Source organism: Kordiimonas sp. (genome assembly GCF_048260245.1).
In the GTDB taxonomy this organism is placed as follows: domain Bacteria; phylum Pseudomonadota; class Alphaproteobacteria; order Sphingomonadales; family Kordiimonadaceae; genus Kordiimonas.
In genome coordinates, this window is the sequence record NZ_JBLXGZ010000011.1 from 1 (window position 1) to 57,671 (window position 57,671).

Annotated in this window: 46 protein-coding genes and 1 pseudogene (1 of these 47 running past the window's edge); 28 read left to right on the top strand and 19 right to left on the bottom strand. The window is 55.8% G+C overall.

The window, feature by feature from the left end:
* Positions 1-1,246 (bottom strand): annotated as a pseudogene (locus tag ACN0VM_RS07765) (indolepyruvate ferredoxin oxidoreductase); the annotation flags it as partial.
* Between the two features lie 4 nt (positions 1,247-1,250).
* A complete protein-coding gene (locus ACN0VM_RS07770) occupies positions 1,251-2,033 on the bottom strand; it encodes a cyclase family protein (protein ID WP_417450296.1) in 783 nt (260 codons plus the stop codon).
* A gap of 86 nt (positions 2,034-2,119) precedes the next feature.
* Here ACN0VM_RS07770 and ACN0VM_RS07775 point away from each other — a divergent pair, with 86 nt between their 5' ends.
* From ACN0VM_RS07775 to ACN0VM_RS07785, 3 genes are all read left to right on the top strand, one after another.
* Complete coding sequence (locus tag ACN0VM_RS07775) at positions 2,120-2,584, top strand: MarR family winged helix-turn-helix transcriptional regulator (protein ID WP_417450297.1); 465 nt, start codon at positions 2,120-2,122, stop codon at positions 2,582-2,584.
* Positions 2,585-2,732: 148 nt separating this feature from the next.
* The gene (locus ACN0VM_RS07780; RefSeq protein WP_417450298.1) at positions 2,733-3,230 is read left to right on the top strand and encodes a hypothetical protein; all 498 of its coding nucleotides are present in this window, start codon (positions 2,733-2,735) and stop codon (positions 3,228-3,230) included.
* 58 nt (positions 3,231-3,288) lie between these two features.
* On the top strand, positions 3,289-4,590 hold the full coding sequence (locus tag ACN0VM_RS07785) for an amidohydrolase family protein (protein ID WP_417450299.1): 1,302 nt from the start codon (positions 3,289-3,291) through the stop codon (positions 4,588-4,590).
* A 168-nt stretch (positions 4,591-4,758) separates the two neighbouring features.
* Here ACN0VM_RS07785 and ACN0VM_RS07790 read toward each other — a convergent pair whose 3' ends face one another.
* The 4 genes from ACN0VM_RS07790 to ACN0VM_RS07805 all read right to left on the bottom strand — a co-directional run bounded on the left by ACN0VM_RS07790 (position 4,759) and on the right by ACN0VM_RS07805 (position 8,230).
* Positions 4,759-5,166: a RidA family protein gene (locus ACN0VM_RS07790; protein ID WP_417450300.1), complete on the bottom strand. Its 408-nt coding sequence runs from the start codon at positions 5,164-5,166 to the stop codon at positions 4,759-4,761.
* A gap of 16 nt (positions 5,167-5,182) precedes the next feature.
* A complete protein-coding gene (locus ACN0VM_RS07795; protein WP_417450301.1) occupies positions 5,183-5,722 on the bottom strand; it encodes a VOC family protein in 540 nt (179 codons plus the stop codon).
* A gap of 25 nt (positions 5,723-5,747) precedes the next feature.
* Positions 5,748-7,106 (bottom strand): sodium-dependent transporter, encoded by a 1,359-nt coding sequence (locus ACN0VM_RS07800; RefSeq protein WP_417450302.1) that lies wholly within the window; start codon positions 7,104-7,106, stop codon positions 5,748-5,750.
* Between the two features lie 218 nt (positions 7,107-7,324).
* Positions 7,325-8,230: a LysR family transcriptional regulator gene (locus ACN0VM_RS07805; protein WP_417450303.1), complete on the bottom strand. Its 906-nt coding sequence runs from the start codon at positions 8,228-8,230 to the stop codon at positions 7,325-7,327.
* A 176-nt stretch (positions 8,231-8,406) separates the two neighbouring features.
* Between ACN0VM_RS07805 and ACN0VM_RS07810 the strand changes: the two genes are divergently transcribed.
* Genes ACN0VM_RS07810 through ACN0VM_RS07825 form a run of 4 tightly spaced genes read left to right on the top strand, consistent with a single transcriptional unit; the run spans position 8,407 to position 12,357 of the window.
* Positions 8,407-9,324: a dihydrodipicolinate synthase family protein gene (locus ACN0VM_RS07810; RefSeq protein ID WP_417450304.1), complete on the top strand. Its 918-nt coding sequence runs from the start codon at positions 8,407-8,409 to the stop codon at positions 9,322-9,324.
* A gap of 43 nt (positions 9,325-9,367) precedes the next feature.
* Positions 9,368-10,567, top strand: a complete 1,200-nt coding sequence (locus tag ACN0VM_RS07815; protein WP_417450305.1) for an NAD(P)/FAD-dependent oxidoreductase — start codon at positions 9,368-9,370, stop codon at positions 10,565-10,567.
* A gap of 3 nt (positions 10,568-10,570) precedes the next feature.
* Positions 10,571-10,885 (top strand): (2Fe-2S)-binding protein, encoded by a 315-nt coding sequence (locus ACN0VM_RS07820; RefSeq protein WP_417450306.1) that lies wholly within the window; start codon positions 10,571-10,573, stop codon positions 10,883-10,885.
* Between the two features lie 20 nt (positions 10,886-10,905).
* Positions 10,906-12,357 (top strand): FAD-dependent oxidoreductase, encoded by a 1,452-nt coding sequence (locus ACN0VM_RS07825; protein ID WP_417450307.1) that lies wholly within the window; start codon positions 10,906-10,908, stop codon positions 12,355-12,357.
* Positions 12,358-12,389: 32 nt separating this feature from the next.
* Here the strand turns inward: ACN0VM_RS07825 and ACN0VM_RS07830 are convergent, their stop codons facing one another.
* The 4 genes from ACN0VM_RS07830 to ACN0VM_RS07845 form a co-directional block, all read right to left on the bottom strand.
* Positions 12,390-14,249, bottom strand: a complete 1,860-nt coding sequence (locus ACN0VM_RS07830) for a DUF885 domain-containing protein (RefSeq protein WP_417450308.1) — start codon at positions 14,247-14,249, stop codon at positions 12,390-12,392.
* 86 nt (positions 14,250-14,335) lie between these two features.
* Positions 14,336-16,594: a TonB-dependent receptor gene (locus tag ACN0VM_RS07835; RefSeq protein ID WP_417450309.1), complete on the bottom strand. Its 2,259-nt coding sequence runs from the start codon at positions 16,592-16,594 to the stop codon at positions 14,336-14,338.
* A gap of 58 nt (positions 16,595-16,652) precedes the next feature.
* A complete protein-coding gene (locus tag ACN0VM_RS07840) occupies positions 16,653-17,132 on the bottom strand; it encodes a hypothetical protein (RefSeq protein WP_417450310.1) in 480 nt (159 codons plus the stop codon).
* Positions 17,133-17,609: 477 nt separating this feature from the next.
* Positions 17,610-18,605 (bottom strand): NAD(P)H-dependent flavin oxidoreductase, encoded by a 996-nt coding sequence (locus tag ACN0VM_RS07845; protein ID WP_417450311.1) that lies wholly within the window; start codon positions 18,603-18,605, stop codon positions 17,610-17,612.
* Positions 18,606-18,755: 150 nt separating this feature from the next.
* Here ACN0VM_RS07845 and ACN0VM_RS07850 point away from each other — a divergent pair, with 150 nt between their 5' ends.
* Together ACN0VM_RS07850 and ACN0VM_RS07855 are read left to right on the top strand one after the other, a co-directional pair.
* Entirely contained in the window at positions 18,756-19,349 is a 594-nt protein-coding gene (locus tag ACN0VM_RS07850; RefSeq protein WP_417450312.1) for a 2-hydroxychromene-2-carboxylate isomerase, read from the top strand.
* A 17-nt stretch (positions 19,350-19,366) separates the two neighbouring features.
* Positions 19,367-20,605, top strand: coding sequence for an acetyl-CoA acetyltransferase (locus tag ACN0VM_RS07855; protein WP_417450313.1), 1,239 nt, complete (start codon positions 19,367-19,369; stop codon positions 20,603-20,605).
* 53 nt (positions 20,606-20,658) lie between these two features.
* On the opposite strand, the gene ACN0VM_RS07860 is transcribed toward ACN0VM_RS07855, so the two are convergent.
* Complete coding sequence (locus ACN0VM_RS07860) at positions 20,659-22,344, bottom strand: class I adenylate-forming enzyme family protein (protein ID WP_417450314.1); 1,686 nt, start codon at positions 22,342-22,344, stop codon at positions 20,659-20,661.
* A 201-nt stretch (positions 22,345-22,545) separates the two neighbouring features.
* On the opposite strand from ACN0VM_RS07860, the gene ACN0VM_RS07865 reads away from it, so the two are divergent.
* The 8 genes from ACN0VM_RS07865 (at position 22,546) to ACN0VM_RS07900 (ending at position 29,699) form a co-directional block, all read left to right on the top strand.
* Positions 22,546-23,505: a winged helix-turn-helix transcriptional regulator gene (locus tag ACN0VM_RS07865; protein ID WP_417450315.1), complete on the top strand. Its 960-nt coding sequence runs from the start codon at positions 22,546-22,548 to the stop codon at positions 23,503-23,505.
* Positions 23,506-23,576: 71 nt separating this feature from the next.
* Complete coding sequence (locus ACN0VM_RS07870; RefSeq protein WP_417450316.1) at positions 23,577-24,488, top strand: SDR family NAD(P)-dependent oxidoreductase; 912 nt, start codon at positions 23,577-23,579, stop codon at positions 24,486-24,488.
* Positions 24,485-25,543, top strand: a complete 1,059-nt coding sequence (locus ACN0VM_RS07875) for a hypothetical protein (RefSeq protein WP_417450317.1) — start codon at positions 24,485-24,487, stop codon at positions 25,541-25,543. The genes ACN0VM_RS07870 and ACN0VM_RS07875 overlap by 4 nt, the downstream gene beginning before the upstream one ends.
* Before the next feature lie 21 nt (positions 25,544-25,564).
* Positions 25,565-27,040, top strand: coding sequence for a carotenoid oxygenase family protein (locus ACN0VM_RS07880; RefSeq protein WP_417450318.1), 1,476 nt, complete (start codon positions 25,565-25,567; stop codon positions 27,038-27,040).
* Positions 27,041-27,078: 38 nt separating this feature from the next.
* Positions 27,079-27,876, top strand: a complete 798-nt coding sequence (locus ACN0VM_RS07885) for a DUF1295 domain-containing protein (RefSeq protein WP_417450319.1) — start codon at positions 27,079-27,081, stop codon at positions 27,874-27,876.
* A gap of 1 nt (position 27,877) precedes the next feature.
* Complete coding sequence (locus ACN0VM_RS07890) at positions 27,878-28,420, top strand: nuclear transport factor 2 family protein (protein WP_417450320.1); 543 nt, start codon at positions 27,878-27,880, stop codon at positions 28,418-28,420.
* Positions 28,420-29,154: an SDR family oxidoreductase gene (locus tag ACN0VM_RS07895; RefSeq protein ID WP_417450321.1), complete on the top strand. Its 735-nt coding sequence runs from the start codon at positions 28,420-28,422 to the stop codon at positions 29,152-29,154. Before ACN0VM_RS07890 ends, ACN0VM_RS07895 begins: the two co-directional genes overlap by 1 nt.
* A 17-nt stretch (positions 29,155-29,171) precedes the next feature.
* On the top strand, positions 29,172-29,699 hold the full coding sequence (locus ACN0VM_RS07900; RefSeq protein WP_417450322.1) for a nuclear transport factor 2 family protein: 528 nt from the start codon (positions 29,172-29,174) through the stop codon (positions 29,697-29,699).
* 30 nt (positions 29,700-29,729) lie between these two features.
* On the opposite strand, the gene ACN0VM_RS07905 is transcribed toward ACN0VM_RS07900, so the two are convergent.
* Positions 29,730-30,152, bottom strand: a complete 423-nt coding sequence (locus ACN0VM_RS07905) for a nuclear transport factor 2 family protein (protein ID WP_417450323.1) — start codon at positions 30,150-30,152, stop codon at positions 29,730-29,732.
* 189 nt (positions 30,153-30,341) lie between these two features.
* Between ACN0VM_RS07905 and ACN0VM_RS07910 the strand changes: the two genes are divergently transcribed.
* Complete coding sequence (locus ACN0VM_RS07910; protein ID WP_417450324.1) at positions 30,342-32,192, top strand: AMP-binding protein; 1,851 nt, start codon at positions 30,342-30,344, stop codon at positions 32,190-32,192.
* 92 nt (positions 32,193-32,284) lie between these two features.
* Here ACN0VM_RS07910 and ACN0VM_RS07915 read toward each other — a convergent pair whose 3' ends face one another.
* Entirely contained in the window at positions 32,285-32,767 is a 483-nt protein-coding gene (locus ACN0VM_RS07915; RefSeq protein WP_417450325.1) for an SgcJ/EcaC family oxidoreductase, read from the bottom strand.
* Between the two features lie 70 nt (positions 32,768-32,837).
* Positions 32,838-35,162: a TonB-dependent receptor gene (locus ACN0VM_RS07920; protein ID WP_417450326.1), complete on the bottom strand. Its 2,325-nt coding sequence runs from the start codon at positions 35,160-35,162 to the stop codon at positions 32,838-32,840.
* A gap of 570 nt (positions 35,163-35,732) precedes the next feature.
* On the opposite strand from ACN0VM_RS07920, the gene ACN0VM_RS07925 reads away from it, so the two are divergent.
* The 3 genes from ACN0VM_RS07925 (at position 35,733) to pbpC (ending at position 44,471) form a co-directional block, all read left to right on the top strand.
* On the top strand, positions 35,733-36,938 hold the full coding sequence (locus ACN0VM_RS07925) for an acetyl-CoA C-acyltransferase (RefSeq protein ID WP_417450327.1): 1,206 nt from the start codon (positions 35,733-35,735) through the stop codon (positions 36,936-36,938).
* A 171-nt stretch (positions 36,939-37,109) separates the two neighbouring features.
* On the top strand, positions 37,110-42,362 hold the full coding sequence (locus ACN0VM_RS07930; RefSeq protein ID WP_417450328.1) for an MG2 domain-containing protein: 5,253 nt from the start codon (positions 37,110-37,112) through the stop codon (positions 42,360-42,362).
* 3 nt (positions 42,363-42,365) lie between these two features.
* Positions 42,366-44,471 carry a penicillin-binding protein 1C gene (gene pbpC, locus ACN0VM_RS07935; RefSeq protein ID WP_417450329.1) on the top strand — a complete coding sequence of 702 codons (2,106 nt, stop codon included), beginning with the start codon at positions 42,366-42,368 and terminating at the stop codon, positions 44,469-44,471.
* Here pbpC and ACN0VM_RS07940 read toward each other — a convergent pair whose 3' ends face one another.
* The 5 genes from ACN0VM_RS07940 to ACN0VM_RS07960 all read right to left on the bottom strand — a co-directional run bounded on the left by ACN0VM_RS07940 (position 44,472) and on the right by ACN0VM_RS07960 (position 49,261).
* Entirely contained in the window at positions 44,472-45,989 is a 1,518-nt protein-coding gene (locus ACN0VM_RS07940) for a formylglycine-generating enzyme family protein (protein ID WP_417450330.1), read from the bottom strand.
* A gap of 95 nt (positions 45,990-46,084) precedes the next feature.
* A complete protein-coding gene (gene alc / locus ACN0VM_RS07945) occupies positions 46,085-47,083 on the bottom strand; it encodes an allantoicase (RefSeq protein WP_417450331.1) in 999 nt (332 codons plus the stop codon).
* A 16-nt stretch (positions 47,084-47,099) separates the two neighbouring features.
* Positions 47,100-47,615, bottom strand: a complete 516-nt coding sequence (gene uraD / locus ACN0VM_RS07950) for a 2-oxo-4-hydroxy-4-carboxy-5-ureidoimidazoline decarboxylase (protein WP_417450332.1) — start codon at positions 47,613-47,615, stop codon at positions 47,100-47,102.
* Positions 47,612-48,532: an allantoinase PuuE gene (puuE, locus tag ACN0VM_RS07955; protein ID WP_417450333.1), complete on the bottom strand. Its 921-nt coding sequence runs from the start codon at positions 48,530-48,532 to the stop codon at positions 47,612-47,614. The genes uraD and puuE overlap by 4 nt, the downstream gene beginning before the upstream one ends.
* A gap of 21 nt (positions 48,533-48,553) precedes the next feature.
* Positions 48,554-49,261: a GntR family transcriptional regulator gene (locus ACN0VM_RS07960; RefSeq protein ID WP_417450334.1), complete on the bottom strand. Its 708-nt coding sequence runs from the start codon at positions 49,259-49,261 to the stop codon at positions 48,554-48,556.
* Positions 49,262-49,524: 263 nt separating this feature from the next.
* Here ACN0VM_RS07960 and uraH point away from each other — a divergent pair, with 263 nt between their 5' ends.
* The 7 genes in view from uraH to ACN0VM_RS07995 are tightly spaced (at most 27 nt apart) and all read left to right on the top strand, a layout consistent with a single transcriptional unit that may run on beyond the window.
* Positions 49,525-49,881 (top strand): hydroxyisourate hydrolase, encoded by a 357-nt coding sequence (uraH, locus tag ACN0VM_RS07965; protein ID WP_417450335.1) that lies wholly within the window; start codon positions 49,525-49,527, stop codon positions 49,879-49,881.
* A gap of 1 nt (position 49,882) precedes the next feature.
* Positions 49,883-51,361: a xanthine dehydrogenase small subunit gene (gene xdhA / locus ACN0VM_RS07970; RefSeq protein ID WP_417450336.1), complete on the top strand. Its 1,479-nt coding sequence runs from the start codon at positions 49,883-49,885 to the stop codon at positions 51,359-51,361.
* Complete coding sequence (gene xdhB, locus ACN0VM_RS07975; protein ID WP_417450337.1) at positions 51,354-53,714, top strand: xanthine dehydrogenase molybdopterin binding subunit; 2,361 nt, start codon at positions 51,354-51,356, stop codon at positions 53,712-53,714. The genes xdhA and xdhB overlap by 8 nt, the downstream gene beginning before the upstream one ends.
* Entirely contained in the window at positions 53,714-54,538 is an 825-nt protein-coding gene (gene xdhC, locus ACN0VM_RS07980; RefSeq protein ID WP_417450338.1) for a xanthine dehydrogenase accessory protein XdhC, read from the top strand. The genes xdhB and xdhC overlap by 1 nt, the downstream gene beginning before the upstream one ends.
* A gap of 4 nt (positions 54,539-54,542) precedes the next feature.
* A complete protein-coding gene (gene aceB / locus ACN0VM_RS07985; RefSeq protein ID WP_417450339.1) occupies positions 54,543-56,144 on the top strand; it encodes a malate synthase A in 1,602 nt (533 codons plus the stop codon).
* 27 nt (positions 56,145-56,171) lie between these two features.
* Entirely contained in the window at positions 56,172-57,362 is a 1,191-nt protein-coding gene (locus ACN0VM_RS07990; protein WP_417450340.1) for a urate hydroxylase PuuD, read from the top strand.
* On the top strand, positions 57,359-57,671 hold the 5' portion of the coding sequence (locus ACN0VM_RS07995; RefSeq protein ID WP_417450341.1) for an ureidoglycolate lyase. It continues 200 nt past the right edge of the window; only the first 313 of its 513 coding nucleotides appear in the window; its start codon is at positions 57,359-57,361; its stop codon lies beyond the right edge, outside the window. Before ACN0VM_RS07990 ends, ACN0VM_RS07995 begins: the two co-directional genes overlap by 4 nt.

Sequence of the window (57,671 nt, forward strand, 5' to 3'; positions counted from 1 at the left end):
TCGCGCTGAAGATAGGCCGTTCGGGACAACCTGTGCAAAAGCCGGCAGGGCGGGGAGGCACAACGTCTGCAAGGTTCGCCGGTGGTGCTGAGGGTTTGTCTTCTGTACGCAGCAGTGACGGAGCCCAGGTGGCCAGAAACTTAGTCAGCCCCTCGCGAATTATCTGGCCGCTGTATTCGCCAGCTCTGGGAAGCGGGCCTTTGCCGACAATAGCTGTATCAAGGCCTGCGCGGCGTATCAGGGTATTCAGTTCATGTTCGATGAATTCAGGCTGGCCTTCCTCAACGATCAGCACAGCCTTTTTGCCGCGGCAAAACTCTGTGACCTCATCGGGGATCAAGGGATAGGTGACATTCAGGCAATATATGGGCAGTTCGCTTGCGCCGTATGAATCGGCGAGGCCCATGAGTTCCTGTGCGCGGTTCAGGTTATTATACAAGCCGCCCTGAACAATGATGCCGATCTCGCTGTCTTTCGGCCCGAAAAACTCGTTGAGGCGTTCGGTCTGGACAAAATCGATGCCTGCGGGCCAGCGATTCTCGATCTTCTCGACTTCATGCAGAAAGTTGGCGGGGGGCAGCACGATGCGGTTCAGGTCGCGGACAGGGGCCGCAGCAGCATCGGACACCGTCAACGCAGGGCGCTTGTTGTCCTTCGCGATGAATTCTCCGGTCATGTGGCAGGACCGGACCCGAAGCTGCAGCATCACAGGTGTGTTAGACGCCTCCGAGAGCCGGAAACCATTTTCGACCGCATCGACGATGCTGGTGAGGTTGGGGCGAGGGTCGAGAAGCCACATCTGGGATTTCATAGCGAAGGCGTGGGTGCGTTCCTGCATGATAGAGGAACCTTCGCCGTAATCTTCGCCGACGATAACCAGCGCGCCGCCGCGTACACCGCCCGAAGCAATATTCGATAGGGCATCGGAGGCGACATTGGTGCCGACAACAGACTTCCAGGCGACAGCGCCCCGAAGTGGATAGTTGACCGAGGCGGCGAGCATGGCGGGGGCGGTGGCCTCCGAGGCGCTGGCTTCAAAATGCACATCAAGCGATTCGAGCAGTTCATTGGCGTCGGCGAAGACATCCATCAGATGGCTGATTGGCGAGCCTTGATACCCGCCAACATAAGCCACGCCCGATTGCAGAAGCGCCTTTGTTACAGCCAGAATGCCTTCTCCGCGAAAGACTTCGCCTGCCTGTGCTTCCAGCTTTAGAACTTCGGACTTGAAAGAGCGCTCTGCCATCGTTTTATCCTGCCACCAGAGCCAGCACGCGCAGCGGACTGCCTGAGCCTTCGCTGATTTTAAGCGGAGCGGCAACAATCACGGCACCGGTTGGGGGCAGTTGATCGAGGTTCTCCAGACACTGAAGCCCGTATTTGCCGGCGCCGTGCAAAAGAGTGTGTGCTGGATACTGCGGTTCAAGCAGGTGCGCTTGCCCGGCATCCGTGCCGATCGTCTCCACACCAAAGCCGATGATGTCGCGCTTTTCGATCAGGAAGCGCACGGCTTCTGTTGACGGTCCAGGCGTATGTGCGCCGTCCTCATACCTGTTGGTATAGGCATCCACATCGCGTTTTGACCAATCCGTCCGGAATAAAACCCAGGTGCCGGCAGGAATTTCACCGTGTGCGGCTTCCCAGGCCTCAATATGAGAAACTTCCAGAAGGAAATCAGGATCTGCCGCTGCTTCGACCGAACAGTCAATCACAACAGCCGCGCCAATAAAGTCTGCAGGGGGCAGGAGGTCAACGGTATTGTCCTCAAGGTCCTTGCCAGATATCCAGTGTGCCGGTGCGTCGAAGTGTGTACCGGTGTGTTCGCAAACCGTGAAGTTGCTCCAGTACCAGGCAACGCCGCGTTCGTCATAACGAGAAATCACCTCGCGGGAGAATTTCGCGCATTGCCCAAACTGTGGTGGCAGCTCGAGGACCGGTGTTTCCTCGGACAACATCTGGGTCAGATCGATGACACGAATAGCACCTGATGCGATATCCGTTGCGAATTGCGCTAAGGTTTGTTTGCTGGACATAGCCCCTCCTTTGGCTCATTGATGACAAAAGAGTGTCGAATAAAACTTGCATATGCAAGTAATATTTTCAGTGGAGACCAAGCTGTATGGTGAAGGACCGACGCCCTTATGGGGATCCGGGAAGCGATTTATTTCAGGTCGAGGCTTACCCTTTTTACCTGCTCAATCGGGCTGTAAGCCGGTACAATGTTGTCATTGAAGCCGAACTGCGTAGCATTGATATCGATATACCTTCTTGGCGCGTATTGATGATCCTGGGTGAACAGTCACCGCTGGCAGTTGGGCAGGTGGCCCGTTCCGCTGTGATTAATCTGTCGACAATGATGCGCGTGATTGAACGCATGGAAAAGGCTGGCTTGGTCAGCACGCAACCTGCCGAAGAGGACCGAAGGGTTACGGCGATTTCATTGACCGAGGCCGGGCGTGCCAAGTTGGTGGCGGCGCGTGAAGCAACGGCGCCGATCTACCGGAAGCTTATCAGGGGTTTTTCCGCCGGGGACTTTTCTCGCCTGTTGACGTTGCTCAATCGGCTTCACGACAATCTGGCCTGATCAGCTTGCCAACGCTAAAATGTTTAAACCGGCGCATAATGAAATTGTCTGAAAAGCAACGGTTATGTCTATTTCTAGTCATTGAAGGCACATATTCCCCAGAGGTAGGCTCAGACATCGTCATGGTTTCCAGCAAGGAGAATTGCGCGTGATAGCCAAGGTTTTGAAAAAAATTGCATTCGCTGTCGTACTCTGGAGCGGTGCGCTTGCGCTACTCGCGCCGGTACAGGCTGACGCCATGCAAACCCCGACTGAACTCACGCAAATGTTTAGCTGGTGGAACAAGGCTTTCAAGACGGAGGGTGGTTTCACTCGTGAAGGTTTCGCGCGCCATTTCACCGAAGACGGCGCGATTATGATTGATGGGCACATGCGTGTGCAGGGACTAGACAATCTCGTTGCACATTTTCAGGGCATCCAGAGCCGTACCGACAGTGTTGAAATTGTACTGCCTTTCAAAGAAGAATTCCGGTCTGGTGACAAAATATTCACCTACCACTTGATCAAATCTGTCGCAGGGGAACAGCAAAACCTCACGCACGCGATGGGATATGCCGAGGTGAGAGACGGTAAAATCTCGCTGATTCATCTGGTCCGCAGTGCTGAGTCTGACCGCAATGCCGTCAATGCAATATTTGATAACTGAGAACGGCGCCATTAAAGGCCTGATTCTTAAAAAGATATAACCCAAGAAAGGAAAGCAAATGCGTGGCATTAACTTGCGCCATGGCCTCATGTCGGCCCTGATTGCGACTATGTCGACAACGGCTTTTTCCGCAGCTTCCCATGCCGCTGAACTGATAGCGCTGGTCGGCGGAAATGTTATTGATGTCGAAAGCGGCAAAACTATCAAAAATGCGACAGTGCTGATCGAAGATGAGCGTATCAGCCAAATTGGTGCGCGCAATGACGTCAGCATCCCCGATGGCGCTGAAGTGGTTGAGATGACCGGTAAGTATTTGGCGCCGGGTCTGATCAACATGCACACACATTTCACACTGGTTCTCCCGGGCACGCAGGCAATGGCTTTGCAGCACGAAACCGAGGCGGAGATGGCTTACCGCGCTGCGGAAAACGCACGTAAATCGCTGCTTGCCGGCACAACAACGGTACGCACACCCGGTGAAGACAAGCATGTCTCCCTCGCGCTGAACAAAGCCATCAAGATGGGCTATGAGATTGGCCCGCGGATCTTCAGTGCCGGTATCCCGGTAACGCCAACGGGTGGGCACAGTGGCGATCTTGTCCTCAATGGTGTCGATGGTCCAACCGAGGTCGCCAAACATGTGCGCCGGCAAATCCTTGCAGGGGCAACCTGGATCAAATTGATGAGCACCCGTGGTTTGGCAGACCCGCACGGTGCTATCGCGTCGTCTGACCTCACCGTGGAGGAGATGACGAAAGCCGTTGAAATTGCGCACGGACACGGCGCAAAGGTCACAGCGCATTGTTCCAATAAAACAGCGGCGCTGCAGGCCCTTGAGGCAGGTGTTGACAGTTTTGAGCATGGTTACTTCTTCGATGAAGAAACATACAGAGCGATGAAGAAGGCAGATGCATGGTATATCCCCACCATCGTGGTGAGCCAGAAAGGTGCTATGGAATTCTTTGAGAAGATCGGTTCGCCGCAGTGGTATCTGGACCGTGCCGCCCAAGTTGGCGAACAGCATTGGAAGTCATTGCAGACCGCGATCAAGATGGGCGTGAATATCGCGATGGGGAGTGACCAGTTCCCCTATGAGCCAAACGAGGGAACAGTAGCATCGATCCGCGAGACAGAGCTTTACGTGGAAGCGGGAATGACACCTGCACAGGCACTGCGCACAGCAACACTTAACCCGGCCCGACTGTTGGGAGCGGATAAGGATGTCGGCTCGCTCAAGGCAGGCAAATACGCAGACATTCTGGTTCTCACAGAAAACCCGCTGGAAGACATTCGGGCGCTGCGCACTTTGGGCATGGTCCTGAAAGGTGGCGAAGTCGTTCGTAACGACTGGGCTCAGTAACCTCGCTCTTTCCAAGCCGCAATAGCCCCTCCGGCAGTTGCAGGTTTCCCGCAGGCTTTTTCCCAAGCCTGCGGGATTTTTTATGTGTAAAGTCAGAGCGCATAAAAAATGCCGCACCTCGGGGAAGGAGTGCGGCATTCTACCACGGGAGGTGGGAGGGAAGAGTGTCTAGGCAGCAATCATTGCCGTGACTTCCACTTCAATCAGGAAGCCGGGCATTGCAAGGGCAGCGACGCCCAGCAAGGTATTGGCGGCAGGCATGCTGTCACCATAAAAAGCCGCAATTGCGGGGCCAACCACATCCAGTTTATCGGGGCTGTAGTCAACCACATACGTACGCATGCGGACGACGTCGGCGGGTGTGGCTCCCGCAGCGGCAAGGACTTCCTTAAGGTTTTTAAAGACCTGATCACACTGCACAGCCAGGTCATCCTCGCCGACAAGGTTATGGTCTTTGTCCCAGGCTACTTGTCCGGCACAGTGTATTGTCTTCGCTGCGCTGGATGCAACTGCGTGAGAGAAGCCGAACTGTACGGTTTCATACATGCTGGCGGGGTTAATGATTTCTCTGTTCATGGGAGTTCCTTTAGTTTCAGGCTTGTGCTTTGGTTCCGTAGGGATAAACACCGGTTTCAGCCATGAAGCCTTGTTCCGCGTATTCCATCAGTTCCATGTAATTACCGAAAGGATCCCGTAGGTACTGTGCCCGCGACCCCACTGTTGGCCCTTCATCCATGACGATAGGCCCGGCCATGGCGGTACAACCCTCTTTTTCCAGATAGGCGACGGCTTTTTCGATATTCTCGACTTTAAAGGCAAGGTGATGGCCACCGATATCGCAGTTGCGAGGGGGGGCAGACCGCTGATTTTCGCCTCTTTCATATTCAAAAAGTTCGATCATGAGATTGGATGCCAGTTTTAACATGCAGATCGAAAGTCGTGCGCCTTTGACGTCTACATGAGCTTCGGTCCAGTCGCGACCATCTTCCATTTCCGGTATTTCGTCAGCATCAAATGGCCCCATGCGATACGCGATCTCGGCACCGAACACTTTGCAGTAGAAGTCGACAGCCTTGTCCAGATTGGCAACGGTGATGGACACATGGTCCACATGGCAATATCCAGGGATCATATTTTCCTCCCGAAACGAGTTGAAGTTAAAGCAGGTTGATCAGGAAAACGGCCCCGATGACGGCGGGCACCACGAAGCGGATCAGGAACAACCACACCCGGAATAAAAGTGTGTCCCCCACCTGCAGCTCATCCAGAAGGCTCACCTTTCCGAGGCCCCAGCCAGCAAGCACGGCCATACAGATACCGCCAAGCGGCATGAGGATGTTTGAGACCAGATAGTCCAGCAGGCCAAAGATTGTTTTTTCTTCGAACAAGGGAATGAAGGACAGCGGATAGACATGAGCCCATATGTTGTTGGAGAAAACAGTCAGGAGGCCAAGCAGCCAAAGAAGTGCCGACGCTATAATGGTCAGCCGGACCCGGCTCATCGACGTCAGATCTTCAAGGCACGCGACGATGGTCTCAAGCAATGTGATGGCTGATGTCAGGGCTGCCACGGACAGCAGCAGAAAAAACAATGGCCCAAAGATCAATCCCCCCGGCATTTGCCCAAAGGCGACGGGAAGTGTTGCGAAGATCAGGCCCGGTCCTTCTGCGGGAGACAGGCCGTGTGCGAAAACGATTGGGAAAATTGCCAGCCCGGCAAGTAGCGCCACGCCACCGTCCGCTGCGGCTACAATAACGGCAGACCGAATGAGCGGGGTCTTTTTGTCCATATAGGAGGCGATGGTCATCAACACCCCGACACCAACACCGAGAGAGAAAAAGGCCTGACCGACAGCCATCAGTACAATGGTGGGTGTCAGCGTGGAAAAGTCTGGCGTGAATAGGAAGGACAGAGCTTTTTCCATGTTGCCATAGAGAAAGGCATATCCAAGCAGAACGCCAAGAATGATAAAGAGCCCGGGTGTCATCCAGCCAAGCATTTTCTCAAGGCCATTTTTGACACCAAATGCCACGGTGGCAGCGGTTACCGCAATGAAGACCGCCTGATAAAACATCATCCGTGTGGGATCGGCCAGCATGTTGCTCAAATTGCTTGCCGCTGTGGCTGTGTCTGATACCTGCCCGTCCGGTGTGAGGGACGTTATGAAATAATCCACTGTCCAGCCGGCAACAACACTGTAAAAGCTAAGCGCAATGAAAACGGCGGTAACAGCCAACCATCCGTAGGACCGCCACTTTGGCGAGACTCCTTCGGCTCTAGCCAGGACATCCATACTGCGCACGACGCCTTGGCCGCCGCGGCGGCCGATCACGAATTCGGCGATCAGGGCGGGTAGCGCCACACAGGTTAAGGCAAGCACATAGACCAGGATGAAGGCGCCGCCGCCATTTTCGCCTGCAACATAAGTGAATTTCCAGATGTTGGAGATCCCGATGGCGCTGCCGATGGCTGCTGCCAGAAAATACAGTTTCGAGGTCCATTTACGTTGTTGCATCTTGTTTCCTGCAGTTTCGGGCGGGTTTGGGCACGAATGTTTCAGGTGGCGGCAGGCAACAGATATGTTGCTGATGGCACCCGATGCCTGCGTTTGAAGCCATATATCCCCCAAGGCCCGATATTCAAACACACCGGATGGTCGGGCTGGGCTTATGTTATTTCAATGACAATCAGTTGCGAAAACCATTGCATTGTGTGCAACAGTCTCGGCATGGCTCAGGCCAGTTCATTATTGAAATAGGATTGCAGGTATTTCAGGCACTCCCGCGCTGCAATTGGCAACACACGTCCAAGGCGCGTCACAATTTCGGCAGAGGTGTTGGACAGGCTGTTACTTGCCAGCGGTATGGAAACCAGTTGGCCGGTTTTCAGTTCCTTCAATATTGCGATGTCGGGCAGGATAGTGGCCCCGTTTGTAGTCATTGCCATGTTTTTAAGAATGAGCAGGGAATTGGAGGTCACTGTCGGCGAGATGACAACCTTCTCTTTCAGGGCTGCCTGATCAATGATCTCGCGTATCCGAAAATTCTTGAGCGGCAAGGCGCAGTTGCACCCACTTAATTGCTCCAGCGTCAGGCTCTTGTTGTTGGCGAGCTTGTGGTCGGCTGCCATGACGGCCTTGAGGGGCTGGTCATAAGCTTTCTGGACAGAAATTTTCGGCGATGGCGGACAATCAAAGACCATCCCGATGTGGGCTTCGTCTTCTTCAACCATCGACAGCACCTGATTGGTGCCAGACACCCGGATGTCGAGCTGTATTTCAGGGTAGCGCGTGCTGAAGGCCTGCATGCTTTCAGACAGCAGGTCGCTGACATATCCTTCGCCCATCGATATTGTGACCGTGCCGCGCCTGAGGCCGCGAATGTCATTCAAATGAGAGGAAAGCATTTCTTTTTGGGTCAGGTCTTCCCGGTAGTAGCGCACCACCATTTCACCGGCTTCTGTTAGTTTGGCCGTGCCGCGCCCGCGTTCCAGCACTCCCACACCCAGTTCATCTTCCAGCGTGGCGATCTGGCGGCTGACTGACGATGGCGCAACATTCATCTTCTCGCTCGCGGCGCGCATCGAGCCACACTGCGCCACTTCATAAAGATAACGAAGTCGGGAAAGACTAAGATGCATGGAGCGGCCTCCCTTACTTTGTAGTTTGCGCAAAAAGCAACATAATCTGTTATTCATTGTAGTTGGAGAACGTTGGTCGGACCAGTAAAAATTATTCCGTTAACGCCTCTGCCTGAGATCACTGAAATTTTCCAGATACTTAGCGGAAGTGAAAAAGAAAAACGGGGAATTCCGGTATGGACAGAACTTTTATTGACTGGCGCGGTTACATTCCAGCCATTACGACGCCGTTCAATCAGAAGGGTGCGTTTGATCCTGGTATGCTAGATGCTCTATTGGCTTGGCTACACCAAGAAGGAATGCATGGTGTTGTGGTAGCCGGCACAACCGGCGAATGGTTTTCGATGACCGTGGAAGAGAAAAAATTACTCTACAAAACCACCGGTGCGGCCATGGCTGGCAAGATGACTATCATCGCGGGCTGTAACGCCTTTACCGCAGAACAAGCCATCGCATCGGCACATGTTGCTGCAGATTGTGGTTTTGATGGCATCCTGCTTACCCCGCCTCCCTACGTAAAGCCGGCTCCTCGGGAAATTTATGCCTTTTATGCTGACGTGTGCGAGCAAAGCCCGCTGCCTATCTGTGTGTATAATTGGCCGCCCGGTACCGGTGTTGACATGGATCTAGACCTGCTGGAGCTGATTTGCGCGCTTGATAAGGTTGTCGCATTGAAAAACTCGACCGGTAGTGCTGCAAAGTATCTGGAAGTTGCCCAGGCGCTGCACACCAAAGTGCGTGTTTTCGGAGCACCGATGAACGAAGCTGGCGCCAACATGCTCGAGAGTGGCCTTTCCGACGGTCTCATGGGCAGTGGCGGCGTGTTGGGCCGAAATCAACCGGCCTTTTTTGATGAACTCTGGGCTGGAAACCGAAGCAAAGCGCTGGCTTACGGGGCGATGGACCGCCGGGTCATGGAAGATTGGTTTGATGTAAACTATATCGCTCGTTTCGGTTCGGCTCAGGCCATCATGAAAACGGCGCTCAATCTGCAAGATCTCCCCGGCGGGTTGCCCAGAAGGCCTATCCTGCCATTGCTGGACAATGAAGTTGACATTATCCGGGGGACATTGACAGACTTGGGTATACTATAAGCGGAATTTGATTTCCCAAAGTAACCCGATACTGATTTGCCCTATGGAAAAATATGACGTTCTGATAATTGGTGGCGGGTTAGTGGGGTGCGCCAGTGCCTGGCACCTTGCTGATGCCGGTGCGTCTGTCCTTCTGGCGGAAAAGGGTGAAATCAATCGTCTTGCCTCCGGGCAGAATGCAGGATCGCTGCACTTTCAGCTTGAACACCGCCTGATTGAACATGGCGACGCCATGGCGGAACAGTTCGCCCAGATCATTCCCCTTAACAAACTTGCCGCCGAACTTTGGGCTAGGCTTGAGACAGACCTTGGTGAAGGCCTTGAGGTTGTGATGAAGGGCGGCATCATGGCCGCGATGACCGACGAAGAAGTTCTCCTGCTGAAGAAGAAGTTCGCCATGGAATCCCGGCACGGTATGCAGACCGAGCTGTTAACGCGGGATGAAGCGAAAAACCTGGCGCCATATCTGACGGATAAAATTCTTGCCGCTGCCCATTTCCCGGATGAAGGACATGCGAACCCGAGGCTGGTAACGCCTGCATACGCTCGCGCGGCAAGCCGTGCCGGTGCGGATATCAAAACCAGATGCGAGGTAATCTCTATCCAGCGACAGCATGGCTGCTGGACAACCACGATTCGGGATGAAGCAAGCGGCGAGTTGCAGGAAGTTGTGGTTGACAAAATCCTGAATGCTGCGGGCGCATGGGCCGGGCATAGTGCTCTTATGGCAAACATTCACATGCCGGTGTTTCCCGTGCCGCTGATGATGAACGTGACCGAGCGCACGGGCCCCTGGTTACCGCATTTGTTACAGCGTGCGGGTGCCCGGTTGTCCATGAAGCAGGTTGCCTCGGGCAATTTGCTGATAGGCGGTGGCTGGTCGTCGCGGTTTGTCTACAAGAATGGCCAGCCCGACTTAAACAGGCGCCCTGAGTTGATTGAACGCAATGTAGTCAGGAATTTGGAACTTGCTGCGGGTCTTGTCCCCGATGTGGCCCCGCTACACCTGCTAAGATGCTGGACCGGCGTGGTCGGCGTGACGTCCGATCAGTTGCCGCTTCTAGGTGAGGTCGGTGGTTTCCCGGGCTATTATATTGCAACAGGCGGGTCCGGTTTTACCCTCGGGCCGGTGTATGCCAAATTGATTGCCGAACTCATGACTGAGGGTCGGTCAAGCTACGATATATCACTCTATAGCCCCAGCAGGTTTGGCCATATCAATGGCTTCATGACGGGAAAATAACCGATGGCGAAACGTGTAACAGATCATGTCACCCGGTCCGGTCAGGTTACTGTCCACTTGAACGGAAAAGATGTCACGGCCTATGAGGGCGAAACGGTGGCGGCGGTTCTTATGCTGTCTGCCGGACGTGCAACGGGCGTAGATCCACTTGGCAAACCCCGGGCCCCATTCTGCAATATGGGGGTTTGCTATGACTGTATGGTTGATATTGCCGCGAGCGGCGACGTTTCGCGTTCTCGCAAATTGCGCGCCTGCATGACGCCGGTTACGGACGGCATGGTCGTTGTCACATCTGCGCCTGAGGTGAAGAAGCCCTGATGAATTCTGATGAGAGCAATATGACACGCGAAGTTTACGACGTAGCAATCATTGGTGCCGGGCCGGCTGGCCTTGCCGCAGCGTCTGAACTGGTCAGTGCTGGCGTGCACATTGTGGTTCTTGATGAGCAACAGCGTCCAGGCGGTCAGATATTGCGTCAGCCTCCGTCCGGCTTCAACGTCACGAACTGGCTCAAGGGACCATTATATAGTGGTCTGAAAAATCTGTTGTTTGACATGGAACAACACCCCGGGGTCGAGTGGCATTTTGCAACGACCGTCAGCGGTATTACCCAGTCGGGACCAGAGTTATTCGAAGTTTGGCATCAAGGGCCGGAAGGGCTTGCAGGAATTCTGGCGCGCCGGGTTCTGGTGGCAACGGGCGCTTACGAGAGGCCGTTAGCTTTTCCGGGCTCAACAGTGCCCGGGGTCATGGGGGCTGGTGCCATTCAGACCCTGCTGAAAAGCCAGCAGGTACTCGGTGGCGACAGCTTTGTTTTCGCGGGCGCCCATCCTTTGCAGCTGGTTGTGGCCGAGCAGGTATTGGCAGCGGGTGGCCATATTGAAGCCGTTGTTTTTGCCCAGCCCTTTTCCCGCAGCCTTTCCATACTAAAGTCCCCATTTTTGCCTCTCATGCACGGGCGGACATTTATGGCGGCCCTGAAGTCTTTCCGTGCGCTGAGAAAAGCCGGTGTACCGGTGCTCTTCGGCCAGACTGTATCGAGAGCTTACGGTGTGGATGCCCTGGAGAGGATCGAGGTATGCCCGGTTACGCCTGATGGGAGGCTCAAATCAGAAGGGGCCCAGCATTTCACCGCTGATACTCTGGGCCTTTGCTACGGCTTTCAGGTGTCGTCTGAGTTGGCCAGACAAGTGGGAGCAGAGACCTTTTGGGGTGGTGACACCGCCGGGGGCTGGTTGGTTAGCCATGACCGCTGGGGTGAAACCAGTGTCGTCGGCCTTTTTGCGGCGGGCGAGACAACAGGCATGGCCGGGGCCGATGCGGGCGTGGCGGAAGGACACATTGCAGGCATTGGCCTGCTGCGGTCGCTGGGGAAACGGGATGACCGCGCATGCAACGCGGATGCACGGGGCCACCGAAAGCGGCTGGGTCATTATCAGAGGTTTGCGACTTATCTGCGCAGCTTTTCAGAGCTGCCTGAGCATTTGGTGGCGGGCATGATGACGCCGGAGAGTTATATATGTCGGTGTGAAACGGTCAGTTGTGCAGAGCTCAGCACTGTGCTGCATGAGAATAAACATCTTGCAGACGCGGGCAGTATCAAACTACTGAGCCGGGTTGGGATGGGGCGGTGTCAGGGACGGCTTTGTTATGCAAATTTTGCTGATATGGTGCGCAGCGAAACCGGAAAGACAGAGGCTGATATTGGTCCGTTTCAAGCCCGTTGGCCTGCAAAGCCACTGGTGATCGGTGATATACTGGCAGATGAGGAAAACCCCGGGAACAACTAATCCCCGGGGTCCGTTTTATGATTGTCAGGTGTCTATTTTTCGGCTGAAGCGGCTTGCTTTTGTCTGACCCACGCCATGACCGACTCTTCCATCGATTTCAGCGAGATGCTGCCATGGCGAAGTGCCGCAAAATGGAACTCCCGGATGTCGAACTTTTCACCCAGCATCTTTCGGGCCTTTTCCCTGACCTCAATAATGCGGTTCATGCCGACCTTGAAGGCCGTAGCTTGGCCGGGTACGGCAAGATACCGGTCCACTGCACGATAATTTGCCTCGGGCGGGCTGGAGGTGTTTTCGTTCAGGTAGTCAACGGCCTGTTCACGGCTCCAGCGCTTGTAATGCAAACCACTATCTACTACGAGACGGCACGCACGCCATAGCTCGCCGGCTAAACGACCAAAGTCGGAATAGGGGTCTTTGTAGAAGCCAAGCTCCCGTGCATAGCTTTCCGCATAAAGCGCCCAGCCTTCTGTCAGGGCTGTATTGGACCACCAGATCTCATAAGTCCGAATCTTAGGGATTTCGGGCAGGCTGTTGATCAGCGAATATTGCATGTGGTGGCCGGGGATGCCCTCATGAAACATAAGCGCTTCCATATCCACCTTTGAGACGCCACTCATGTCGTAGAGATTCACGTAGATCGTGCCAGGGCGTTTTCCGTCTGCGCTGCCGCTTTCGTAGAAGGCGCCAGGGGAGGATTTTTCCCGGTATTCCTCAAAGCGTTTGATCACCAGATTGCTGGGCGGCCGATAAGGCAGGATTTCATCCATCCGCTGCGACATCCGTTCCAGCGTATCGCGCGCGGCCGCCAGATAGCCGTTTCTTCCTTCATCCGTGTTCTCAAAATAGAATTGTTTGTCTTCTTTAAGGAAAGTGAAGAATTCGTTGAGAGTGCCCTTAAAGCCAACTTTTGACATGATTTTGAGCATCTCGCCGTGGATGCGGTCAACTTCAGACAAGCCGAGTTGGTGCACTTCCTCAGGCGTCATGTCGGTCGTCGTAAACTGGCGGATCAGAAATTGATAAAACTTATCACCGCCCGGCAGGTTCCAGACGCCATAGTCGTCATCAGCAAGCGGTTTTTGTTCTTCCAGTGCTGTTATCAGGTCGCGGTAAGCCGGGCCAAAGTCAGTTTTCAGCGCGGCTTCGGCATCTGAAATCAGTGTGGCTTTGTGGTCTGCAGGAATGTCAAGCAAGCCGATCTTCCGTTTGAAATCGGAAAACACCACATTGTCCATGCTGCTTTCCGCGTCGAACGGTCTGCCGCTGATGGATTGTTCCGCTCCGCCGATCAGACGCGGAATAAGATGCTTGGGCAGATAAATGCCCTTGTCCTGACGAAGTTTGATCTGGTCGATGAGTTGGTCGATTGGCGTGGCGACAGTTTTTACGCGGTTGATATAAGCCTGAGCATCTTCAACGCTGCCGATGCCGTGGTAGTTGACCAGCGTGCCAACGATCAATACATGCAACCCGACAATCTGGTTCAACGGATAGAGGTTGTCACGCCAGCCGTGGCGTTCGATCCGCAGTTTCAGCTCTTCTTCGAGGACGCGGTAGTTGAACTGTCCGTCGGCATCAAGGCTGTCATAATCGAAATCTGTATGGAGCTTTTGCAGGGACTGCCAAAGAAACGCTAGGTCCGCGTTTTTGGCGTCTACCGATATGTCGTCCCACTCGGCATGGATGCCGGGTTCACCCTGTTGGCTTTGCAGCATAGGGCTAACAGCCAGATTTTGCTGGTATATTTCTCCTAAGAAACTTAGGAGCCGCTCGGATTCTGCTTGTACAGATATGTCTGCGGTGGCCTGGTCTGGTGCTGCGATTACCTGTGGTGGCTGAAGGCCACCAAGAAAGGCAGCTGTGCTCAGCAGAAGCAGGTGCTTTTTCATTCCAAATCCTTTCCGGTTAAGAAAGAGCCACCGGCCCTTAAGGCCGGTGGCTGTATCGTGCCGACTAAATCTCTATAGCAGAGATATTAGTTGGTTTTGAAGGACAGTCGGATACCGACGGTCCGTACTGATGGCTCGACAAACAGGCCGCCGACAAAGGCCTTTTGGTATGCATTGGTGTAATAGTTGTTGTCGAAGACGTTCTCGACGTAGGCGACAATGCTGTACTGATCGTTGCCCATGCCAACACGGACGTTGGTGCTGTTATAGTCCGGCACTTCGTATGGGAAACCCGACTTGATCAGATAGTCTTTGTTCGAAACGGTGTCACCACGGTAGAACCACTCAGCGCGGATGTAGCCTTCATAGTCGCCCACAACCGGGAAGGTATACTCTGCATCACCGCTCAGTGTCCATTTGGGTGAGTTCGGGATGGTGTAACCGTCCAGCGTGTAGTTCTGACCTTCAATGTAAGAAACGAAGTTCTCGTATTTGGCGTTGAGGTAACCGATGGACGCACCCATGGTCAGGTTCTCGGTTACGAGGCCGGTGAACTCGGCTTCGACACCATAGCTGCGAGCTGAATCGGCGTTTTCAATGCCGGTGACAAAGGCAATGTCCCCGTTCTCATTGATGATGCCATCCTGGAATTCAGTCTGCAGGTCTTTCCACTTCATATAGAAGGCAGCAATATTCATCCGCAGGCGACGGTCCAGCAATTCTGACTTCAGGCCCGCTTCAAAGTTCCAGAGTGTTTCAGGATCGTAGGTTTTATCCGGCAGCAATTGATTGGTTTGCACGCCACCTGACTTGAAGGCTTTGGATACGGTCGCATAAGCTGTTGTATTGTCATTGATGCTATAGCCAACAGAAACCTTGGGTGAGATGTCTGAGAAAGAGGCTGTTTCATCCACAGAGTCAGAGATGATGCCGCCGGACACATTCACTTGAACACTGTCGATTTTCTCATGTGTCCAGCGCAGGCCGCCTGTTACAGAAAGACGGTCTGTCAGGTGATAGGTTGCTTCACCAAACACGGCCACACTGGTTGTTTTGCCGTTGGTCTGGGTCTCGGTTACAGTGGTGCCTTCAGGAAGACCGAATGCGTTTTCGGCTCCGGCATAGGTATATTGCTCAACATTTCCCTTGTCGCGTGCCAGCAAACCGCCGATCACCCATTCGAGGTCAGAAGAACCGGTGGACTGCAAACGCAACTCCTGGCTCAGCGACGTGCGGTACAGGTCCTTGGTTTCATACCAGCCATCAACGCTGCCGCCATCGATATCGCCGGCGAGGAAGCCTTTGGAATCCATGTAGCCGGTGATACTGGTCAGGGTTATTTCGTCGAAGTCGTAGGCGACTTTACCGGTCGTGTACCAGAAGTGGGTACCAACCTCCTGCGGGCGGTTGAAGTTTACCTTGTCGCGGTTTTCAGGATAGAAGCCCACCCCATCCGGATCTGGTTGACCGTTCAGGTAACCAAAGAGGGTGTTGCCTGCAAACTCGGAAAAGACACCGGACGGCACGCCTTCGCGCATGCCGGAGACCTCGTCTGTGACACTGACATTTACGTCCACAGTCAGTCTATCGGTTGGAGTGTAACGAATCGCAGTACGGCCGTTGATATATTCAGAGTCGTTACCACCGCCAATAGGATTGATATTCTCAATGTTACCGTCCGTTTTGGTCCACTTCATGTTGCCACGAATAGCCAATACGTCTTGTACGATCGGTACGTTGATGATGGCTTCAACGTCTTTCGTATCGAAACTGGAGTAACCGATTTTCGCCTGTGCGAAGAGATCATTGTCAGGCTTCTTGGTGGTGACGTTGATGGCCCCACCAACGGCATTCCGCCCAAAATAGGTGCCTTGCGGCCCCCGCAGGACCTCAATTCGTTCGATGTCCATCATTGGCGGGTTTACAGAGCCGCCACCAACGCTGAAATCGTCAAGATAGAAAGCTACAGTGCTTGGACGAACATCCTGATCAACGCTGAGAAAGTTCGTGATACCCCGGATGCTGATAGATTTCCGGTCACGGCCACCACTCGAGATGAAGCTGACGTTTGGCGTGCGCGACAGGTAGTCGTCTACACCCTGAAAGTTGTTCCGTTCAATGGCGGTCGATGTGAAAGCAGATACGCTGACAGGCACGTCCTGCAGGCTTTGCTCACGGCGCTGAGCCGTTACGGTGATTTCCTCCAGAGAAAATTCTGTCTTGGGCTCAGCAGACTGAGCGTAAACAGAAGGTGCAATCAGAGATAACCCCAGCGCTGTGGTCGCGAGCAGGGTGTGGCTTTTGCTGGATGCGGCCGCCGTGATTGAGCGTGAAGTCTTACTCATCGTTTCCTCTCTTTCATCCTATTCGGATCGTATTGGTTTTGTTGTTGGTGCCGGTAAGCTATTTCTCGGCGCGTTCGCGAAGGCTGAGCTCCCGCGCGGCGTCTTCGTTCATATTGACGAAGTTTATTTTTGAGATTTTCCCATCACGTACCACCACATAGCCCATGACATAACCGGTGCTGTCCTGACCTTGGTGGTGCACAAGTTCCTTGTGGTAAGTGAAGATACGATCTCCCTGGCGGAAGCTTTCGATAGGCGGCATTTTTATAATGACGCTCTCGACCGAACCCTGAATTCGGTTGAAGTTGCGGGATAGCTCTTTCAGGCCGGTTGCTCTAACCGAACCATCAATGATCATGACCGCATCGTCAGTGAAATGTTTGCCAAAAGCTTCCGGGGTGAAACTGCCTTCAATTTTGAAGGCTTCATTCCACCAGTTGAACATTTCAACCATAATATTTGAAGAAGACTGATTGGCCGTCGCGGGAGTTGCATACAGTAACGCTGAGACGAAAACTAAAGAAAAAAACTTTCTCATATCAAAACCCCTAACGGCTTAATAAATAGTCGGAGAAAACTATCTATATTTCCTCAAATATTGAGGTTGTATTTAAACACGTCGGCAATCTGTCGACTTTTAGGGATATTGCGCGAGCTGTTGTCAGAGAGATTTAGAATATCTGACTTTATCAACTCAATCACAAACCCCCCGGTTGCCTGTTATGGTACGAATGAGTTGCTAATTGTTTCAATAACATTGCGTAGCGATTAATGTTGTCTTTTGCGCACTCTGCGGCTGACAGGCTGACGCTAAATGCTGCTTTTCTTGGGTGGTGCCATTCGGCAAGGTCAGGACGCAAGCGGCAGCCCCCAACGGCGGCGTGCTGTGCCGCTAGTGTGCATTGAATTCGCTGTAGTGGGCCCCGGATCTTCTTCAGTATGCGTGGCGTAGAAGCAGAACGCCTCGCGGCCAGACAACCTGACGCAGAAAAGTTAAGATGAAGGCAGGGGGTTGTTATTTGGTCCGGCTGAATACGGGGCGCTTGGCCGCGCGGGTGTACTCGTAAGCGAGGCGCTGAACAATGGCGGCGGCCGGTTCAATCTTGTGAACGTTGCCAACGCCGTGTCCGGCGGACCAAACGTCGCGCCATGCTTTGATCTTGCCCTGAGAGTCAGCAAAGTCTGGGCCATCCTTGTGGCCGGGATTATCCGGGTTTATACCCATGCGTTTAAGACTGGCCTTAAGATAATATGCTTCAGCGCCAGACAGCGCGCTTGTGAGGATGAGGTCTTCAAACTCTGCGGCGAGCAACATTGATTTATAGTCTTCTCCGGCCATGCTTTCTTCCGCCGCGATAAAGCCGGTGCCCACATAGGCGAGGTCGGCACCAAGTATTTCCGCGGCACGTACGGCCTCTCCGTTTGATATGCTGCCTCCAAGGATAAGGGGCCCGTCAAAAAAGGCGCGGACGGCCGTCACGAAAGCGAAGGCTGACATGGCTCCCGTGTGGCCTCCAGCGCCAGCTGAGACAAGCACAAGCCCGTCAGCGCCAGCCTGCAGTGCTTTCTTCGCATAAGGCACGTTATTAACGTCAGCAAACACAAGCCCGCCATAGGCGTGCACCACATCGGTTATAGCGCCAGGGCTGCCGAGCGCGGTAATGACGACAGGCGGTTGGTATTTTTTCACAAGCTCTAGCTCAGCCTTCAGCCGGTCATAGGAGCGATGCGCAACCATATTAGCCGCGAAAGGCCCGATGGGAGCGTCTGGTTCGGATTCAAGCCAACGAGAGCGTGTCTGGGTGATCGTACTCAGCCATTCATCCAGGTCGTCGATTGTGCGGGCGTTCGGGAAAGGAAGGCTTGCCATAACCCCTGCGCGCATGGCCGCTAACACAAGGTCCGGGCCGGAGACCAGAAACATCGGCGCGGCGACGACGGGTAATAGCATATTTGTCGTCAAGTGATTAAAGCGATCACGTACTGGTTGGCTGGAAGCGTTCAGGCGCATTGTGTTCTCACGATTCTATGACTTTCATAAAAATACCTATATTAGGCATAGCCGGAGCATCTCTGTTTGGCAATCGCTGTTCACATGTTACTTGCAAAATAATACCAATACTCTATCTTACCAGGCAGGTTGCTGTTTTGGGAGGAAGGCATGCGTTCGGAACTGATTTTTTATTTCGATTTTTCGTCGGCCTATTCATATATCGCCCAAGCTCGGATCGACGCGGTGTTTGCCGATGTTGATGCAGATATCCGCTGGCGGCCAATCTTGTTGGGAGCAATTTTCCGAGAAAACGGCTGGGTGCCGGTAAGCCCTGGCTCCCCCAAGGGTGACTATACTTTCCGTGATGTGGAACGGACTGCACGGCTCGCGGGTCTTGAATTCGGTTGGCCGAAGATTTTTCCGTTTAACGGCATGCTGGCCGCTCGGCTGTTTTATGCTCTGGATAGCGTGGATGCTGTGGCTTTTGCGCGGGCGGTGTTCCACGCGGCTTATGTATCTGGCCAGGATGTCACAAACCCGGCCGTGCTGGAGGGGCTGGTGGGCGATCTTGGTCTTGATTGTGCCGCGGTGACGGCACGTAGCGAGCTTGAGGAGGTGAAAGCCCGGCTCAGGGATGAAACGACGGCTGCGATGAAGGCAGGTGTTTTTGGTGCACCGAGTTTTGTTGTGAACGGGGAGGTCTTCTGGGGGGCCGACAGGATGACGGATGCCCGGGATTGGGCCGCAAGCGGCGGCTGGTAGCGAACGGAGACATGTAAATGGCGAATGATATATTTATCCTTGGTGGGCACCAGACTGATTTTGCGCGGAATTGGGCGCGCGAAGGCCTCGAGCTTATGGATATGTTTCGCGAAACGCTGGAACAGGGGCTGGCGGCAGCCGCTCTTGACGCGGCTGAAGTTGATGCGGCCCATGTGGGTAACTTTACCGCTGAGCTTTTCTGCAATCAGGGCCATTTGGGCGGTTTTCTTGCCGAAGCCGTGCCGGCAATGAGCGGTATCCCCGCTGGCCGGCATGAGGCCGCCTGTGCATCCAGCAGTATCGCTACCCTAGCGGCAACCGCTGAGATAGAGGCCGGGCGCTACGATATTGTTGCCGTGCTGGGTATTGAGATGATGCGCAACGTACCAGGTGATCAGGCGGCCCAATATATCGGCGGCCCTGCCATGTGGTCTGGCCATGAATGTCTGGACGTGAAATATCCATGGCCGCATATGTTTGCCCGTCTCGGGGACGAGTATGACCGGCGTTACGGACTGAAGCATGAGCATCTGGCGGGCATCGCTGAAATTAACTATGCTAACGCGAAACGAAACCCCAATGCGCAAACCCGGGGCTGGGAGTTTAACGATAAAAGTTTTACCGAGGACAGCGAGGCCAACCCGGTGATCGACGGTCGTATTCGCCGGCAGGACTGTGGTCAGGTCTCAGACGGCGCCGCTGTCGTGTTTCTTGCCAGTGAAAAGGGTGCGCGGGCCTACTGCCGTAAACGTGGTTTGGATATCGCTGCCCTGCCGCGTATCCGGGGCTGGGGCCATACCGTGGCCCCGATCTCATTCGACGCGAAGCTTCGGGAAGGGCAGCAAGCCAACTCACCGTATATCTTTCCGCATGTTCGGGGGGCTATTGAGGCTGCGTTTGGACGTGCCGGGCTTTCTGGTGTGGCGGAATTGGACGCAATTGAGACCCACGACTGTTTCACGACCACGGAATATATGGCGATCGACCATTTTGGTATTACGGCGCCCGGCGAAAGCTGGAAGGCGGTGGAAGACGGTACCATTGCGTTTGATGGCCGCCTGCCGGTGAACCCCAGCGGCGGACTTATCGGGCTGGGCCACCCGGTTGGTGCCACCGGTGCGCGCATGCTTCTCGATGCATCCAGGCAGGTTGCGGGAAAAGCCGGTGATTATCAGGTAGATGGTGCGGGCACAGTTGCAACGCTCAATATTGGCGGGAGTGCTACGACCACGGTGTCCTTCATCGTTGGTCGGTGACGCCTCTCAGGCATTGGTGGGAGGGCTGCGGTGGGTTGCAGCCCTCCACCATATTACAGCAAGCCCCGCAGTTCGCTCCGGATCACCTTGTTCATACTGTTACGCGGTAACGTGTCGCCAAGCACCAATTGCTCGGGCCATTTGAATTTGGCGACACCGCATTCAGCGAGATACGAGGTAAGTTCCGCCAGTGTCAGGGTTTCACCTGCGTTGGTGACAACTACAGCGGCGACCTTTTCTCCCATCACCCGGTCACTAAAGCCGACGACCGCAGCTTCCGAAACAAGGGGATGGTCGGTGATTACATGATCCAATTCCTCGGGTGAGATGTTCATGCCCCCGCGGATGATCAGTTCCTTGCGGCGGCCAACAAAACGGTAAAAACGATTATCTTCCCCTCCGATCTCAAACAGGTCGCCGGTGCGGAAATATCCCTCATTATCAAAGACACCTTCGGTTTTAGCGGCGTCGCCCAGATAACCGTCAAATACATTGGGCCCAGTGATTAAAAGCTCACCGGCGATACCCGGTTCGGTGATCTCGCGGTCATCCGCCTGCCAGTCTACCAGTTTGGTACGGCAGCGGTTGGCAAACCGGTTGCTCCAGTTGATCTCAGGGCGCCCAAAACGCGGGAACAGTGTGGCCCGGACCTCGGGGTCCGGTATGTCGCTCGGCCCGCCGACCAGCCCGGCACCTTCGTTGGAACCGTAGAAATTGACAATCTCCACATCAAATAAATCCTTGAAACCCTTTGTCATGGAGGGGCTGAGCGGGGCTGAGCCTGACGCAATATAATCGACATGGCTCAGATCCACGGTCTTGTGCAGTTCCGTGTGTTGCAAAAACATATTGAGGACCGCAGGCGGCGCAATGGTATAGGCCACCTTCTCCGCAACAATTTGGGAGAGGAAAACCTGCAGGTCAAAGGGGTGGTGCATGACAAGGCAGGCTTTTGCCATGGGCCAGTAATACAGGAACCCTGAGATTGCCCCCATGTTGGTCAGCGGGAAGGGATTGAGCATAACCGCCCCGTCCCTGACGGGCGCAGCGTCAGCCACGGCGCCGACCTGACTGGTCCAGTGGTTGTGATGGCGCGGCACACCCTTGGGCACGCCGGTTGTGCCTGATGTCCAGCATATGGTGAAGATCTCGTTGGGCGAAATATCGGGGCGTGTGACGGTGGGGACGTCTTCATCAGCGTCGATAGTGGGAAAAAAGAGCAGGGCAACGTGTGTCCCCTTGGTTTGGCTGTTGTCTTCAAACGCCAAAATGGTGGTATCTGCCCCGAACGCCGCCGTGCGGTCCGCCAGATGATCTACACCCCGGAAAGCGGTAACGGTCAGATAGGCCCTGGCCTTCGTTACCTCTGCAGCGCGGGCCAATTCAAATCGGCCGTATTGCATTGGCATGGGGCTGATGATGGCGCCAAGCCGGTCAGTCGCGATATAGGCGATGACAAGTTCCGCAATGTTGGGCAATTGCACGATGATCACATCACCGGTGCCGACGCCGTTTTCTGATAAAGTGCTGGCAAGACGGTCCGCAAGGCGTGAAACCTGAGCATATGTCAGCCGACACGGTGCGCCTGCGACAAGGTCCTTGCGGTTAGGCGGATCAATCAGGGCAAGGCGGTCCGGCGCATCGTTGACCGCATCGGCGATCAGGCTAGCGAAGGTGGTGTCACCCCACCAGCCGCGGTCTGTATACTGTTTGACGGTTTCGCTGTCAGTTGATCGCATGTGCTTCCCCTCCCGTGTGATTTATTACTTGCATAAAGATACCATTAAGGAGCGCCGTTCAAATGTCAACAAGGCTCAGCGTATCTGCCGGCAAACTGCGGCCAATCCGCTGGTGGCCTAGACTAACAGGCGAATATAGGTATTATCGGCGAACGGACGCAGCTGATGTTTTGCTGGTCTCCATCAATAACGGGGTGTTTTGTGGCGGAAACAAAATTTATTCGCACATGTTCTATCTGGCGGGCTCTTGGAGTAGTGGGTGATTTCGCCACGCTGCTAATTCTCGAATCGATCTGGCAGGGCGCCCGGCGGTTCAGCGAAATTCAAAGCCGTACCGACATGTTGAAGGCGCTGCTGAGTGGCAGGCTAAAGCAATTAGTGGCAAATGGTCTTCTTGTGAAAGTGGCCTATACGGATACGCCCAAGCGTTATGAATACCGCATGACGGAGAAATGCCGGGAGTTATACTGGACGGCACTTATGATGCTGCGGTGGGAAAAGCGCTGGAGTTCTGGACACGCAAAAACCAGCGTGATTTTGACCCACAAGGGCTGCGGCCAGGAATTCGACCCCATACCAAGCTGCAGTGATTGTGAAAAAGAGATTTTTGCCCGTGATGTGACGTGGCAAGAGGGGCCGGGGGTCGGCTGGATGGCGCCAACCTATAGCCGGCGCCGCCAAGGTGAAGGGCGCCAGGCGGCGGGTGAGCGCACAAGCCTGTTTCATGAAATTGCCCTTGTGACTGGTGATCGCTGGGCTGGGCTTATTCTGCGCTCCGTCTTTACAAGGCTGCGCAAATTCGACGAGATCCGTAAGGATACGGGCATTGCGACCAATATTTTATCTGACAGGTTAAACCAGTTGGTGGAAAGCGGTTTTCTGTTCACGCATGCCTATCAGGACGCTCCCAAGCGCTATGAATACCGGCTGACCGATAAGGGCTGGGATTATTATCCTGTGTTGCTGATGCTGCTGCAGTGGGGTGACAAATGGTATGCGTCCCCGGAGGGTCCGCCCTTGTTGCTGAATCATAAACTATGCGGTCATGAGCTGACACCAACGGTTAATTGCTCAGCCTGTGGTGGCGTGATTTCGCCTGATGACGTCAGCTACACGCTGGTGGAAGGTGCTAAAAAGGCGCCGTCCTTGGCTGAAGGATAGGCGCGCTAAAAAGTAACTTTCAAAAACATACCATTGGTGCTAGGGTCTTCTGACTGACAGGGGAGCCTAGTATGTCATCAAGCGCGTCGTTGCATCATCGTAGCGTCATTATTACCGGGGCTGGTAAAGGCCTTGGTCGGGCTTTTGCTCACGATCTTGCGCAGCGCGGCTGCCGGGTTGTCGTGAATAATCGTGCTCATGAAGGCGTGCCCAGCGCTGCGGAATCCGTGGCTTCTGAAATTCATTCGGCAGGCGGCGACGCGGTAGCCGATCACAGTGACATGCAGGATGCAGGCGTTGGTGAGGCATTGGTCAACACTGCTTTGGCGCATTATGGCGCTATCGATGGCCTCATACTGAATGCTGGTATCACGGGTCCTGCTGCAAAGGTGGCCGACAGCAGTTTTGTCGACCTAAGGTCTGTTTTTGAAACTAACTTCTTCTCTGCCGTTTCGATTGTGATGGCGGCGCTTCCCAGCTTGCGAAAATCGACAGATGCCAGAGTAGTGTTTGTCGCATCTACTGCAGGCCTGTATGGCGTGCGGGGGCGCGCGCCATATGCAGCGTCCAAGGCGGCGATGGTTGCTTATGCCCTGACCTTGGCGGCGGAGCTCAAGCGGGAGGGTGTGGGGGTAAACATCCTTGTGCCCTACGCGGAAACCCAAATGACCGCCGGGCTGGGTGATAGTGGGCTGGACCTGAGCCCCGCTCTGGTGGCGCCCGTTACAAGCTGGCTGATGTCGCCAGAGTGCCATGCAAGTGGCGAGATATGGGTTTCGGGCGGCGGATACGTCAGGCGGGCGCGCATGGAGGAAGGCCTGGGGGCCGCATTGCCAACGGATGGCTGCGACCCTGTGGCGTGGCTTGCGGCAAACGCGCATCAAGCAGGCGACATGCAGGCAGGCAGGGGTTTCCCCGGTGCCGAGGCTGCGTTCACTGATCTGATGACGCGCCTGCAGGCTGCACGGGGAGGTGCAGCGTGAGCTACCGCGTTATTCAATGGGCGACGGGGGCCATGGGCAAGACTTGCTTGCGCGCAGTGATTGATCATCCTGACCTCGAGCTTGTCGGGTTATATGTTTATAATGCCAAAAAGGCGGGTGTTGACGCGGGCGATATCGCTCACCGCGAGAAAACTGGTGTGCTGGCGACACGGGATATAGATGACATTCTGGCACTTGAAGCCGATGTGGTGATTTTTGCGCCCATGCTGCAGCCGCCGTATATAAGCCATGATGCCACCATCATGCAGTTGTTGGCATCAGGCAAAAACGTTATCAGTATCAACGGCCAAAGCTATCCCGTGCATTGGGGGGGCGAGCACGCGGGCAAGTTTGATACAGCCTGCAAATCGGGCAGCAGCACGCTGCTTGGGGGTGGGCTGAACCCTGGATTTATTGTCGAGCGTATCGCCGCAGCCGCAACAGGCATATGCACCCGGCTTGACCGTGTCAAGGTTCAGGAAATTGTGCATTGTCAGGCGATGCGGAGCCCGGCGTATGTTTTTGATATGCTTGGTTTCGGCGCTGACGCGGGCAGCATTGATCCCAATAATAGGGGGTGGGCACCGGCCGAGTTGCTGAACGGATTGTATAGCGAAGTTGTCGCGGGCTTCGTGGCCCGCCTGGGGCAGAAACTCGACCGGGTTGAGACCGCTCACCGTATGCTACCAGCCAGCAAGGATATTGAGATCGCGGCAGGGCAAATTCGCGCAGGCACAGTAAGCCACACACAGTGGTGTTGGCATGGCATTGTCGGTGGCCAGCGGCTTTTCACCTTACAAATCGACTGGATCATGGAAACCGCGCATCTGGAAAATCCGAACCAGCCTATTTGGCAGGTGTCGGTGTCAGGCGACCCCATGGTTGATATCCGCATAGACCTTGACCGCCGCGAGGGGGACAGCTTCAAGACGTCACCTGAACAATACGGCGTGGCGGGCTCTGTACTCAATTCAATCCCGGCGCTTGTGAACGCGCCACCGGGGCTGATGCTGATGCCTTCAGCTCCATCATTCCAAAGCCACATGGCACCCTGAATACACGTGAGGGAGAAACAGATGACTGCCACACTGGTCAACACGGTCGAGACCACCATCAAGCCCAACGAACACCCCTATATGAACGGTGCCTGGACACCGGTGCATGCAGAATATGATGCTACGGATATGCAGGTGATTGGTGATATTCCAACAGACATTGCCGGGGTATATGTGCGCAATAGTGAAAACCCGGTGCATGACCCTATCGGAAAGTACCACCCTTTCGACGGTGACGCTATGCTACACATGATGCGTTTCCGAGACGGTAAGGCCGAATATCGCAACCGTTTTGTGCGTACCGATGGTTTTATCGCAGAAGCTGACGCTGGCCATGCGCTTTGGGCAGGCATTGCGGAAAACCCGAAAAAATCCCTGCGGCCGGGATGGGGCGCGCAGGGTGCACTGAAGGATTCCTCGTCAACTGATGTGGTAATCCATGCGGGCAAGGTGTTGTCTACCTTCTATCAATGCGGTGAGGGATACAGGCTCGACCCCTACACACTGGAGGGTTTAGGCAAGGAAGGCTGGGTGCCGGCAGATGGTATTTCCGCTCACCCCAAGGTAGACGAAGCGACCGGCGAGATGCTGTTTTTCAATTATTCAAAGAATGCCCCGTTCATGCATTATGGTGTGGTGGGTGCAGATAATGAGCTCAAGCATTATATCCCGGTGGAATTGCCCGGCCCGCGTCTGCCGCACGACATGGGGTTTACCGAAAATTATTCGATCCTCGGCGACTTTCCCCTGTTCTGGGACCCTGAAGGGCTAAAACATGGTTTTCACACCAGCCGCTTTTTCCCTGATATGCCGTCGCGATTTGCCATAATCCCGCGGTTTGGCGACGTATCAGATATCAAATGGTTTGAGGCTGCGCCCACCTATATGCTGCACTGGATGAACGCCTACGAAGAAGGTGACGAGGTCGTGCTGGACGGTTATTTCCAGGAAGAGCCTTATCCAAAACCACTGGAAGGATTACCGCCAGGGGCCGGGTTGATGATGGCCTTTCTGGATGAACATTCCTTCAAGCCAAAACTGCACCGCTGGCGCTTCAATCTGAAAACCGGTGAGACAAAGGAAGAACGTCTGGATGACCGCATTCTTGAGTTCGGTTCCTTCAACCAGAAGATTGCGGGCAGGCGTGGTCGCTACCTCTATAGCACGACAACAAGGCCGGGTTGGTTCCTGTTTACGGGGGTGGTCAAACATGACCTCGACACCGGTAAAAGCTGGTCATGCGATTTTGGCAAGGGCCGCTTTGGCAGCGAGGCGCCGTTTGTGCCGCGACTGAACGCCAAAACCGAAGATGATGGCTATCTGATCAGCTTTATCACAGACATGGTTGAAGACCGGTCCGAGTGTGTGTTGCTGGATGCTCAGCACGTTGAGGCTGGCCCTGTGTGCCGCATTATCCTGCCGCACCGTATTTCAAGCGGTACCCACGCCTGTTGGGCCAATGACAGTGACATAGAAAACCCGGGCGGCCATGCCTGAAGGACAATGAGCCTGCAGTATAATGGGGGAGAGTATCAATGGGTTCTGTAAGTTTGCCTGAGTTACTGGCATATGACTTTCTTGTGCTGATCGGCTGTATGCTGCTGCTGTGGCTTATTTCGATACGGCTAGGCGATGTATCGTTTGTGGACAGCTTTTGGGCCGCCGGGTTTGTGGTGGTCGCCGCGTTTGCCTATTGCTTCGCAGGGGGAGACGGCGCGCAGAGGCAGCTCGTGTTGATCGTCACGGCGGTATGGGGGTCAAGGCTGGCGCTTTACCTGTTCTGGCGGTGGCGGCATGACGGGCCGGACGCACGTTATGTCGCGATGGTTGCCAGAGTGAAGGGCAGCGTTCCCTTGTTCACCCTGAAGAACGTTTTCCTGCTGCAGGGCGTGATGCTTTGGATTGTCTCCCTGCCGATCCAGTTTGTGATGGCGGCCCCGGCGGGGGCAATGCTGGGAAGCCTCGCACTTGCCGGTGGCATCCTTGCGGCTATCGGCATTTTCTTCGAGACAGTGGGTGATTGGCAGATGGCACGGTTTCGGGCCGACCCTGCCAACAAAGGGCAGGTGATGGACCGGGGCCTGTGGCGCTACACCCGGCATCCCAACTATTTTGGCGACGCCTGTGTTTTCTGGGGGCTGTATTTGGTCGCACTTGAGGTTGAACACGGCATGTGGTCGGTGTTTGGCCCGCTTCTGTTGACCTGGACGCTGGTAAAATGGTCGGGCGCCGCCCTGCTGGAGCGGCGGCTTTCGCGCTCAAAGCCTGGCTATGAGGCTTATCTTGCGCGCACCAGCAGCTTTATTCCCTGGTTTCCAAAGAAGGGTAAGTAGAATGCAGTATGACGATAAAGCCATCCGTGCGTTGCTTGACAAAAAGGCGATCGAAGAGGTGCTTGTACGCTATTGCCGTGGTGCTGACCGGGGTGATGCCGACCTGATTGCAAGCGCCTACCACGACGACGCAGTGGAAGATCACGGCGGCACCTTTCTGGGGTCTGCCCGTGACTATCTTGACCTCTTGCGCAAAGTACTGCCTGCGGCCGGCCGCATGAGCCATGCCATTACCAACATGCTGGTGGAGCTTGAGGATGACACCCAAGCTACAAGCGAGTGTTACATCCTGACTTTCTCCCGGCGTGGTGAGGGAGAGGACGGTTACGACAGCCTCACAATGGCGCGCCTCATTGACAAGTTTGAAAAGCGTGACGGGGAATGGCGCATTGCCCATCGTCGGTTGGCGTGGGAATGGAACCATGAAATGCCCATCCGCGAAACCTGGGGCCGGGGTATGATTGCCCCTGACCCGGATAGCCTGATACGCGGCGGCAAGGTGCCGGATGATATTCTCTATAATTTCAGTTTCGGGAGGGATTAATGGACATTGAAGGCTGTGTTGCCCTGGTGACGGGAGGTAACCGGGGGATCGGTTTGGGCTTTGTGTCCGAGTTGGTCAGGGCAGGAGCCAAAAAGGTGTATGTCGGCTGCCGATCACTGGCTGACGGTGAGGCCATTGCAGCTACTGACCCCGAGTATCTTGTTGCCCTTGAGCTTGATGTGACAAATGCGGATCAGGTTGCTGCCGCCGCTGCCAAATGCACGGACGTGTCGCTGTTGGTTAATAATGCTGGGGCTTTCCTCAATCAGCGGCTGATTAGAGCGGACACCATGGATGCGATGCGTACCGAGATGGAGGTCAATTATTTCGGTGTCGTGGCGATGTGCCGTGCGTTTGCGCCCGTGCTCAAGTCGAACGGCGGGGGTGCCATTGTGAATGTGCTGTCGGCGGGCGGTATTGTCGCTGTGCCGGGCATGGGCGGCTACAGCCCGTCAAAATTCGCGTCGCGGGCAGCAAGTACCTGTATGCGTGCGGAACTGGCGGGGCAGGGTACCACCATATCGGCGTTGATTGTCGGCTCGGTTGATACCCGCATGGCGGCACATATCAAGCGGGATAAATCCTCACCGGAGGCCATTGGTCGTGCGGGTATCGCGGCCGCAAAATCCGGCGTTGAAGAAATGGACACTGACGCGCACGCCATGGAAGTGCGCGCTGCGCTGCACCGTGACCCGAAGGGGTTGGCGGACGCAATGGCGGCGGCGGTTCGCTAGAGAAGGAATTATTATTTATGGCTAATACAGTTGAGACCATGCTTGCCAAGCAGGATATCCGTGATGTGCTGACCAATTATGCCCGTGCGGTCGACCGGGCTGACGCACCACTGTTGAAATCTTGCTATCACGCGGATGCGATTGAAGAACACGGCAATACTTACACAGGTCCTGCACATGCTTATGCGGACGGTGCGGCGGAGCGGTTGATGAAGCTCAAGCACCCGATGGCGCACTATGTTTGCAATATCCATGTCGACCTTGATCTTGAGGCGGGTGTGGCATTTGTGGAAAGTTACCTGCTGACTTTCGCCCGGTTCGACAAGGGGCAAGAGCCATGGGACACGCTCACCGGCGGGCGTATTGTTGACCGGTTTGAATGTCGGGATGGTGAGTGGAAAATTGCCCACCGTAAAATGGCGTTTGACTGGAACCGCGATATGCCTGTAGCCGAGGGTTGGTGCCTTGGCCTCTTCAAGCCGGAAGACCCGCGGGTGATCATGGGGACACGGGGAAGCGCCGATCTTTCATATCAGCGTTTTTAACCCGCCCTGGTCCGCAGCGAGTATGCTGGCTCAGCGTTCAAGGTCGGCAACAAGGTTGTCCCAGACTGCGCTGGACCTGGCGGCCTTCGCCGCTTTGAGCACATCATAATCAAAATAGTCGCGCCAGCGCCGCACCTTGCCGTCCTCGAATTCCATGACACCCATGTAAGGCATACGGACAGTAATGCCTTCCGGGTCGGTATATTCGTCAATACCCTCAATCATCAGGGTATCGCCGACTTCAAACGCGCGGATGATACGCCAGCGAATATCTGACTGGCCTTTGCCGAATTTAAGCAGGAAACGCTCGACATTGTTGCGCCCCTCAAGGGGCGGTGTCCCAACATGGTAGTGATAAACGACATCCGGGTGCAGGTGGTCTAGCACAGCTTCGACATCATCGACCTTCCAGGCGTTGATAACGGCGTCAAGCGTTGCACGATGGTTGCTCATATCTTTCCTTCCTTAGCGAGGTTGTGAGGTGTGCCGTTTTCCGTTGGCATAGCTTCTGTCTTTTGTTACTTTCATAACAAAACCTTATAGGGCGTGGGGCACTGCGTCAATTGAGAAGATGTGCGGCATAAGCCTATATATTTTCGGTATAAGCCTCGAATGGACAATGACGTTGGGGAGGATAAAAGTATGATAAAGCAACTTGATTTAGGGTCTATTCCTTACCGCTCAATCGACCTGCCGGCGGTCGATATCAGCCGTGTGGAACGCCCGGACGGGACCTTGATCCTTGAAAACAATATCGCCCTGCCGCCTTTCGATCCCCTGTTATATGGTCACCTGAAAAGACAGGCATCTGCGCAGCCAACAAAAACTGCACTGGCAGAGCGAAACCGGGAGACAGGTGAGTGGCGCTGCCTCAGCTTTGCGGAGATGTTTGCTTATGTATGTTCGGCCGCGCAGGGGCTGCTCAATCTGGGTGGCGGCCCTGACCGGCCATTGATGATCCTGTCCGGTAACAGTATAGCCCATGCGCTGATGCGGTTTGGCGCCATTGTCGCTGGTGTGCCGGTATGCCCGGTGAGCGAAAACTATGCGCTGATGCCCGGAAGCCATGACCGGTTGAAACATGTGTATCAACTGGTGAAGCCTGGTATTTTGTTTGCGGAAGGCGGCGCGCCCTTTAATGCGGCTCTTTTATCGCTGGGGCTTGATGGTCAAACGGTGATCAGCGCCGATCCAGACGGTCTACCCGTGCCGGGACTTAAACTTGAAACCCTGTTAAACACGGTGCCAGCGCCGGACCTTGAGACACACATCCTCAGCCGTGACCCGGACCAGCACGCAGCCTATATGCTGACCTCGGGCTCCACTGGCCGGCCAAAGGCGGTGGTCCACAGCCAGCGTATGGTATTGACAAGCCTGTTTCAGGCGTATGCCGTATTGGGCGAGGCCATGGGCTGGCAGGATCGTTTGCTGGACTGGCTGCCCTGGAGTCATGTCTCAGGCGCGACCAACTTGACGGGCGCTACAGTTTTTGGCGGTAGCTTTTATGTCGATGACGGTAAACCCGCGCCGGGCCTTTTTGAGAAAACCCTTCGTAATCTTAAAGATCTCTCCGTGCCGTACTTCGCCAATGTGCCCTTTGGCTATGCGATGCTGGTGGATGCACTGGAGGCAGATGCCGACCTGAGGCGTGCTTTTTTCAAGAATCTGCATCTTATGCTTTATGGTGGGGCTGGCTTGCCGCAAGCGACGTATGAGCGCCTTCAGTCGATGGCTGTCGAAGAAGTAGGGGCCAGAATATTCATTACCACTGGTTACGGCGCTACTGAAACGACATCGGGATGCATGGCAATTTTCTTTGATAGCCATATGGTTGGCGTTGGCCTGCCGTTGCCGGGTCTTACTGTCAAGTTGGTGCCGGCGGGAGATGCGTTTGAGGTGCGAATGAAGGGCGACAATGTGATGTCGGGCTATCTCGATGACCCGGCTCAAACGTCTAAAAGTTTTGACGAGGAGGGCTTCTACCAACTTGGTGACAAGTTAAATTTTCATGAACCAGACAATATCGCGGCAGGCTTATATTTTGCTGGGCGACTGGCGGAGGAGTTCAAGTTAGGGACAGGGTCCTGGGTATCGGGCGGCAGGGTGCGCGGTGGGCTGATTGCGGCGCTGTCGCCACTGGTTAGTGATCTTATTCTTTGCGGCGAAGGGCGTGATGAACTGGCAGTTTTGGCGGTGCCGAACGCCTTGGGGCTCGCGGGCCTCGCTGGAGGTGAGGTGGCTGGGAACCCGCTGGAAAATATTGCCATCAGGCGGGCGATGTCCGGGAAGCTGCAAAGCTGGAACGCTGCCAACCCCGGGAAATCAACGCGTATCGGGCGCTTTGCCTTTCTTGAAAAACCGCTCAGTGCTGACTGTCACGAGGTTTCGGATAAAGGCACGATCAACCAAGCGGCTGCTATCCGCAACCGAGCGGAGGAAGTGGAGCAGCTATACGCAGATAGTCCGGGCGAATTTGTTTTGGCTTGTGACTGACAAAGCAGTGTTCAGGCATAAAAAAGCCCCGCACAGAGATGCGGGGCGTAAGGCGAAAAACCCGGGGGCCAGACCCCCCTGAATTTTTACGCCTAATGTTTTTCAAGAGCTGGGCTGTCGATTTCACGGATCCCCATTTGGCCGAGTAACTGAGCCCGGTCATAATATTCGCGCCATTCCTGTACATGGCCGTCCTTGATTACAAGTACGCCGACCACTGGCACAGCACCGTGTAGATCACCGATGTTGAAATCGTCTACCCTTTCCAGGAAAACGACGTTTCCGTTTACGGCAACATTCTTGAGTGTCAGTTCCAGACGGGTTGCGCCGTTCAATACCGCGCCGATATGAGTGCGCAGCATTTCACGGCCCTGAATGGGGTCAATCATCACCGAATGCAGCACGCCGTCTTCGGCGAACAATTCAGCGATGCGATTGACGTCGAGGTCGTTCCAGGCCTGGACCATCGCATTTGCGACCTCCAGTGCGCCGGTTTCTTCATCAGATTGCGCGCAGACCTGAGGGCTGGCAGCGAGGAGCAGCCCGATTGCTGCGGTTTTGAGACTTTTGATCATGATTATACTCCGGGGTTTGGAAGGAGAGGGCGGGCCTGTGGACACTACCGTGCCAGGCCCGCCGACATATTTAGAAATCCAGCGAGAGTTCGAAACCGTAGGTCCGCGGGGTTCCAAGGGTGGACACTTCATCACCCAAAAAGGCGATGATGTTCGTGCGGTATAAGGTGTTGGTCAGGTTTTTGCCCCAGACCGAGAAAGTCCAATTGGCGTCTGCCGGGCTGAGGCTGATGCGGGCATCAAGAAGGCCGTAACTATCCTCATACTGGAAGTTGTCCGGCAGCCAATATAGTTTGCCTTGCTGGGAGTAGTTGACCCGCATGCTGAGCGCATCACTCATGTCCATGAAGTCGGTGGTCAGCTCTGCGCCCACATTAAACTGATAGTTTGGTGTACGCTGTAGGTTGCCGCCTGAATTATCCAGGCCGTTGCCGTCAATGAAGTCCTTATACTCGGTATCGAGCAAAGTGCCCGCTGCCCATAGGAATAGCGCATCGGTTACGACAAACTGCAACTCGGTCTCGACGCCGCGGATCGTCGCATCCGCGGCATTATCGGTGATGTTGCAAAGGCAACCGTCATCGGTCTGGGTAACCTGAAGGTTTTTGTAGTCCATGGAGAAAGCGGCGGTGTTGAGCCGGGCCCGGCCGTCGAGAAATTCCCACTTCATGCCAAGCTCGAAACTGGTCACTGTCTCCGGATCATAGGCGATCTGCGCAGCGGTGGCATTGGCGGGCGTGTCTTCAAACCCGCCCCCTTTATACCCTTTGGCCGCACTGGCGTAGAGCATGATGTCCGTGGTTGGTGTGAACTCTAGTATCGCTTGTGGTGTAACCTCGCTCCAGCTTTCGCCATAGTCGGTGGTGAAACTTTCACCTTCAAGCAAACCGACAATCGGGGTCAGGGAGACGGGGTCGTCAGGGTTGAACTGGTCGCCGGTCTCGATCGCGGTGCCGGTGACAGTACCGGTTTTTTTGTCATGAGAGTAACGCACGCCTGCGGTCAGCTTCCAGGCTTCGGCAAACTGATAGCCAGCTTGCGCAAAGGCAGCATAGTTGGTTGTTTTACCCACGTTGTCCCAATGGGATTCGCCGGAGATAGTGGGTAGCGGGAACGGAATTTCGCCCCAATATTTGTCGAACTTGTCCACTTTGTCATGCTGGAAATAGGCGCCGACGATCCAGTCGAACTTGCTATCGGCATAATCGCTGGTGAGCCTGAGTTCCTGACTGATCTGTTTAATGTCTTCTTCTTCGTTCACAGGGAACGAGAATGCGAACGGGCTGATTACACCAAACCCGCTGTCCGGTCCTGCGCCCGATTGATCATACACACCTGTCGCGTCACCACTGCGGTACCCTGTGATACTGGTCAGGACCATGTCGTCACCCAACGGCTTTTCCATATTCAGGGTGATACTGAAGGCTTCACGGTCATGGCCCTGGGGGGTGTCAAAACTGTCCCCTTTGTAGCGCGGGTGCTCAGGCAGACTTTCGCGGATATCAAGTCCTCCCTCACGGTTTGCGGCAATAAAGGCACGGGTGGTGCTCCATGGATTGGCGCCGGGGTTGTTCGGGTCAGGGATAGCGACCCGATGAATACCGTTGGAGCTGTCTTTCATATAATCGATGATCAGGCGCGCCTGAAAATCGGAATCGTCCGGTGTGAACATCAACTGACCGCGCATCTGGATAGAATCAAGATTGTCCAAGTCCCGCTCATGCAACACATCACGGTTATATCCGTCATGGTGACGTGCCTGAAAAGAGAAGCGTCCGGAAACGCTGTCGCTCAAGCCGCCAGTGACGTAGCCTGACGCATGCACGGCATTATAGTTACCGTAGCCGAACGTCATGTGCGCCACCCCTTCTTGCTGCGGCTTTGCCGTGATGATGCTGATAGCGCCACCAACAACATTTCGTCCCAGAAGTACACCTTGCGGTCCGCGAACAACCTCTACGCGCTCAATGTCGTAAAAATCTGCGTTCAGTAGTCCGGAGCGGCCAACATAAACGTCATCGACAAAAATGCCGATCGATTGGTCGGCTGATGGCGCGTCAAGGCGAGTGTTGGTAATGCCCCGGATGTTGAACTCCTGATCGAGTGGCGAATTCTCAGTGTAAGAAAGTGACGCCACGCTGCGCGCTAGGTCAGAGTAGTTATAGATACGATCTTTTTCGAGAGTGGCGCCTGTTACTGCCGATACCGCCAGAGCACTATCTTGCAGCCCAACCTCCCGACGTTGGGACGTGATGACAATTTCCTCCAGTCTGGAGACTGTTTCGGCGTCTTGTTCAGCGATTCCGGTATCTGCGGTTTGGCCTGCGTAAGTGGCTGACGAGGCGAGCAGAGCCGTCATGACCGCAACAAAAGATGTTGCTGTTTTATAATGCATGTCTGTTTCCTTCCCCATGGTGTCCCGGCGCCGCCTTCCCTGCCGCGCCCCCTTGCTGGTCGTTTGATCCGAAAGGGGTGGGAGCCTCCGGTTATCACGTTAAGCGCGATATAGTAGGTATGTCAATGCAAGTTTATATAGGAGTGGGTAAATAGAAAAATATCGGCTTATTAATAACATTAATAGGTCTTGTCGTGAGGGTTCTAATTAGTTTTATAAAAATACCAAAGGTTGAAAGGAAACCTACAGCGTCGTCGGAAGTGCTTGAAAATCAGCAGCTATTTGTCTGCGAACAATCGCCAAAGTAGCGTTTTTCTATTTGTTGGTATTGACCCTAGCATAAATTGCATACCGATACCATAAATGCCGAATGCCGGGTAAATCCGTTGGTGGCGATCCTCGTGGAAGCTAAAAATAGGAAAAAAATATCGATTCTTTGTCAGGGTCAGAGTCATTGACAGCGCGGTTTTGCCTCAATAGTATTGTTAAGCAAGTTATGTAGCAGCTGACCATTAGCTGGCCATGGCCGGTGCCGTTCCGGGCCGCGCTTATCAAGGTCCGGAGAACTTTATGTCCCCAGTATTTATCCTAGACGCCCTTCGTACACCCCGCGGCAAAGCCCGGCACGGCGGGGGCCTGAGCACCACAAAGCCGGTCGATATGGTGGCGACTTTGTTACGAGCGGTAGAAAAGAGAACCGCCTTCCCGACAGGCAGGGTAGAAGATGTCTTGCTGGGATGTGTAACCCAGATCGGAGATCAGGGAGGCAACGTGGCGCGCACGGCGGTGTTGGTGGCTGACTGGCCTGCCAAGGTGCCCGGCTTGATGATTAATCGCTTTTGTACATCAGGTCTGGATGCGGCGGTGCTTGCCGGTGCCAAGCTATCGTCAGGCATGAATGATATCATAATCGCGGGCGGTGTTGAAGCGATGTCGCGGGTGCCGATCCTGTCCGATAATGGTGCGTATTATGCCGACCCGGATATTGCTGCCCGTGCGCCTTTTGTGCCGTTGGGAATCGCGGCTGATCTTGTTGCGAGCCTGGACGGTATTTCGCGACAAGAGGCCGATGCATATGCCGTCTTGACGCAGGCACGTGCGGCTGATGCGCGGTCAAAGAGCTATTTCACCAAATCGCTGATCGCGGTGCCTTCACCGGACGGTGGCGCGCCGTTCACCGAGGATGAAACCATACGTGACGGTGTGACAGCTGAAAGCCTTGCTGCTCTTGAACCATCCTTTGATGGCATAGGCGCAGGCCACTACGACAGATTGGCGCTTGCCCGGTTTAACGAGGTTGGCGCGGTCCGGCATATTCATACGCCGGGTAACTCTCCCGCGATGGCGGACGGAGCCTCTTTGCTGCTGATGGCAAACCAGCAGGCTGTTCAACACCATGGGTTCAAGCCCAGGGCGCGGCTGCGGTCGGTCGCAAATACCAGCGTTGATCCTGTGCTGATGCTGACAGGTGGCATAGAGGCTTCAAAAATTGCCCTGACCCGCGCGGGCATGACGGCTGCGGATATTGATTTGGTGGAATTTAACGAGGCGTTTGCCGCGGTTACCATCAAGTTTATCCGTGACATGGGCTTTAAAGAAGATCAGGTGAATGTGAATGGCGGTGCCATTGCGCTTGGCCACGCAATGGGGGCGACGGGTACCAGTTTGATCGGCACCGTGCTCGATGAGTTGGAGCGCCGTGGCCTCTCAACCGGTCTGGTGGCAATCTCCGGCGGGGCTGGTGTGGGCACCGCGGTCATTATCGAGCGCGTGTAGGAAAAGCTGATTTGAGCGACAAAGGCGCGTGTCATTGTGGCTTCTTCGCAATAGCTGAGCAGTAAAAACCGAAAATTAGGTCACAGTGTCCGCTTTTCACCATAATTGTTGTCAAAACTCATGGAAGCCCTGACAGTCGGGGCAAGAGCTCAGCAAATCTTGGGGGACATCATGCGCCGTTATCTCGCCAGCCTTTTCATTGCTATTATTCTGTCTTCAGGGGCCATGTTCAGTGCGCCTGCGATTTTTGCGCAGGATGTTCCCGCGATCGAGAGCCACACTACAGAAGCCGACAGGTTTTTAACGCGTGCGGAAGACCTGAAGGCACGGCTTGGAGAGTTGCAGGCTGAGGCGAAAATTGATGACATGAGCCTGCTGGAAGTGCTGGCGCACAAAGGTCTTGAAGAAAACGTCGCCGATTTTGTGAAGTCAAACCGGATCGAGCTTGAGTTAGCCGCTGATCCAGCGTCAGCCGTGGCATGGCTGAAGGCATCAGGGGCGCTGAGTAAAGTTGAACGCGAGGAAGACGCGTTGGCCGCAGCGTGGAAGGCCTATGACCTTGCGGAAAAGGATGGCATCAAAGCGCAAGCGCTGGATGCCCTTGCCATGCATGCGCGAGATGCAGGTCGCGGTCAGCATGCTCTCGCCATTTTGGAATACGCCTTGTCATTACAAGACAGCAAGGACAGGCGCGCGCACCGCGATGCAGTGCAGGGGCAATTTACCCTGCGGGTCATCGACGTTGCCATAGACGTGGAGGCATTTTCGCCCACGGTTTGTCTGGTACTGTCGGAACAGCTGGCAACGGGCACTGCCGCAAAGGTGGAAGATTATCTGAGGCTACCATCCGGTTTTGACGCCAGCCTGCGCGCCAATGGCAACCGAATCTGTGTGACAGGACTTACGTACGGGCAGGAATTCAAGGTCACGGTGCTTGCGGGTCTCATGGGCACGGATGGCAGTCGTCTTTATAATGACATCACTCGAACCGTCACGGTGCCGAACAGGGAGCCGCGCGTCAATTTTGGCAATGGCACCTATGTGCTGCCGCGTATGGGTGATGAGACGGTCCCCTTGAAGACAGTAAACATGAGCGCCGTAGACCTGAAGCTTTACCGCGTGTCCGATCGTGGCCTGGTGCCGCTCCTCAACAGCGGTGTCAAAAGCGACGCACTTTATGAATGGAGTGAAGGCCGCCTTGGTGGAGAATATGGCAGGCTTGTGTGGGAAGGCGCGATGGATGTCGAAAACATTCCCAACAAGGATGTAACCACACTTGTGCCCGTGCGGGACCTTATTGATGACAAGGGGCCGGGCATGTATGCGCTTGTTGCCTCAGACCCGGCGGAAGATGAGAACCGGCGCTACCGGTATGAGCATCAGGCTCAGTGGCTCCTGATTTCCGACCTTGGCATGATGACCCTGTCGGGGGATGACGGCTTGCATGTGTTCATGCATTCGCTCGAAACCGCAAAGGCGCTTCGCGGCGTGAACCTGAAGCTTGTGGCGCGCGACAACAGCATCCTCAAAACGCTTGATACTGATCGCAGCGGCCATGCCGTCTTCGCACCTGCACTACTACGCGGTAAAGGCGGCGCAAGCCCGGCTGCCATTGTGGCTGAAACCGACAAGGGCGATTACGCCTTCCTCACATTGGACGGTCCTGCGCTAGACCTCAGCGACCGGGGCACGGACGGACGCAAGGCGTCTGGCCCGCTTGATGCCTATATGTTTACCGAACGCGGGGTCTACCGCCCCGGCGAGACGGTGCATCTCTCCGCCCTGTTGCGGGACACCCGGGCCATGGCCGTGCCAGGGCTTCCCCTGACCTTCAAGGTTTTCCGGCCCGACGGGATGGAGGCTGAGAAGACAACCCTCAAGGGTGATCGTTTGGGCGGTTACGCTTATGACCTAACACTCTCGTCCGGTGCCCGTACGGGCCTTTGGCGGGCGGCTTTGTTCGCGGATGATGACGACAAAAGTATTGGCGAAGTGCGCTTCTCGGTCGACGAGTTTGTGCCCGAGCGCTTAAGCGCGACCCTGGATACCGCAGTGAAACAGGTGTCAGGTGACGCGCCTGTAGAAACCACGGTGCAGGCGGATTTCCTCTATGGTGCACCGGGGGCGGATCTCGCCGGCACGTTGGAAGTACAGCTTGAACGCGATCCGCAGCCTTTCCCGGATTATAAGGCCTATGACTTCGGTCTTGTACAGGAGGAGTATAAACCGGCACCAGCGACACAGCAGAGTTTTGTTACAAATGAGACTGGCAGTGCTCAGGTTGCGGTCAGTTTCGCCCAGTTGCCGGACACCAGCCAGCCATTGCGCGCACGGTTAAAGGCAGAGGTGGTTGATGTGGGCGGCCGTCCGGTGGCCGACACGGTTTTCCTACCGGTGAGACAGTCCCCTGTAATGTTGGGCGTGAAGACCAAAAATGCAGAGAGTTTTGACGAAGGTGAGCCGGCTAACATCGATGTGGTTGCGCTTTCCGCAGATGGACAGCCGCTCGGTGGCCATGGTCTGACCGTCGTGTGGGTGCGCGAACATTACCAGTATAACTGGTATCGGCTTGATGGTATGTGGCAGTTTCGCAGCACTAGCGTTGACGAGGTAATCGCGGAGCAGGAACTGTCAACCGGAACAGACGGCATGCTTTCACTCGAGCGCATGCTGGGCAATGGTCGTTACCGGGTTGATGTATTTGCCCACGACGACGAGGCGGCAAGCAGCACGCGGTTCCACGTCGGCTGGTGGTCGGCTGGCACCTCACCCGACGTGCCGGACGCGCTTGAGCTCACACTTGAGAGCTCCGCATTGAAGGCCGGTGATCGGTTACGCGGTTTTGTAAAGGCGCCATTTGAAGGCCGCGCACTTATTACTATCGTTAACGACCAACTGGTCGAACACAAACTCATCACCCTTGAGAGAAATGGCAGCGCCTTCGATTTTAAGGTCGCTGCTGAATGGGGGCCGGGGGCTTATGTGCTGGCAACCGCGCTCAGGCCCGATGCGGGTGAAGTTTCGCGCCTGCCGGTGCGGGCGACGGGACTTGCGTGGTTCTCGGTTGGGCGCACAGGCCATGTTGCAAAGCTTGAGATCGACGCGCCCGAAGTGGCGCTGCCGGGCAAAGCGGTAAAGCTGCCGATCCGTGTCAAAGGCGGTAAACCGGGTGAGGAGATGAAAGTTATCCTCGCCGCGGTGGATGAAGGCATCCTGAATATTACGCGCTTTAAAAGCCCCAACCCGGACGCGTTTTATTATGGCCAGCGCGCTTTCTCAATGGACCTACGCGATGTATATGGTCGCTTGATACGGTCGGAAGAAGGCAGGCGTGGCTCCTTGCGCACGGGCGGTGATACCATGATGGTGACAGGTGCCCGCCTGACCGCTGAAGAACGCGCAGTTGATAACCTGTTTGCGGCTATCACGCGCACCGCCCGCACCGTGGCCGTTATCCGCCGTGATATCACCTTGGCGGAAGACGGTACGGCCACCGTTGAGCTGGACCTGCCGGATTTTGCCGGTCGACTGCGGCTGATGGCTGTGGCGTACGGGGCAACCATGGTCGGCGTTGGCGAAAGCGCGCTCACCGTGCGAACGCCAATTGTGGCAGAACTGATTTTGCCGCGTTTCCTGGCACCCGGTGACACGGCAGAGGCAACTTTGAGCGTGCAGAACCTCTCTGGAGCGACATCTGATGTGCAAGTCTCGCTGATGAGCGATGGCTCGGCCATCGAACTTGCAGCAGGCACGGAAAACAGCTTAACGCTGGCACACAAGGAACGCCGGGATATCCCGGTTACGCTTCGCGGCCTGGTTCCGGGCGACGCGGGCCTGCACCTGACACTGGTTCGCAGCGGCGCGGAGGACATAAAACGCGATTGGGGCATCACAGTGCGCGCCGCATGGCCCTATTCAACACAGCGCGAAAGCGAAGGCATTGCCCCCGGCGAGACAATGGAAATTGCAGCCACTGACATGGAGGCGTTTTACCAACAGACAGTGTCGGGGCAGCTTACTCTGTCGTCGCGCCCAAACCTTGAAGCTGACCGCATGATGCGTGCCCTGAATTTGTACGCTTACTGGTGTACGGAGCAGACCGTCTCGCGCGCCATGCCCGCACTCAATCATTCACCGCTGTCGAAGCTCTATGATTTACCCATGAGTAAGACGGAGGCGGACGGCGCCGTAGAACGCGCACTTGTGGCGCTGCTTGACCGGCAAAAGGGCGATGGTAGCTTCGGTGTCTGGTCGCTCATGGGCAACAGAGATGCATGGCTAGATGCCTATGTCACCGACTTCCTGCTGCGTGCGGGTGAGGCTGGGTATACCGTGCCGGACGCGACCACCAGACTGTCGCTGAGGCGGCTTAAAAGCATAGCAGACCGCCATGGGCGCGGCCATATTGAGGCGCAAGCCTATGCGCTTTATGTGCTGGCCCGCGTGGGCGACGTGTCTGCCAGTGAAGTGCGCTATTTTGCCGACCAATTTGCCAGCAAACTGCGTACACCTCTCGCACGCGCGCAGGTGGCAGCAGCGTTGAGCCATGTCGGTGAGCAGCAAACCGCTGAAGCCATGTTTGCAAGGGCTTACAAAAGCGCAAGGACCGAGGGCTATCATGCGGACTATGGCACCCGGATGCGGGACCAGGCGGCCTTCGCGGCCTTGCTGGCGGAGGTGATGCCAGACGCGCCTTACATGGCAGAATTAGCAGACCTGCTGGAGCGTGAGGTTGCCTATGAAGGCTGGCTCAGCACGCAGGAAATGGCCTGGATCGCCCGTGCGGCTGCTGCGTTTGCTGTTGAGGGGGATGGTCAGCTTTCAGCCACGCTGAACGGTGACGACAGGGTCAGCGCTGCCAGGGGTCTGTGGACGGGCAGCATTGGTAGCGACCTGCCCGATGGTGCATTGACGGTCACCAATACGGGCAACAGTGCGATCCGGGCGGTGAAAACAGTGCGCGGTATTCCGGTAGCAGCACCAGAGCCAGTGGCAGAAGGTATGCGTATCAGCCGCGCCTATTTCACCATGGACGGCAAGCCGGTGGACATGGCTGCTCTCAAGCGAAACGACCGTGTTGTGGTGTTGATCGAAGGTGTGGCCACGGCTGCGGCGGTGCGCGATACGCTTGTGGTGGATATGCTGCCGGCAGGGCTTGAGATCGAGACAACGGATGTCTCCTCTTTTGCGTTTCTGCCCACGCTTTCGTCCACCGAGTTTACCGATGCCCGTGACGACCGTTTTGTCGGCGTGATCAAGCTTGGGCAATGGGGCGATTGGCGTAAGAATCGTTTCCGCCTTGCCTATGTCGTGCGGGGGATTACGCCGGGGGACTATGTCATGCCCGGGGCATTCGCCGAAGACATGTACAAGCCTGAATTTCACACGCAAGGGCCGGTAAGTCGTATACGGATTGTGAAATAGCCCGTGCTGGCAGGCCTATGGGCATACCGGAAGTGGGGCATCATGGGGCTGGTGGGGGTCATCCTCGCCTTTTTCATCGGCCTGCGCGTAATGGACCGTCTTTATCCGCCTGAACTGTCGCGTTATCACACTACGTCAGGTGAGGTACATGCCGCCGATGGGCGCCTTATGAGGCTTTTCACGGTTGAAGACGGTATTCTCCGCCGCGCCGCGCATATTGAAGATGTGGACCCGCTCTATCTTCATATGCTGGTCGCCTACGAGGACAAGCGGTACTATGAGCATGGCGGCATTGACTATCTCGCGCTTGCCCGGGCTTTGTGGCAGGCGGTCAAACATGGCGAAGTTGTCTCGGGTGCCTCAACGCTGACGATGCAAACAGCGCGCCTGCTGGAGCCGAGGCCACGGACCGTCAGGTCCAAACTGATTGAGATGTTTCGGGCGTGGCAGCTTGAACGCCGCTTTTCCAAGCGCGAAATACTTGAGATATACCTCACCCTTGCGCCCTTCGGCGGCAATATTGAGGGGGTCAAGGCGGCCGCATACGCCTATTTGGGTCACGACGGCACACGGCTGACAGCCGACGAAGCAGCGCTTTTGGTTATTCTGCCGCAATCGCCAACGCGGCTAAGGCCTGACCGTCATGCGGACCGCGCGAAGACAGCGCGCAACAAGGTGCTGAACCGGGTAGCGGCGGACATTGGCCTTGACGCCAGGGTGCATGACCTTGCGCTCAGGGCACCGGTGCCAGACAACCGTCATCATCTCACAATCGTTGCACCCCATCTCGCTGCTCGGTTGCGCATGGGCGGGCTGAAGGGCGTGGCGGTGACGCCGGTTGACTACGGCTTGCAGACAGAACTTGAGCGGCTTGTCAAAGTGCGCGCCGGTGCCGTGCATAAGCGCGCCAGTGCGGCCATTCTGGTGGTGGAAAACCGGTCGCGCCATGTGCTGGCCTATGTGGGTTCGGCCGGCATAGATGCACCCTCCCGGCTTGGGTATGTGGACATGGTAAGCGCCTTGCGTTCGCCCGGTTCCACCTTGAAACCGTTTATCTACGGCATGGCGTTTGATCGCGGGCTTGCCCATGCCGAAACCCGTGTGCGCGATGAAGAACGCCGCTTTGGCAGCTATGCGCCCAGTAACTTCATGGACCGGCACTATGGTGATGTTTCCATTCGTGAGGCGCTTGTACGCTCGCTGAATGTACCTGCGGTTGCTGTTCTGGACCGGCTGGGGCCGGTGGCTTTCGCGGCGGAGATGCGCAGTGCCGGGGTGGTATTTCGCCTGCCGGGGAACGAACCGCCAGGTCTGGCAGTGGCCCTCGGTGGGGTCGGCATGTCCCTTGAGGGGCTGGCACAATTATATACCGCGCTCGCGAGCGATGGTCTTGTGCGGCCCCTTGTGTATGAATTGAGCAAACCTCCCGTGCTGCCTGCCACTGGCGAAATACTGACGGCGCACGCGCGGTTGACGCTGTCGAATATCCTGTCTGCCGCCCGCCCGCCGGAGGACCGTTTGCCGGATGCGTATCATAGCCGCGCACGACCTCTGGCTTATAAAACCGGCACCAGCTATGGCTTTCGCGATGCGTGGGCCATTGGCTATGACGCTGATTTTACGGTGGCGGTATGGGTTGGCCGCGCTGACGGCACGCCGCTACCGGGCCATTTTGGCGCTAGCACGGCAGCGCCTATTCTTTTTGATGTGTTTGACCGTTTGCCTGCCTCCGCTGCGCCCGAATGGGCAACCGGTTCGGGTGACCGGCGCAGTTTCAAGGACTTACCCCCTGCGCTTAAATATTTTGACGCCCCGGAACGACTGATGCTGGCAGGCGCGGGTGAGCAGCGATTGAGCATAAAATTCCCGCTGGATGGTAGCGTGATTGAGATACAGAAAGCCGATATGGTGCTATCTCTTAGCGCACATGGCGGTGCCCGCCCTCTGCAGTGGTTCGTGGATGGCAGACCACTCAAGACGAACCGCTGGTCCCGACAGGCCAGCTTTCGCCTTGAGAGCGAGGGGTTTTACCAGATCACAGTTGCGGATGCTGTCGGCCAAACCGCACATGCCCGTATTCGGGCTGCCCTACGCCCGCCTTCGCGTTAGTTAGTCCACCCGGATCAGGCGAAACCCGACAAGCTTATGTCGGGCTTCAAAGGCCATCTCCTGCCGCAATTGCATGGCCAACAGGACCGGGACCGTGAGGTTGGTCGCGCCGCGTATCACGCCGCTTTGGCAATTTTGCTGAACGGGTGCGGCACCAAATTCGGGACTCCAGCAATCATCCACCCATTCGGCAACATTGCCCAGCATGTCATATAACCTGAAGCTGTTGGGGGCGGCTCTGCCCACCGGAAAGGTGGCGTCTGCGCCAATACGGTCATCACAGTCCAGACAGGACTGGAATGCTTTTTCAAAGGCCGCTTTCTGAGCTGTGATCTGGCTATTGCGACCGCGAGCCATATATGCCCATTCCACTTCACTGGGCAAGCGCCACTTGCCTGTCCCACCCGCCGCCCGCCATGCGGCGTTCAGCCATGCGGTGTAAGTGTCTATATCTGTGCGGGTGACATTGATCACGGGGCGGTTAAGCCGTCCCCACCCCTCATCATTTGGCCCGTCAGCGGTGCAGGTGCCAGAGCGAACGCATGCGTCCCACATCTCGAAGGTTACTTCATAGGTCATGGCGGTAAAAGGGGCGGTGATCTCAAAAGTTTTTGGTGCAGCCAGCTTGCCAGGGCTGATTTGCGGCCGGTAGACAAAAAAACCGGCAGGAATATTAACAGTGGGGCCCGACAGCGCCCTCAAGGGCTCGCGAGTGCGCGCGACATTCAGTGCTTTTTGAGCTTCCCCCCGATAGGTTCCCATGGGATAGCGGGTCAGAAAGCCTTGCAGCGCAATAACGGAGCCATCAGTGCTGGCGCGGGTAAAGGCGAGAGTCTGTTCGCGCTCGGATGCCTGCAGGACATAGGTTCCGCGCGGATATGAGGCCCGATAGTTTTGGTAGCTCTCCACCGTATTTTGCTGCCTGGCTTCGCGGAAGGCGGCTAGGTCGGCGCTGCGTTCTGCATCCACGCTAAACCTGCCTTGCGGCCAATAGTGTAAATAGCGCAGGTAGGATATTTCGGCGTTGACTTCCTTGGCACGCCGATAGCTGAGGAAGTCCGCCTGCTCCACGTTGGTGCTGGCCGGATAAGCGTCACGAAACGCGGCGTAGGCAAAAATGGTGTGCTGGCCTTGTGCATAGTCGAAAGCTGTTTTCTCAGATGCGCCAAATGCTTTGACGGCGTCCTCAATGGACGCTTTCAATTTTATGGCTTCCTCTGCTGCTGCGCCCACACCGTGAAAGCCCAGATAGCGTTCTATCAGGTCGCTTGCACGCTCATATTGGCCGCTGCCATAAGCGGCTTGAGCAGCCAGATAATAATATTCCTGATTGCGGCGGTTTTCTTGCAGCAGCGACTGGAGGATTTCGTCGGCAAGGCGGAAGCGTCCGGCTTCAATGGCCTCGATCGCTCCTTCAAGTGAAGGGGCCACATGCGGCTCTGCCACTTCCGTCTCGGCCGGGTCCGCCATTGCGATTAGAATAAAACTCAGCGTTATCAGCGCTATATATCTGATCATTCCGCGTCCCACTTCACTTAGCGTGTTTTACCACATAAAACTTATGCGAAATTCTAGGGTGAAAGTGCAGCGGGATGCTAGATATATCGCTTCACTTACCGGCTGATCTTGCCAAGCAACCGCAATCGGCTGATACCGCCGTCGGGGTATATGTTGATGCGCACATGACTGATGGTACCTGTGCCCGCAACGGGCCGGAAATGATGCTCAGCGTCGGCCTTAAGGGGTTGCCGGTCAAGAAGTTCATGCCAGAACTGACTTTGCACCGGCAGGCTGTCTTCTGTGCCGCCCGCCACAAGCGCGCCCTGAAGCGAGATCTGGCCGGGGTAATTGCCTTTGAAAAAAGCGGTGTCGACGATAATGTCTTCAATAATGCCCGCATGGCCCAGCGCCAAAATTGCCCAGTCGTTACCCGGCTCGCGGCGGCGGCGGGTTTCCCAACCGTCACCCATGTTAAGGCCCTTGCCCGGCAAGGTGATGTTCGAGAGAGCGCCAAAATGTTCGTCATTGGCGACAATGCCGCGCCCGCCGTTTTCCATCGCCAGCAAATCGATGCGGGTATCCGCGTCAAAGCCAGCCCAGTCCTTGTGCATCAGGCCATACACGCGCAGGCGGGCCACACCACCGTCCGGGTAGATATTCAGGCGGATATGGGTCCAGGGCGTCTTGCTCTCGCAGGCCACATGATGGTGGCTGTTACCCTTAAGGCTCATAGAGGCGACCACTTCGGTCCAGACCGCGCCTGAGCCGGGCACATCTTCATTTGAGATGCACGCGTCGATGCTGGTGGCAGGCGGGAAGTTGCCGGTGAAATGGCTTGTGTCGATGTCAAATCCCTTGATGGTGCCGGGCGCGCCAAGGCGGATGACAGCATGGTCATAGCCTGTGCCGCGCTTACGGCGGCTTTCCCAGCCGTCCATCCACTTGCCGTTTTCGTCATATTTTCCGGGGATGAACACAGCATCTGCGGGGTCGATCAACCGGGCCTTATCGGCAAAAAAGTCATCGCTTGCGAAGGTAACTTTGGCACCGAGGCGCGGGTTCGCGAGGTTGATGCAGTTGCGTGTGAAGGCTGGAGGTACGGTGTCAGACATGGGTTGGTTCTCTCTTTCAACCTGCCAAAGCTTCAAGCCGTAAGCGGGCTATCTTGTGAATTTCATTGATGGCGGTCTTGAACTCACGTTCGCGGTTATGGTTTAGCCGCGCGCCAAAGGCCGCCAGAATGCTGTGGCGGTTGTGCCCCTTCACTGCGATGATGAAGGGGAAACCAAATTTGTTTTTGTAGGCTTTGTTCAGGCTCTGGAACTCGTTGAACTCTGCGGGTGTGCAGGCATCAAGCCCGGCGCCGGATTGCTCAGCTTTTGATTCGGCGGTCAGTTCCCCGCGAACGGCGGCCTTGCCGGCTAGGTCCGGGTGAGCGCAAATCAGGCGTTCCTGTTGTTCCTCACTGGCGGCGTTCACTACGTCAGCCATTACGCTGTGAAGCCCGTCCACGCTATTGAGGTTTTTGTCGCCACGCTTGGCCCACGCGCCCTCCGCCACCCAGCGGGAGTGCTCGTAAATGCTGCCATAAAGCTCAAGGAATTGCTCATGGCTCAGGTCGCATGGGCGCTCCCTCAGTATCATCTGCCGTCTCCCTCATAGGGGTGGTGCTCACGCCAGTGCCGCGCGATGTCCACCCGGCGGCAGAACCAGACATCCTTGAAACTGCGTGCATATTCAAAAAACCGCTCCAGCGCGCGGATTCGCCCCGGCCGGCCAATCAGGCGACAATGCAGGCCAATGCTCATCATCTTGGGGCTGTCTGCGCCCTCGGCATAAAGCGTATCAAACGCGTCGCGCACGTAGGAGAAAAACTGGTCCCCCGAATTGAAGCCCTGCACGGATGCAAAGCGCATGTCATTGACATCCAGTGTATAGGGCACAACCAGATGCGCGCCATTTTCCATACGTGACCAGAAGGGCAGGTCATCGGAATAATCGTCTGCGTCATAAAGAAAACCACCATGCTCAGCTACCAGCCGGCGGGTGTTGGGGCTGGTGCGGCCGGTATACCAGCCTGCCGGTGCCTCGCCGGTGACCTCAGTGATGATACGCACGGCCTCCCTGATATGCTCGCGCTCCACCTCTTCCGGCATATTCTGGTAATTGATCCACTTAAACCCGTGGGAGCAGATTTCATAGCCGCGATCCGTGAAGGCTTTGGCCATCTCGGGGTAGCGTTTCAATGCTTCGGCGACCGCGAAGATGGTGACGGGGATGTCGTATTTCCCGAACAGGCGCAACAGCCGCCACACACCCGCGCGGCTGCCGTATTCATAAACGGATTCCATGCTCATGTGCCGCGCGCCTTCAATAACAGGGGCGCTGACAATCTCTGAGAGGAAGGTTTCCGCGCCTGCATCGCCGTGCAGCACGCAGTTTTCACCGCCTTCTTCATAATTCAGTACGACCTGCACCGCGATGCGCGCGCCACCGGGCCAGTTTGCATGCGGCACGTGTTCGCCGTATCCTTTCAGGTCGCGCGGGTAATTGTCCGTCATTGTCTCGCTTTCATGCTTTTGTCAGCTGGCACGCGCCATGCCGAAAATCTGGTGCAGATCATCGCCGCCTGCAGCGCGCTCAAACCTGAGGGTCGCTTCAATGTCGTTCAGGTGGTGTGTCAGTATTTCCTGTGCGGCCACAATGTCGCGTCGCTCCAGCGCGTCCACAAGGCGGGTATGTTCATCTCCTGTGCAGCTTTGCACTGATTGGCCGTGTCGACCATATAGTGTGATAATGAGTGAACTTCTGAACACCAGTTGCTCAAGGAAATGATACATCGGTGTGTTACCCGCGAGCTTTGCCACATGCAGGTGAAACTCTCCCGTCAGGCGTATCCAGCGCGCGATATCAGCTTTTGCCAGTGCGTCTCTCTCCTGTGCCAGATGGCCCCGCAGGTTTTTGATATCGTTCGTGTCGGCAACTTCTGACGCGCGGGCGAGAAGGGCGGCCTCCACCGTGTGACGTGCTTCAAAAACCTGCTGCGCTTCATCGGGGCTGGGTGAAGCGATTACCGCCCCCTTGTTCTTTTGCAGCTCCACAATATTGTCGCGAGAAAGCAGCAGGAAGGCGCGGCGCACAGTTGTGCGGCCAACGCCAAAGACACCGCATAGCGACTCTTCCGTCAGCTTGGTGCCAGGCGCAAGGCGTTGCTCCAGTACGCTGTCACGTACCCGCTGGCAGATGTCCTCTTCCGTCAGGGCAGCTTCTTTCGGTTTCTGTCTTGTCATCGTCTGGTTCCTGATTCCCTTGGTAACACTCTTTTTTTGCTACCAAGCGTCCTTCCGGGTTTTACCGCAACCCAGAAACAAACTCAGCGGCGGGCGTGCAGTTTTGGCGCAACCGGAAAGCTTCGTTATCGCTGAATTCTGGCCTATGACGACGAATTGTCAACAATTTAGTATCTATTTTGTTGATGATATTCTTTACAAAGCTGGTTGCTTCCGTCAGGGTGAAAGTGGAGATTTCTCAAACCAATCCACGGGGCGTATGTATGGGACGGTTAACCACCCATGTGCTGGACACCGCAAACGGTTGTCCGGGAGAGGGCATTCAGATCAGGCTGTATCGGCTGGCAGAAGACGGTAGCGAGCAGTTGCTGTGTGAGGCGGTCACCAACGACGACGGTCGGGTGGACGGCCCGATCCTTGAGGGTGCCGACTTCACCGTAGGGACATATCTGCTTGAGTTCGCGGCGGGGGATTATTTTCGCGCGCGCGGCACGATGCTGCCGGAGCTTGCTTTTCTGGATGTTGTGCCCATCCGCTTTGGCCTTGCCGACGCGGGCGCGCACTATCATGTGCCTCTGTTAATTTCGCCATACGGCTACAGCACCTACCGGGGAAGCTGATATGACGGAGACGGTCAGATTCCTTCTCGACGGTGAGTATTATGAGCTCACAAACCCGGACCCGACAACGACGGTGCTGAATTTCCTGCGTTATGAACTGGCGCGCACCGGCACCAAGGAGGGCTGCGCCGAGGGAGACTGCGGTGCCTGCACAGTGGTGCTGGGCGAGTTGGTAGACGGGCATATTCGCTACCGGGCAGTCAACGCCTGCATCCTGTTTGTGCCCACGCTTGACGGCAAGGAGTTGATCACAGTTGAAAGCCTGAGGGCAAAGGACGGCACTTTGCATCCGGTCCAGCAGGTTCTTGTCGATACCCATGGATCGCAGTGCGGTTTCTGCACGCCCGGTTTTGTCATGTCGCTCTATGCGCTGTATGAAGAAGGCGGCGCCAGGGACCGCGCCCACATCAATGATGCACTGGCGGGAAACCTGTGCCGCTGCACCGGGTATGGGCCGATCGTTGAAGCGGGGCTACGCATGGAGCAAATGCGCGTGCCTGTGGACGCGAATGTGTTGAAGGACCGTATTGATGCGCTCAGGTCGCTCAAGCGGCATGACACATTGAAACTCAGCGTCAAGGACAAGCTTACCGGGAACCAGAAATATTATTTCGCACCCGTAAGTATTGACGATTTGGCCGATATTTCTTTGGCTTATCCAGATGCGACGTATCTGGCAGGCGGCACGGATGTTGGCCTGTGGGTGACAAAACAGCACCGCGAACTGGCGCAGATTATCTATATCGGTGACGTGGAAGAATTGAAGCATACCCACGTTACCGACCGATCGGTTGAAATTGGGGCCGGAGCTTCCTTTACCGATGCGATAGATGTACTGGCCCGCTATTATGGCGACATGGGGCAGATCATCCGCCGGGTTGGTTCGGTCCAGATCAGGAACAGCGGAACCCTAGGCGGCAATATTGCCAATGGCTCCCCTATTGGCGACAGCATGCCAGCGCTGATTGCTGCGGGGGCCATGCTTACGCTACGCATGGGCTCACTTGAACGCACCATGCCGCTTGAGGACTATTTCATCGGTTATGGCAAACAGGACTTGCAACCGGGTGAATTTGTTGCCCGTATTTCGGTGCCGTTGCCGGCTGAGAATTTACGCTACCGTGCTTATAAAATCTCCAAACGTTTTGATCAGGATATCTCGGCTATTTGCGCTTGTTTCGGTTTCGAAATAAAATCTGGTATGGTTGAGCATGTCCGCATTGCCTATGGCGGCATGGCCGCGACACCCAAGCGTGGGCTGAAGGCTGAGCAGGCGCTCGTCGGTAAGGCGTGGAATACGGAAAATGTGGAAGCCGCGGTAGCTGCCTTGGCAGAAGATTTCGCCCCCATCAGTGACATGCGTGCCAGCGCGGACTACCGCATGATGACTGCACAAAACCTGCTCAGGAAAGCCTTTATTGAACTGACTGCAGACGCCGACACCCGCCTTGTCGGTGACAGGGAGCTTGCGCATGCCTGATCTCAGCAGCAGGGGTGGTCCTGTGCTCTCTGAAATCCCTGTCCCCTCTGAAATCAAGGGGGCGGTTCATAAGGAACTGAGGCACGACAGCGCCCACAAGCATGTCTCGGGTGAGGCGGTTTATATCGACGATATGCCGGAACCCAAGGACCTGCTGCATATCTATGTCGCCATGTCGGAAAAGGCCCATGCACGTGTAACATCCCTCGATTTGTCGTCCGTACGCAAAGCCAGAGGTGTGGCGCTTGTGATCAGTGCGGAAGACATCCCTGGCCATAATGATGTCAGCCCGTTCGCGGGTGATGACCCGCTCTTTGCCGATGGCCTTGTGGAATATATCGGTCAGCCGATTTTTGCCGTCGCTGCTACCAGCATCGCCGCCGCGCGCGCCGCGGCCAGCCTGGCGGCGGTTGACTATGACGAGTTGCCCGCGCTGACGACCATTGATGATGCTATGGCGGCGGAAAGTGCGATTGAACCCGCGCAAACCATGGCGCAGGGTGATGCCCGGGCCGCGCTTGAGAAGGCGAAGTATCGTCTGAAAGGCAGCTTCCGTATTGGCGGGCAGGACCATTTTTACCTTGAAGGCCAGATTGCTTTTGCCGCGCCACAGGAAGATGGCGATGTGCATGTCTTCTCGTCGACCCAGCACCCGAGCGAGGTGCAACATCTGGTGGCCCACGTGCTCGGCAAGCCAACCAATGCGGTGACGGTTGAGGTCAGGCGCATGGGCGGCGGTTTTGGCGGCAAGGAAACCCACCCCGCCATGTTCGCTGCGATGGCGGCCCTTGTGGCGGTGAAAACCGGCCGCCCGGCCAAACTGCGGCTGGACCGCGATGACGATATGATCATGACCGGCAAGCGCCATGATTTCCGCTATGGCTATGATATCGGCTATGACGACGATGGGCGTATCACAGGGGCGGCGATTGACCTGGCCTCGCGCTGTGGTAGGTCGACCGACCTGTCGCCCGCGATCAACGACCGCGCCATGTTCCACACCGACAACTGCTATTATCTTGGCGATATCGAGATCACCTCGCACCGCTTGAAAACGCACACTGCCTCCAACACCGCTTTCCGCGGTTTTGGCGGGCCGCAGGGTATGCTGGGGATCGAGCATGTGATTGACCAGATTGCCCATGCGCTGGGAAAAGACCCGATCGACGTACGCCGCGCGAACCTCTACGGCACGGATGGCCGTAATACTACACCGTTTGGCATGGTGGTTGAAGACAACATCGCTCCTGAACTGATTGACGCGCTGGCGGAAAGTGCAGGCTATCAGGCGCGGCGCTCAGCGATACGAGAATTTAACGCATCCAGCCCCTACCTGAAGAGAGGTATCGCACTGACGCCGGTCAAATTTGGCATCAGCTTCACCACTACGCATCTCAATCAGGCTGGTGCTTTGGTGCATGTTTATGCCGATGGCAGCGTGCACCTGAACCATGGCGGCACCGAGATGGGGCAAGGGCTATTTGTCAAGGTTGCCCAGGTGGTGGCAGAAGAATTCCAGATTGATGTGGACCATATCAAGATCACGGCGACAACAACGGCGAAGGTGCCCAATACGTCGGCCACGGCGGCGTCCTCAGGCTCTGACCTTAACGGCATGGCGGCACTGGATGCAGCGCGGCGCATCAAGGCGCGGCTGGTGGATTTTGCGGCTAATAAATATGGTTGCCCCAAGGACCGGGTCACCTTTCGCAACAACAATGTTTATGTGGATAACCGGGAAATACCGTTCGCGCAGTTAACGCGCGAGGCGTATCTGGGCCGGGTGTCGTTGTCGTCCACGGGTTTCTACAAGACGCCAAAGATCCATTATGATCGCAGCAAACACAAGGGCCGGCCCTTCCTGTATTTCTGTTACGGGGCGGCGGTGTCGGAGGTCACCGTTGATACGCTGACGGGGGAATATAAGGTCGAGCGGGTCGACATCCTGCATGACACTGGCCGGTCGCTCAACCCTGCGATCGACAAGGGGCAGATCGAAGGTGGGTTCATTCAGGGCATGGGTTGGCTGACCACTGAAGAGCTCGTGTATGACAAGAGCGGTCGCCTGCACACGCACGCGCCGTCCACCTACAAAATCCCTGCCTGCAGCGACCGACCGGAACAGTTTAATATCGAGCTGTATGCCGAGGGCCGGAATGTGGAAGCCACGATCCACCGGTCAAAAGCCGTGGGAGAGCCGCCGTTCATGCTGGCGAATTCGGTGTTCCTCGCGCTGGCTGACGCTGTGTGTGCCGCGTCGGACTATAAAGTGCGGGTGATGATGAATGCGCCTGCCACGCCGGAGGAAGTGCTGAAAGCGGTGGTGAAGGCGAAAAGCAAGGCGCGCGACTGATGGTCTCGCGTGATCAATATACGGGTCAATATACGGGGCCTAAGGTGGCCGGTGTACTTGTCACAGTGGCGGAGACAAAGGGTTCCGCCCCGCGGGAGGCAGGTGCGACGATGTGGGTCACGGATACCGGTGCTGAGGGTACCATCGGTGGTGGCAACCTTGAGTATCAGGCAATACAGCAGGCACGTAAACTGCTAGCCGACACGGAAAAAACGCGCATTGCACAAACCTATCCGCTGGGCCCGTTGCTGGAGCAATGCTGTGGTGGGTCAGTGGTTTTGACACTCGAGAAAATGAATGCGGACCGCGCGCGCGCAAGTCGGGATGCGGCGCTTCATGAACGTGTCAGATATCCGCTGTATATGTTTGGCGCCGGGCATGTGGGCAAGGCAGTATATGCTGCGCTGAAACCTTTGCCCTTTAATGTATACTGGGTGGATGCACGGGAAGATGAATTCCCGCCGGTGACAGAACCGCACGTGATCACAGATCATGCAAGCGACCCGGTCGATGTGGTGAAAAATGCAGTCGCGCAAGCGCTTTACCTAATCTTTACCCATAGCCACCAACTTGATTATGAGATCACGAAGGCGGTACTGGCGCGGGGGGATGCGCTTTATTGCGGGCTTATCGGTTCGAAGACAAAACGGGCGCGGTTTGAGAATCGCTTGCTGCGCGAAACTGCGGTGGGCGAGAGTGCCCTGAGCGTCCTGACCTGCCCCATTGGGGTGCCGGGGGTCAACGGCAAGGAGCCGGAAATTATCGCGGCCAGTGTCGCGGCGGAGCTGCTGCAGCGGCGTAAAAGCCAGGATCAGAAGGGCTAGGAACATGGATATTGCCGGTTTAACGGTCATCGGCCAGACCTCAGGCGAGGCGGCTGACATCCTAAGCGAAGCGGCGCTGACATTTGTCGCGGCAGTTGAAGAGAAATTTGGTGCCAGGCGGCGTGAGCTGATGGCCTCGCGCGCGGCGTTTCAGAAGCGGCTGGATGCGGGGCATTTGCCTGATTTTCTGCTGGAAACAGCTGATATCCGCGCGAGCGAATGGCACGTTCGCCCGGCGCCTGCGCCCCTGCTTGATCGCCGTGTGGAAATTACCGGCCCCGTTGACCGCAAGATGGTCATCAATGCACTCAACTCGGGCGCCAACTGCTTCATGGCGGATTTTGAAGACAGCTCCACCCCCACATGGGCCAACATGATGGCGGGGCAGGTGAACCTGCGTGACGCCGCCTGCGGCACTATCAGCTACACAAACCCGGCAAACGGCAAACGGTATGAACTGGGCGAGGAGACCGCGACCCTGATCGTGCGCCCACGCGGTTTGCACATGGAGGAAAAACATGTGCGTATGGGCGGCAAGCCTGTCTCAGCCGGGTTCTTCGACTTTGCCTTGTTCCTGTTCCACAGCGCCAAAGAACAATTGTCGCGCGGCGTAGGTCCCTATTTTTACCTGCCCAAGCTGGAACACCACCTTGAAGCAAGGCTATGGGAAGATGTGATCGCTTTTTCAGAAGATTATATCGGGCTGGAACGTGGCGCCGTACGGGTGACCGTGCTGATTGAGACCATCACCGCCGCCTTCCAGATGGATGAAATCCTCTATGAGCTCAGGGATCATATTGTTGGTCTCAATTGCGGGCGCTGGGACTATATCTTCAACTTTATCAAGCGTTTTGCGCGGCGTCCTGATTTTATCCTGCCGGACCGCGCGCAGGTTGGTATGGACAAACACTTTCTGTCATCCTACAGCCAGCTCTTGATCAAGACCTGCCACCGGCGCGGCGCTCACGCCATGGGTGGCATGGCTGCGCAGATCCCGATCAAGAATGACACCGCGGCCAACGAGGCAGCCATTGCCAAGGTGAAAGCTGACAAGGAACGTGAAGCGAAAAACGGTCACGACGGCACGTGGGTCGCCCATCCAGACCTTATCCCGACCGCTCGTTCAGTATTTGACATAGTAATGCCGGGCCCCAATCAGCTTTTTAACTTGCGCGATGATGTGGTCGTTACGGCCGCGGACCTTCTGGCTGTGCCGGAAGGGATTATTACCGACGAAGGTGTGCGAAGCAATATATCCGTGGGTTTGATGTATCTTTCTGCGTGGATTGACGGCATGGGCTGTGTGCCTATTCATAACCTGATGGAAGACGCAGCGACGGCGGAGATTTCGCGGACCCAGCTTTGGCAATGGCGCACGCATGGTGCCAAGCTGGAGCATGGCCGCGTGATTGACGCCGCCTATCTGGATCAGATTACCGATGAGGAAGTGTCCAAGCTTAAAGCGCAGGACTTTGCCGGCAGCGCTCGCCTTGAGGATGCCGCCGACCTGTTCCGTTGCATGGTGATGGATGAAGAGTTGGAAGAATTCCTTACACGCCCTGCCTACGAGCTGGTGCTTGAATATGAACCCCGGGACGACGCCTGAGCGGCGCAAGCGAAAGAGCAGTACCCCATGGAATTTGATATTACACCCTGGCTGAACCTTGCGATCCGTTGGCTGCATTTCATCACTGGCATCGCGTGGATAGGCTCCAGCTTCTATTTTGTCTGGCTCGACAACCATCTTGAAGAGCCAAAGGAGAAAAAGAAGGGCATGTCGGGTGAGCTATGGTCGGTGCATGGTGGTGGCTTTTACCACAAGCAGAAATATGCTGTTGCGCCTGAACAGATGCCGGAAAAGCTGCACTGGTTCAAATGGGAAGCCTATTTCACATGGATGAGCGGATTTGCCTTGCTTGCAGTCATCTATTATCTGGGTGCGGACCTGTTCCTGATCGACAGGTCCAAGATGGAACTGAGCCAGCTACAAGCCATTGGCATCAGCCTTGCCTTCATCGTGGGGGGCTGGTTTTTTTATGACGGCCTTTGCCGTTCGCCTTTGGGCAAAAACAACAAGCTAACGGGTATCATCTGGTTCCTCAGCCTGACAGCGGCAGCTTATGCGCTGACGCATATTTTCTCCGACCGGGCGGCCTTCATCCATGTCGGGGCGATGGCAGGCACTGCGATGGCGGCCAATGTTTTCATGGTCATTATCCCGAACCAGAAAAAGGTTGTCGCGGCGCTGACCTCAGGCGAGGCACCCGACCCGCGTCTGGGCCAGATTGGCAAGCAGCGCAGTTTGCACAATAATTACATGACCCTGCCGGTCCTCTTTCTGATGATCTCCAACCACTATCCGATGACGTTTGCAAACCCCTACAGCTGGCTCATCCTTGCGGGCATCGGGCTTGTAGGGGTGATGGTGCGGCATTTCTTCAACCTGCGTCATAGGGGAAAAAACAGCCCTGGCCTTGTGTTTGCAGCGGTCGCCTTGTTTATCCTGATTGCTATGTTCGCCGCCGATGCGGAGAAAGCGTCCCGCGCCCGGTTTGCACAAGTGGCAGCGTCATTTTCTCAAGTTCAGGCCATCATTGGCAAACATTGCACCTCATGCCATGCCGCTACGCCAACACATGAAAGTTTTGACGAAGCCCCGGGTGGTGTGATGCTGGACAAGCCGGAACTGATCCAGCAGCACGCCCGGCGGATCATGGAGCAGACGGTCAAAGCGGACATCATGCCGCTTGGCAACGAGACCGGCATGACCGACGAGGAGCGTGCCCTGATCGGCAAGTGGATTGAAGACGGAGCCAAGCGGTGAGCAAGCGCACCCTTGATATCGAGCCACTGACAGCGGCGGCATTCGCGCCATACGGTGATGTGATTGAGGCATCGGCCACTGCGCGGCAGATACCCATCAACTATGGCAACACCATACGTTTCCACGACCTCGCGAAGCTTGAGCTGACCAGCGGCGGCGGCCAGGCAGGGGTCAGCATCTTTCGCTCGACACCCTTACCGTTGCCGATCACGGTAAAGGTGATGGAATATCATCCGAAGTCCTCGCAGGCATTTGTGCCGCTTTCAGCCAATCCTTATTTAGTGGTGGTCGCAGAAAAAGGTGACTTTG

Bases quoted from the DNA above. Each gene is read 5' to 3' on its own strand.
- ACN0VM_RS07770 (WP_417450296.1), bottom strand. From the start codon at position 2,033: ATGTCCAGCAAACAAACCTTAGCGCAATTCGCAACGGATATCGCATCA.
- ACN0VM_RS07775 (WP_417450297.1), top strand. From the start codon at position 2,120: ATGGTGAAGGACCGACGCCCTTATGGGGATCCGGGAAGCGATTTATTT.
- ACN0VM_RS07785 (WP_417450299.1), top strand. From the start codon at position 3,289: ATGCGTGGCATTAACTTGCGCCATGGCCTCATGTCGGCCCTGATTGCG.
- ACN0VM_RS07790 (WP_417450300.1), bottom strand. From the start codon at position 5,166: ATGAACAGAGAAATCATTAACCCCGCCAGCATGTATGAAACCGTACAG.
- ACN0VM_RS07795 (WP_417450301.1), bottom strand. From the start codon at position 5,722: ATGATCCCTGGATATTGCCATGTGGACCATGTGTCCATCACCGTTGCC.
- ACN0VM_RS07800 (WP_417450302.1), bottom strand. From the start codon at position 7,106: ATGCAACAACGTAAATGGACCTCGAAACTGTATTTTCTGGCAGCAGCC.
- ACN0VM_RS07805 (WP_417450303.1), bottom strand. From the start codon at position 8,230: ATGCATCTTAGTCTTTCCCGACTTCGTTATCTTTATGAAGTGGCGCAG.
- ACN0VM_RS07810 (WP_417450304.1), top strand. From the start codon at position 8,407: ATGGACAGAACTTTTATTGACTGGCGCGGTTACATTCCAGCCATTACG.
- ACN0VM_RS07815 (WP_417450305.1), top strand. From the start codon at position 9,368: ATGGAAAAATATGACGTTCTGATAATTGGTGGCGGGTTAGTGGGGTGC.
- ACN0VM_RS07820 (WP_417450306.1), top strand. From the start codon at position 10,571: ATGGCGAAACGTGTAACAGATCATGTCACCCGGTCCGGTCAGGTTACT.
- ACN0VM_RS07825 (WP_417450307.1), top strand. From the start codon at position 10,906: ATGACACGCGAAGTTTACGACGTAGCAATCATTGGTGCCGGGCCGGCT.
- ACN0VM_RS07830 (WP_417450308.1), bottom strand. From the start codon at position 14,249: ATGAAAAAGCACCTGCTTCTGCTGAGCACAGCTGCCTTTCTTGGTGGC.
- ACN0VM_RS07835 (WP_417450309.1), bottom strand. From the start codon at position 16,594: ATGAGTAAGACTTCACGCTCAATCACGGCGGCCGCATCCAGCAAAAGC.
- ACN0VM_RS07840 (WP_417450310.1), bottom strand. From the start codon at position 17,132: ATGAGAAAGTTTTTTTCTTTAGTTTTCGTCTCAGCGTTACTGTATGCA.
- ACN0VM_RS07845 (WP_417450311.1), bottom strand. From the start codon at position 18,605: ATGCGCCTGAACGCTTCCAGCCAACCAGTACGTGATCGCTTTAATCAC.
- ACN0VM_RS07850 (WP_417450312.1), top strand. From the start codon at position 18,756: ATGCGTTCGGAACTGATTTTTTATTTCGATTTTTCGTCGGCCTATTCA.
- ACN0VM_RS07855 (WP_417450313.1), top strand. From the start codon at position 19,367: ATGGCGAATGATATATTTATCCTTGGTGGGCACCAGACTGATTTTGCG.
- ACN0VM_RS07860 (WP_417450314.1), bottom strand. From the start codon at position 22,344: ATGCGATCAACTGACAGCGAAACCGTCAAACAGTATACAGACCGCGGC.
- ACN0VM_RS07870 (WP_417450316.1), top strand. From the start codon at position 23,577: ATGTCATCAAGCGCGTCGTTGCATCATCGTAGCGTCATTATTACCGGG.
- ACN0VM_RS07880 (WP_417450318.1), top strand. From the start codon at position 25,565: ATGACTGCCACACTGGTCAACACGGTCGAGACCACCATCAAGCCCAAC.
- ACN0VM_RS07885 (WP_417450319.1), top strand. From the start codon at position 27,079: ATGGGTTCTGTAAGTTTGCCTGAGTTACTGGCATATGACTTTCTTGTG.
- ACN0VM_RS07890 (WP_417450320.1), top strand. From the start codon at position 27,878: ATGCAGTATGACGATAAAGCCATCCGTGCGTTGCTTGACAAAAAGGCG.
- ACN0VM_RS07895 (WP_417450321.1), top strand. From the start codon at position 28,420: ATGGACATTGAAGGCTGTGTTGCCCTGGTGACGGGAGGTAACCGGGGG.
- ACN0VM_RS07900 (WP_417450322.1), top strand. From the start codon at position 29,172: ATGGCTAATACAGTTGAGACCATGCTTGCCAAGCAGGATATCCGTGAT.
- ACN0VM_RS07905 (WP_417450323.1), bottom strand. From the start codon at position 30,152: ATGAGCAACCATCGTGCAACGCTTGACGCCGTTATCAACGCCTGGAAG.
- ACN0VM_RS07910 (WP_417450324.1), top strand. From the start codon at position 30,342: ATGATAAAGCAACTTGATTTAGGGTCTATTCCTTACCGCTCAATCGAC.
- ACN0VM_RS07915 (WP_417450325.1), bottom strand. From the start codon at position 32,767: ATGATCAAAAGTCTCAAAACCGCAGCAATCGGGCTGCTCCTCGCTGCC.
- ACN0VM_RS07920 (WP_417450326.1), bottom strand. From the start codon at position 35,162: ATGCATTATAAAACAGCAACATCTTTTGTTGCGGTCATGACGGCTCTG.
- ACN0VM_RS07925 (WP_417450327.1), top strand. From the start codon at position 35,733: ATGTCCCCAGTATTTATCCTAGACGCCCTTCGTACACCCCGCGGCAAA.
- ACN0VM_RS07930 (WP_417450328.1), top strand. From the start codon at position 37,110: ATGCGCCGTTATCTCGCCAGCCTTTTCATTGCTATTATTCTGTCTTCA.
- ACN0VM_RS07940 (WP_417450330.1), bottom strand. From the start codon at position 45,989: ATGATCAGATATATAGCGCTGATAACGCTGAGTTTTATTCTAATCGCA.
- alc (WP_417450331.1), bottom strand. From the start codon at position 47,083: ATGTCTGACACCGTACCTCCAGCCTTCACACGCAACTGCATCAACCTC.
- uraD (WP_417450332.1), bottom strand. From the start codon at position 47,615: ATGATACTGAGGGAGCGCCCATGCGACCTGAGCCATGAGCAATTCCTT.
- puuE (WP_417450333.1), bottom strand. From the start codon at position 48,532: ATGACGGACAATTACCCGCGCGACCTGAAAGGATACGGCGAACACGTG.
- ACN0VM_RS07960 (WP_417450334.1), bottom strand. From the start codon at position 49,261: ATGACAAGACAGAAACCGAAAGAAGCTGCCCTGACGGAAGAGGACATC.
- uraH (WP_417450335.1), top strand. From the start codon at position 49,525: ATGGGACGGTTAACCACCCATGTGCTGGACACCGCAAACGGTTGTCCG.
- xdhA (WP_417450336.1), top strand. From the start codon at position 49,883: ATGACGGAGACGGTCAGATTCCTTCTCGACGGTGAGTATTATGAGCTC.
- xdhB (WP_417450337.1), top strand. From the start codon at position 51,354: ATGCCTGATCTCAGCAGCAGGGGTGGTCCTGTGCTCTCTGAAATCCCT.
- xdhC (WP_417450338.1), top strand. From the start codon at position 53,714: ATGGTCTCGCGTGATCAATATACGGGTCAATATACGGGGCCTAAGGTG.
- aceB (WP_417450339.1), top strand. From the start codon at position 54,543: ATGGATATTGCCGGTTTAACGGTCATCGGCCAGACCTCAGGCGAGGCG.
- ACN0VM_RS07990 (WP_417450340.1), top strand. From the start codon at position 56,172: ATGGAATTTGATATTACACCCTGGCTGAACCTTGCGATCCGTTGGCTG.